The following is a 57,671-nucleotide window of genomic DNA, read 5'->3' as shown; positions in this document are numbered from 1 at the left end:
TCTGCTGCTTCAGATTCTAAAGCAAAACAGAATACAATATCTTCAAAAGCGAATGACTCCGTTTGATTAATTTTTATCATGAGTGATTTTAATTTCAGTCGGCAAAAATACGTTTAAAATAAGTAATCTCTTTTCTATGAAAGGCTCTTTTTGTAGATTTTTAAACTTGCCACATTACAACACCAGTTCATCAAAAATTGGATCCTTCAAAAGTGCTGCAGACAATGATTCCATCGCATGTTTAGAAGCATGAACCTGCCATTCTAAAGTAATATGATCCAGATTGCGACGTTGGATAACCAATTTTGATTTTATTGAATAATCTGAAAATAATTCTTTGCATCTTTCATAGCCGTCATTATTACGATTAAATGTTATACGAAGGATTTTATGTTCATTGCTGAGGTCAATCTTATCTTGAAGAAACGTAAGAAGCGTTAAAATTAAAAGAATCATCAGCGCAGCGCAGGCCGAAGCAAAATAATAACCCGCTCCTACTCCCATACTCACCGCCGCAACCGACCATATTGTTGCTGCAGTTGTAATTCCCGTAACATGATTATCTGATCTGAAAATTACTCCAGCACATAGAAAACCTAAGCCAGTAACAATATTTGAAGCAATTCTGTCTGGGTTTCCAACTCCGCCAATCCATTGCGACATGAAGGTAAAAAAACAGGCTCCTACAGAAATCATTATTGTAGTTCGAAGACCTGCTGCTTTTCCTCTATATTCTCTTTCAGCACCAATTAAAGCTCCCCAAAATGCCGCTAAAAGAAGCCTGACTACTATTTCTATTTCCATACAAGTTTTATATTTTTTCAGTTAAAAATACGCAAAAACAGAAAACCTTCAAAATCTAAATGATTCTGAAGGTTTTCCGCTTTATTTTAAAATACCTTTAATTATTCTTATACTCTTTCTCTTTCTGCGCATACCAATCTTTCATCACATAAAAAGCTTTCTTTTTAATTCCGTTGCTAGAAATTAAACCTTTTCGGTTGAAGAAATCCTGAATGTTTGGCAATTGTCTTCTTGGTGATCTGAAATCAACTAAAATCCAAGGCGAAACTCCGGCTAAACCTTCAATTCGATTAAACATCTGCGTATTTTGAATGTATAATTCTTCCTGATATTCTTCGTTCCAGCGTTCTTTTTTATCGCCGTGCAAACCTTGTAAAGCCTCGCCTCCAAATTCGCTTACAATAACTGGTTTATTATACGGAATTACCCATTTCATGTCTTTGCAAGATTCGTTCGTTCCTCTGTACCAGCCCAAATATTGGTTAAAACTAACAATATCAACATATTCATTCATATTATCTTGCAGCGTATTAACGTTGTTCGGACTTTTAGTTACTTCCATCGCCATACTTATCAATCGGGAATTATCTTGTGTTCTTGCATATTTAGCCAATTTACTTAGGAAAATGTCTCTATCGTCACCATGTGGTGTTTCATTTGCAATAGACCAAATTACAATACCGCAGCGGTTTTTATCTCTGTAAATCATATCATGCAATTGGCGTTCGGCATTGGCGTATGTATCTGGATTAGTCCATGAAATGGTCCAATAAACCGGAACCTCAGACCAAATCATCAATCCCATTTTTTCCGCTTGTTTCACCATATTTTCGTTGTGCGGATAATGGGCCAGACGAACATAATTACAGCCCATTTCTTTTGCCCAAGTCAACAAAGTAATCGCATCTTCCTCAGACCATGCTCTTCCTGATCTAAATGGCGCTTCTTCATGAATACTGATTCCTCTTAAAAAAACCTTTTTTCCGTTTAAAAGAATTTCTTTTCCTTTAGTCTCGATAGTTCTGAAACCAATTTTATCAGCAATGTTTTCATCAGCTTTGCTTATTGCAACCTCATATAATTTTGGCTTTTCAGGCGTCCATAAAACCGGATTGGCTTTTATTTCAAAATAAGCCATTCCTTTAGCATCGGTTGTAATGTCTTTTTTGATTTTTAATTCGGGAATAGAAATCGAAACCGACTGATTTGCTGTTTCACTATTCAATTTCACCCAGCCAGAAATTTTTCCTTTTTCTTTTTTATCTAATTGAACCAGATAATCTTCCACATAAGTATTTGGAACTTGTGCCAAAGTAACATCTCTAGTAATTCCGCCGTAATTCCACCAATCCATATTTACTGTCGGAACATTGTCTTTATGGCGTTTGTTGTCTGCTTTCACCACTACAAAATTATTTCCGTCAACTAATAAATTGGTTACATCAAAATTAAAAGGCGTATAACCGCCAACGTGAGTTCCGGCTAATTTCCCGTTCACGTACACTTTTGCATCATAATTTACTGCTCCAAAATGAAGAATTCCTTTTGTCTCTGAAGTCTTTTTATAAGTGAAGTCTTTTTGAAACCAAACCGTTCCTTCATAAAAAAACAATCTTTGGTCCTTTGAATTCCAATCAGACGGAATATCCATCGTTGCTGAGGTTGCAAAATTATATTCTGAAAGTTCCGTCGTATTGAACTTTTTATTTTCGAAAAAACCATTGTCCTTTAATGGCATCAGTCGATAATCATAATAGCCATTTTCAAGAGGGTCTACGATATAGTGCCATTTTCCGTTTAAGTTAATATTATTTCGCGATGCTATATTGGATAAAAGCGGCACTTCCTGCGCCAACGTTTTTCCAATAAACAAAAAAACAAAACACAACATTATAATTTTTCTCATTTCTAAAACATTTACTTTTTAAATTTTTCTTTATTTTTTTTACTGCTAAAGTTAATTTTTTCTGCGAAGGATTAAAGCTCACAATTCATAAAATACCCCATCAAATACTTATCAATTCCTTCTACAGAGTATCAGATCGTACTTTTTTGGTACACAATTTAATTCTTAAAAGATCGTCTTCGTAAATCTTTCTTTTTTCTTATCACAGTACAACGACGCTTTTTGCCTTTTTATGAAATATATTTTGAACGTATTTGTTACTAATCTCTAGCCGAAGATGCTAAATTTTTAAAAATAAAGTTTTTTTTCGTTCACAAAATCACTAACTTGTTTATGCTTAACAATATGGTACAATAATTTTCTTATTTAAGCAGTTGTATTCTATACTTTCTAAAGCAAATTATGCAATATCCCCGAAATAATTTTACTAAAGTCACTTATTTATTGTAATCAAAAAAAGTAAAACTATGCGAGTATCCGTAATCCGAAAAAACATAAAATTCACCCCAGATTCCAGAAGAGTTGTTGCCCGATATTTCATGAATGGCGACGAACGGACCCAGCAGATGATTACTAGGATAATGATGCTTGACGAAAAACAGGTTTATGATACTTTAGAACAGACACTTCGTGAATTTGCCAGAAGGCACCGAAATATTTCAGCCATTTTTTTTAAACACTGCGAGAAAGTCAGACCCTTGATTGAAGCTTTAAAAATTGACTATGAAGCCATGTCACTTAATCGAAAAATGCTCATAGGTTCTTACTGCACAATGGAATATGCAATTGAATCTGCAGCCATTTTTAATCCGTCAATTATAGAAGATTTTGACCAATCTGGTCTTGAAGCGGGAGAAAAACGTGTCATTATTTCGTTTAGAGCAACTGGTGAAGGCCATATTTCCTCTATTGTTTTTAGAAGAGGGATTTTGGACAAGGATAATAACTTGCAGATAATGAAAATTGGGAGTCAAATTGATAAGGCCGAAATCGAACACAAAACCTTATTAAACAAAGAACGGTTTCAAAAAAAATTGTGCGAAATGCATACCCAGAATAAATACATTGACCAAATTATGCAGGATCTTCCAGATGCATTTGAATTTGTTGTTCTAAAAAATATGGTAAATACCGCTTTGAGTGATCCATCAATCCGTCAGGAAAGAAGAATAGCACTTGAAGAAATAGTCTGGCTTGCCAATTCTTTTTATGATGTGCAATTCAGTCATGATTCAGATATTACGGAGCGCGTTATTTTTCCAATTTCTGAATCTGAAAGCCGTGGTATTGAAGATGCACGTTTTGTTCGTTTTACAGATGATGATAACTCCGTTCGTGTCATGGCGACTTATACCGCTTACAACGGCCACGCTATATTGCCAAAATTAATTTCGACTGAAGATTTTTATTCTTTTAGAGTTTTGCCGTTGCATGGAGAAGGTGCGCAAAATAAAAATCTCGCATTATTTCCAAAAAAAATAAAAGGCAAATATGCGATGCTCGCCAGAATTGATGGCGTCAACAATTATATCATGTACGCTGAAAGAGCGACGCAATGGAACAATCCTATTCTTTTACAAGAACCGCGTTTTACTTGGGAGTTGACGCAAATAGGTAATTGCGGTTCACCACTCTGGACAGAAGAAGGCTGGCTTGTAATTACGCATGGCGTAGGAACTATGCGCCGTTATTGCATTGGTGCATCATTATTTGACCTTGATGATCCTTCAAAAGAAATTGGAAGACTTAAAGAACCGCTGCTTGCACCGCTTGAAGATGAACGGGAAGGCTATGTGCCAAATGTTGTTTATTCCTGCGGTTCAATTATTCACAACAACAGCCTCATTTTGCCTTACGCCGTTTCTGATTATTCCTCAACTTATGCTGTAGTCAGTTTGGTAGAATTGTTAGGTGTTTTAAAAAATTGCAGTTAAAAACATTTTTAAACTTTAATCAAATCTAAAAAACACGTTAAAATCCCAATCAGATAGCGGTTTTTCCGCATAAAAAAATACTTTTGTCTAAAACCACATTTCTCTTTAGTTAAGAAACGCAAAAGACATTAGTATGGATAATGAAAAATTTATTTTTTGCCTGGAAGGCGTTCCAGATATAGATGAGGTCACTATTACTGATGTGGTTAAAAACCTGGAAGAGATTGCTGTTGATCAAGGCATTGCAAGCATTCATAAAACCTGTGACACTATTGAAGGCTTAGAGGAAAGCCTGAACACATTGCTGTATGATGATCATAATTTTAAGGATTATGAAATCATTTATTTAGTAATGCCTGGGCAGGAAAACAATATTTGCTTACACGATTACTATTATAGCCTTGAAGAAATAGCCGAACTTTTTGAAGGAAAAATGAAAGGAAAAATTATTCATTTTGCCAATAAAAAAAGATTGGACCTCAACGAAGACGAAGCACAATATTTTCTAGATATTACTGGAGCGCGAGCTATTTCGGGCTACGGATCTTCTTATAATAAAATTGCCAGTTACAAAACAATCGACAAAGCATTTTTTACTTTATATCAGGAGAATGACGATCTAACAGAAGTAGTCGAAGAATTGTACCAAAAACATTATGCGCTTTGCAAATTACTTGATTTCAGATTATATTATTAAAGATGAAATCAAAGTCGGCTGAAAAAATAAAAACCTACGAAGCAAAAGGATTTCGGGAAAAATTTCTTGGAGAAGATAATCCTATGCATTTGCTTTTCAAATCCAATTCGGATCATTTTTTTTGTTTAAAAACCGAAGAAATGATGCATTTGCAGTATCCCGTTCCGCCGTCTAAACATAGTTGTCATACTTTGATTTTTGTAGAATCTGGATCACATAAAATGAATGTGGGATTTGAAGAATATGAAACTTTTCCAAATGAAATTATAGTGGTTCCGGCAGAACAGGTTTTTTCAATTGAAAACATTTACAATACCTACAACGGTTATATCTGTCAATTTCATCCTGATATTTTAATTGGAAAATATGGCAGCCGTGAACTTTTAAATGATTTTGATTTCTTAAAAATTTCAGGAAACCCAAAAGTGCATTTAGCTGCAGAAGATGCGCCTTTAATTACAACTATTTTAAAACGTCTGCAAAAAGAATATACCGATACAAACCTTGCCAATCTAAATATTGTGCAAACCTATTTGATTGCTTTATTTTATGAAATGAATAAAAACTCGGTTACCACTTCTAAAGGTATTTCGGCAGCAGAAATTATCACCGGCAAGTTCAAAGAATTGATTCATCTTCATATAAAAACACGTCATCAGGTCAATCATTATGCCTCGCTGCTCAATGTTTCTCCCAATCATTTAAACAAATGTGTAAAAACAATCACAGGTAAATCTGCAGTAAAATGGATTGATGAAAACATTTTATTGGAAGCCAAATATTTACTCTTTCAAACTACACTTTCTATAAGCGAAATCGCGGCACAGGTTGGCCATGAAGATCAATCTTATTTTAGCCGCTTTTTTAAAAAACACGAAGGCATCTCTCCTATTCAATACCGAAAAATGATTGATAAGTCCTAATTATTGATTATAGAATCCTAGCAACCAGAAACACTTTTTTCAGAAATTTGCCTGTTCAAAAACTGCAAATTATGATTTATGTATTTAAAACTTCTGTTGACAGTCCGTCAAAATTAGAATCGGCTGCGGCGCTGCTTCACGAAATATTGCCTGAAACTTTATGGAATTTTGATCTTGAAGACTGTGACAATATTTTGCGGATAGACAGTGAACTTGATATTGTTGCATTACTTGCAGACAATGCTGTTTTTGACTGTGTCGAATTAGAATAAAAACGAAAATATCGCTCCCTAAAAATTAAATGGAAACAAAATTATACCAAAATAGAACTTTCGATACAATTGATTATTCGGATCAAAGTTTATCGAATACTGAATTTGTCAACTGTCAATTTATCAACTGCAACTTTTCTAAAAGTGATTTAAGCTACAATGATTTTTTAGATTCAACATTCAAAAACTGCAATCTTTCATTGGCAGTTCTAAAAAATACTGGCTTAAAAAACATCAAATTTACTGGCTGTAAATTAATGGGACTTGATTTTAGTGCCAGCAACAGCTTTTTATTTTCGATGAATTTTGAAGATTGTCTTTTAGATTATTCGACTTTCATTTACAAAAAACTAAAGAAAACGTACTTTACAGACTGTTCGTTAAAAGATGTTGATTTTTCTAATACTGATTTGTCTTTAGCGATTTTTAAAAACTGTGATTTATCTAACGCCACTTTTCTAGAATGTAATTTGGAAAAAACAGATTTTAGAACTTCAAGAAATTATGCTTTTGATCCATCTGAAAACAAAGTCAAAAAGACAAAAGTTTCGCATACTGCACTTGCCGGGCTTTTGGAAAAATTTGATTTAGAAATTGAATAAAATCTAGAAACTGCTATTTTCAAATTTCTGAAATACAAATAAAAAAGGGATACAGAAAAAACTGTATCCCTTTAAAAACTAACTGTAAAAATATTTATTTAATCCATTGTGGATCGCCAATCTTCTTATCTTTAATTGTTTGGTTTCCAACAGTAAAATTCCCACCCGCAGCATTTGCAAATTGAGGATCTAAAGTAGTTGCAGAAGCATCAGGTCTATTATTACTTCCTACCAATGCTAAATTAAGCGAATTGAAATTATTATTATTTAAAAATGTCGGTGCAGCAGTTGCAGTTGAGTTTGTATAAACTGCAGATCCAACCGCAAACAATGTATTACGTACTATTGATCCATTTGAAACAAAACGTAAATATAAAATTCTACTTGCAAGTGGTAATGTAGGAGCGTATATTGTACATTGGTCAATTAACACATTACTTGTCAAACCTGTTCCTGAAAAACCTCCATTAGCAGGAAGAACAGCATCTAGCCTAACAAAATCACGTGATGAACAGGTATCGAATGTGCTTTTTGTTAAAGAAACATTTGCAACATAAGTCGTTCTGAAATCAACAAAGTCAGCCGATCCAGCAGTGTTTACATTTTTAATAATACTTCCATCAACAGTGAATGATTTTAATTTAGCAGCAGCATTTCCGTACATTAGCTGAGAAGGAAAATCATGAACATAGCAGTTGCTTATTAAAATATCTCCTAATTGTGTAGGAGCTGCCGAAGCAATTGTTATTGCTCCACCAGTCAAACCTGTCCCGTTTAAATCCAAATCAATTAAAGAGAAATTCACCACTTCACTTGCATTTGCTGGATTATTAGCAATTGTGAAATTAACTTTCAACTTTGATTTGTCCGCTGTTTTAAGACCTCTTAAAGTTATTGTTTTATTTATAGCTATTAAGCCCGTTTGTGCTGTATAATCACCTGGCATTAATACCAGAACAGATCCAGTAGGTGCATCAGTAATTTTTTGAACTAAATTATCTTCTGGTTTCACTAAAATTCCAGTTCCAATATCAATTCCAGTCGTAAAAGTTACTGTACCTCTTTTCTTGGTAGCGTTCAATAAAGTAGCAGTGTAAACAGTTTCACCCGTTAGACCTGTTATAACAGCAACCCCTGCCGTTTTTTCAGCTGGAGTAATTGCATGAGTAATGCCGCCTGGCTGTACTGTAATTTGAGTTGCATTTGTGTTTGCAGGCCATCTTAAAGTTACTTGTTTTGCTTCAATATCTGCCCCCGGTACTGGAGAAACAAATAGTTGCTCAGACAATGTTGTTGCAGAAGTTACGGACCATTTAGAAGCGTCCAGACCAGTTGAACTGATTGCTTTAACTCTGATCGCGTAAACTGTTTCTCCTTCTAACTGCACTTTTACTGGCAATTCTGTAGGCGCAACATTGATTGTTTTATAAATAACTTTAAATTCAGGATCATCAGCACTAAACTCCACAACATAATGATCTGCATCTGGTTTTACCGTCCAGTTTAATTCAACAGCAGTTTCATTTCTAACTGTCGCCGTAAGGCCAATTGGAGAAAACGCTCTGTTTACATCCAAAGTCTCGACTATAGGATCATTAAAAGTTTCGCAGCTTGAAAAAGCCAGCATCATCATTAATGAAGCAAAAAGTCCCTTTACTATATATTTTGTTTTCATAATTATATTTTTCAGTGAGATATTAATAACCGTAATCATTAGTTATTTTTCCATTGCTTCCATCGATAAATACTTGCCAAATAGGCCAGAATTGTCTGTTATCAGGATTAACGCCCGGCTTGTACAAAGTATTGATCTTAGTATCAGCAGCAGCACCTGTCCATGTCCAAGCAATGCTACTGTAGCCAGCTCCTGGATTTGTAGTTTCTCCTTTGTTCAGACCATAAATATCAAGGCTCACGTTATCTGCTTTAAACTTATAATATAATGTTGTTGGGACATCTGAATAATTACCAGTACGGTCTGCTAAACTTTTCATATTCACTTTAGCTTCATCTAATTTTGCTTTAAGCAAGTTCCAACGGATAAGATTTTGTTTACGCTCCATTTCACCTGTAAACTCATATTTATTTTCATCAACAAGTGCTTTAAACATTGCATCTTTTGTTGTCAAACCATTTACATAAGTATCAACTTTTACTGGCTGATCTGCTGTTGCAAATGCTCTTCTTCTAATTTCTTTTAAATATGGCGCTGCTGCTGCTGGTCCTTCTATTTCATTAGCCGCTTCAGCCGCAATTAAAAGAACTTCGGCATAACGCATATAAATTTTGTTTACACCATCGTCATTTGTTGAAGTAACAAAACGAGTCATCCACTCATAACGGTATTTACCAAAATACCATGTATTCAATGTTCCTAATTCTTGTTTAGCTATATTGTTTACAGCTGTACCATATTTATAAGGAACGCAAGTCACATCTCTTCGAGTATCTTTTACATCATAATCATAAAATATAGTTGGAAGCGGTCCTGCAGTTCCTCCGCGGTTTGCTCCATTTGCATGAAATTGGTCATTTGTAGTATGACGAACAGCAAAAGTGAACAACATACGGCCTCTACCATCTGAGAAAGGAAGTTCCCATAATGATTCTCCTCCTGCAACAATATACTCTTGATTGTATTTTTTCCAGAATGTTTCAAAAGAAGATTCTAAATGTGCTGATCCACTTGCAATAACCGAACGGGATTCAGCTAAAGCCAAAGCATACATATTTCCAACTGATAATGCAGGATCTTTACTTCTTCTGATTCCATCAGGATATTGCTGATAACCACTCGCTGCCATTGCTAAACGAGCACGCAATCCTTTCACGAAAGCTTTATTAATTCTTTCTACATTACTTGTTGCAGCAGTTTCTCCAGGCCAAGGAACTAATTTTGCTGCTTCAGCTAAATCAGCCAAAAGCTGCTTGTAAATTTCGTCACGGCTTGTTTTTCCTATATATAGTGTCGAATTATCAACTGGTTCAAATCGAGCAGGAACATCGCCCCATGCCTTAATCAAATCAGCATAATAAATAGCTCTTAATGTCAAAGCTTCACCTAATAAATAACCCAAATCTGCATCTGTTGTCGGTTTTCCATATGTACGTAAACCGCGAATACAGATATTAGCACGCTCAATTCCCGAATACATCATTGCCCAAGCATTGTTAGTTGTATTCATTTGAGAGTTATTCGGTTTTGCATCATAAGTACATAAATCTGATGCATCACTTACAGTCTGAGACGAATTATACCATTCTGTATCTGTATTTAATCCGTAAAAAGGAAGAAAACGACCTCTGTAAGAGTTAGTTTCTGCAAACGGAATTTTAATTCCATCTACCGCACCTTTAGCCAATCCTGGACTAGAAAAAATAACTGATTCATCTAATGTTGATTGTGCTGGAGCATCTAAATAATCATCTGAGCAAGAAGCAAAAAGGCTTGCTATAAATATTCCTGCTATTAATATTTTATGTTTCATCTTGTGAAAGTTTTACTGAATTAAAAATTAAGGTTAAGACCAAATATCAACTGTCTGCTGCGCGGATAAGCTGAATAATCAACCCCTGGTGTATAAGGTGTGTTTCTTCTAGTAGAAGATTCAGGATCTGGACCAGAATATTTAGTCCACACAAAAACGTTACTCGCAGTAAGATAAAATCTCAACTTAGAAACTCCCAAAGCAGAAGTCAAAGCATTTGGTGTTGTATAACCTAAACTTAAATTATTAAGTCTTAAAAACGATCCATCTTCAACAGCCCAGTCGCTAAAAACATAACGAGGCATATAAGGAGACCACATTGTAGTATTAGCGTTTAAAGCAGCTAATTCTGTAGGATCTGTTACTAATTGTCCAGTTGTAGTATTTAAGTTTGTCCATCTTGTTCCATCAGCCATATCAGAACTTAAATTTCTGTATTGTCCGTTTGGAATTGCAGTATTAAATTCAATTTTATTTGCATTGTAAACGTCGTTTCCAATACTCCAGTTAAAAGCTGCCGAAAGATCAAATCCATAAGCATTTGCATTCAACACCATACCTCCAGTACTTTTTGGATTAGCATTTCCAATAACAGTAAGATCGTTAGTATCTACTTTACCGTCATTATTAATATCTTTTAATTTCATAGCTCCTGGCTGCATCTTCCCTACTATTGTAGTTCCATCTGGCACTCCCGTTTTTAAAGTATAGGCTCCGGCAGCATAATTAAAGTCCGCTACTTCATAACGTCCATCACTTTTATATCCGTACATGATACCTAATGGCTGACCAACATTTACTAAATAATCAGCTCCAATTGCGGTAGAAGCCCATCCTGAAGCTTGCTTAAAATTATCCATTACTCCAATAGAATTAATTCGATTGGTATTAAATGATGAGTTGAACGATACGCTTACGCCATACTTCTCTCTTTCAATAAGATTAAGATTTAAAGTTGCCTCAACTCCGCTGTTTTGAATTTCACCCATATTTCTGTACTGGAAATCATAACCTCCTCCAGCAATTGGGAAATTCATCAATAGATCTTTTGTTTTGTTTTTATAAACCTCAACAGATCCTGTTACTTTATTTTTGAATAAATCAAAATCTAAACCTATATTTTGAGTTACAGTTGTTTCCCACTTCAAATCAGGATTAGCCATTGTTTTAGAAGCTGCCCAGAAATTATCAACACCATTAATCCAAGTAGATGTAGAAGAAATGAAACTCTGAACCATTTGTCCAGTTGGAATATTATTGTTTCCAGCTTCACCATAACTTACTCTTAATTTAAGCAAATTGATCCAAGAAGCATCTTTCAAAAATTCCTCACCAGAAATTTTCCAAGCTGCTGCTGCTGCTGGGAAAAATCCCCATTTATTGTCACCTAAAAATTTACTTGAACCATCTGCACGATATGTTGCTGTAAATAGGTAACGATCTTTATAATCATAATTTACACGTCCGAAGAAAGAAAGCAGTTTATCTTCTGGGAAATAGAAGTTATCTACTGAAATTGGCGTTCCTTGAGTAGTTAATTTTTTAGCCTGGTCTAAATCAAAAGATAATGGATATCCTTGAATGGTACTAGTTAAATCATTTCTTTTATATTGAATAGACTCCTCACCTAAAAGAAATTTCAAGTTATGATTGTCTCCAACTAATTTTTTCAAATCATAATTAAGTGTATTTGCATTTCTAAAACGAGTATCTTTTCTATCACCCATTATCATTGCAGGCATACCTTGTCTTATTGCTGCAGGATTATTTTTTACATAATAAGTTGTACGTCCATAGAAACGATAATCTTGATAGTTATAATTATCTAAACCTAATTCTGTTTTAAACACTAAATCTTGAGTCAATTTCCAAGAAAAGCTTCCAAGTGTATTGAAGTTTTTTCTGAACTGCTGGCGGTCATTATCACTGATAGCCACTAATGGATGCACTAAATTTTCTGCTACTGCTTCATCAGTATCATCTGAAGTTAAACCTGGAACTGGAATTGGAGCATATCCAACAATATTTTTCAAACGAGAATCTGCAGATGAAACCTCATTTTGCTCATTCATACCTCCACCGTTAATCTGAGTATCTGAGTAACGTACTGTAAAGCTCAAATCAACTTTGTCAGAAGCTTTGCTGTTTATAGCAAGTGACAAGTTATTTCTATTATAATCTGACCCTAGCATAATCGCTTTTTCGTCATAATGTGCATAGTTAAAATTGTAATTTATCTTATCCGAACCACCACGAATAGACAAATCACGACTTTGTACTTCACCAGTACGACCAAAAACTTGCTTTTGCCAATTGTTGCCTTTCATACCTTTATACATATCATAATCCTGCCAGTTGCCAAAATATTTTGTATAAGAGTTTGGATTACTTAAGATCGTTTTATCTGTCTGATCAAGCAAAGCATATTCGTACTGCCATTTCACATAGTCCTCAGGAGCAGTAACATCGATAGTATTAGCTATCTTTTTCATTCCGTAAAACATATTGAAGTTCACAGCAATCTTACCATCTTTACCTTTTTTGGTAGTAACGATAATAACTCCATAAGCTCCTCTAGATCCATAGATCGCAGTAGATGACGCGTCTTTTAAAACTGTCATCGTCTCAATATCTGAAGAAGAAATATCATTGATATTGTTAACCGGAAATCCATCTACTATATATAATGGAGATGCATCCTGACTTAGCGAACCATTTCCACGAATTCTAATTTGAACGTTTGAATCTGGTGATCCTTCAGAACTAGTTACCTGAACCCCGGCGATACGTCCTGTTAAAGCCTCTGCTACGTTAGGTACAGGGATTTTACGCACCTCATTTCCTGAGAATGTAGCAACAGCGCCCGTTAAATCAGATTTTTTTGAAGTACCATATCCAATTACAACAACCTCATTCAAGTTATTAGAATCTTCAGTCAGCACTACATCTATTTTAGTCTTTCCCGCGGCAGCAATTTCTTTAGTTCCGAATCCAATAAAAGAAAAAGTTACGATACCCTTAGGATTCGTCAATTTAATCTTATAATGTCCGTCAAAATCAGTAGAAACACCGTTTTTCGTTCCTTTTTCAAGTACATTAACTCCCGGCAAAGTAAGTCCGGCAGCATCCTTAACGGTCCCCTCAATAGTTGTAGTCTGTGCATTTACCTGACTACTCATAAGCAAGCACAATAAGAAAACAAGAGTGAAGCAATAGTTTGCTCCATTGTTTAATAATTCTTTAAAGTTCATGGTTTATTGTTTAAGTTATTAATTGGTTAATGGTAATTTATGTGGTTTTGATATTATAAATTCTATGTCTAAGTGGTTTTGATATTCTTGAAAAACGCAGTAAAAACAAGGTTTTTCAATCGATTTCGTTTAAAAAAAATGACTTGAAATCAACAAAAATCAAATCATGTAATCGATTACACAAACATAGATATTTTTTTTATATAAAAAATTTATTTTCATAAAAATTTGCTAAAAAAAATTACATATCAAAAATAAAAGCACTTTTTTATACCACATATGTAATTTATATTATGAATAAATAGTAATTATATTATTGTCAAATATTAATTTCTTTCGTTTTTATCAAAAAAACAATCGATTACATGAAAAAATAATATCGTTTTTACAAGACAGCAAAATGTTCCTGTAAAAACGACATAACACCAAATACATCACAAAAAACCAATCAATTCTTACAATAACATAGCTGGAACCCGGAAAAACCTTTAAGAAAAAGCACAAAAAAACCCTTAAGTGATTAACTTTAAGGGTTTAAGAAAAAGAGTATTTAAATTTTTAAGCCTTTTGCAATTGCAAATTTGATTTATGTTTCTGCATTAAAGCCAAAGTAATTAGCATTCCGGTTACCGCCATCCCAACACCAATAAGATTAGGAGATGCAAAACCATAACCAGCCGCCAAAGGCATTCCGCCTAAAAATGCGCCTAAAGCATTTCCAATATTAAAACTTCCCTGAAGTGCCGCTGACGCAATCATCTCAGCATCTTTAGCCGTTTTAATCATCAGCATTTGAATAGGTGCAATTACCGAAAAAGAAATCGCGCCAGTTAAAAATGTCAAAAACAACGAAACATATTGATTGAAGGAGAAAGAATAAACTAAAAGCAAATCAATCACCATTATAAATAATAATGCCAATACAGTAGGTGCCGGTGAGTATTTGTCGGCCAATTTACCGCCGGCAAAATTTCCAACAACCATTCCGAGGCCGGCAAGAATTAAAATATACGAAACATCTTCTGGCGAAAACTTAGAAACATTTATTAACAGTGGCGCAATATAACTGATCCAAGCAAACAAACCTCCAAAACCAATTGCAGTGATTCCGATAATTAACCATGCTTCTGTTTTCTTAAAAAACAGCAATTGTGTTTTCATATTTACATCTCCCGTTTTTTCCAATTTTGGCATCCATAAAGAAATAAACAAAAAGGTAAGCAATCCCACAAAAGCAATTAATATAAAAGTATAACGCCAAATAAAATGGTGTCCTATATAAGTACCAATTGGCACACCAATTAAATTAGCCAATGTTAAACCGGCAAACATAATCGAAATTACCTGCGCTTCTTTTCCTTTATCTGCTAAACGGCTTGCCACTACAGCACCAACACCAAAAAATGCTCCATGCGGTAATCCCGAAAGAAACCTCGAAGCAAATAAGAAATTATAGGTAGGCGCAATGATCGAAAGTGCATTAAAAAACGTTAACATCAATGCCAATATCAAAAGCATTTTTTTTGGAGGTAAATTTCTTCCTAAGATTACCAATAATGGCGCACCAATAACAACGCCCAACGCATATGATGAAATTAAATATCCTGCAACGGGAATCGAAACCTTCATATCTGAAGCAATATCAGGCAAAAGGCCCATCATAACAAATTCAGTTATTCCAATAGTTAAGCCTCCTAAAGACAAGGCTATAAGACTTTTTTTCATTTTGATTTCACTAGAAAGGAATGTATTTTCTATGATGCAAATTTAACACCGTTAACCTCAAAATAAATTGTACATTTGTGATATAAACTTGTAAATTTAAGTTATGCCTAAATTAAATCAGTTTGAAACTTTAGTCATTCATGAATTTGAAGATGAGAAATTTCACCTTCCGCCGCACACGCACACTTACTATGAAATTATCTATATAAAAAAAGGAAGCGGTATTCATCATCTCAACAAAAATCTTCTTCCTTATAAAACAGGAGATTTATTTGTGATTTCACCTGAAGATGAGCATTATTTTGACATTAAAAAAAATACTCGGTTTGTTTATATCAAATTCACGGACAATTATTTTAATTCAAAACAGAATCTTACTTGTGATGAATTCCTAGTAAATACGCCCGAAAGTTTTATGCGGGACAAAATTCTAAAAGAAACTGTTTTAAAGTTTGATGATCCCTGCAAAACGATTCTAAAAAATACTGTCGAAAATATCATTACTTATGACCAATATATTGATGTTACCACCTCGCCGATCGTTTTTTATCAGATTCTTTCGATTTTTGGATTGATCAAAGAAACCATCCGAGGCATGAATCTACAGATGAAATCAACGCATCTTGACAATGAACAAATTGCAAATTACATTCATCAAAATGTTTATCAGCCAAAACTAGTTCAGATTAAAGTGATTGCGGAACATTTTAATATTGCTCCAACTTATTTCAGTGCGTATTTTAAAAGAACATTTTCTATCAGTTATCGCGATTATATTAATAATTTACGGACCACTTTAATTGAAAAGCGTATTCAGAACAACCAATTGCCGATTAAGCAAATTGCTTATGAATTTGGTTTCACCGATGAAAGTCATTTGTCGAATTACTTCAAAAAAAGAAAAAACATGAAACCGACAGATTTCAAAAAGCTTTAGTTATTGAAATCTTAAAAGATCTTAGAGCTGAAAATTTTTATCTAAATTTGTACTACAAAACAAATTTCCGTTGGCAAAAAAAGTACACATATTATTTCTTGTTTTAACTTTTGGCTTCTCTTTGATGTCAACTGCAAGTTATGCCTGTGGAAAATCTTCAGAAAAAAGTTCCTGCGAAAAGAAAGCGGCTTCATCTGAAAAAGATTCTCACGCTTGTTTAAAAGATTGCTGCAAAAAAGATTCTCATTCTAAAAAAGGGTGCAGCGGTAAATGTGATCATGCTGGCTGTACAATTTCGGGATTACAGCTTAGTTTGGTAATCCAAAATGAAATGGAATTAAATAACAATACTTTTAATTTAACTTTTAAAAAACCAATTGGATATTACAAAAACAGTACTATTTCTGATGGTTTTACCTCTATTTGGTTAATTCCAAAAATAAACTAATTCTATTTCTGACAGCCCTAATTGCGTCAAATTTAACCGCAAAGAACGCGATGATTTACGCAAAGTTCGCAAAGTTTTTTTCGCAAAATGAAAGAAAAAAATCTAAACTTAAATAAATAAGAGGAGTTTAAATTCCTCTCTAATAAAATTACATAAAAATGAAAAATACAATAGCAACTATAGCAGCAGTAATCATAGTATTATTTTCTGCAAGTACGATTCAGGCAAATGCTGTAAAAGCAGAAAAAACAACAATTGAAACTGTAGAACCAACACAATTACAAGCGGTTTATGATGCTTATTTTACCGTAAAAGATGCACTTATTAAAAGCGACAGTAAGTTGACTTCGGCGAAAGCCCAAGATTTACTTACTGCTATTACAGCCGTAAAAATGGACAAGCTGAAAAGCAATGAACATACCGCTTGGATGAAAGCCGTAAAAAAACTTTCTGCCGATGCTAAAAGTATTTCGGCTACAACAGATCTTAAAAAACAGCGAGAAGCTTTCAAATCGCTTTCTAAAAGTACTTACGATCTAATAAAAGTTTCAAGTCCAGAGCAGCCGGTTTACAAACAATATTGCCCAATGGCCGATGCAGACTGGTTAAGCAAAGAAAAAGCAGTTAAGAATCCGTATTACGGTTCTTCGATGTTGACTTGCGGAAACGTGGTAGAAACTATCAAATAAATATGAAGCTCTACATCAAAAACATGGTGTGTGCTCGATGTAAAATGGTTGTGGAGTTTGAGTTTGAGAAACTCAGACTCCAAACTATTTCTGTTGAATTAGGTGAAGTCGAACTGCTAAATGAAATTTCTGATTCTCAAAAAGAGATCTTGCTAAAAAACTTGCAATCCTTAGGTTTTGATTTATTAGATGATAAAAAAACCAAAACCATCGAGAAAATAAAAAATTTGATTGTCGATTTGGTTCATCATAAAAACAGTGAGCTCAAAATTAATTTATCAGATTATTTAGCTGAAAACCTCAACCAAGATTATAATTCACTGAGTAATTTATTTTCTGAAATTGAAAACACGACAATCGAGAAGTATTTCATCAGCCAGAAAATAGAAAAGGTAAAAGAATTATTGATTTACAATGAGCTTTCGTTAAGTGAAATTGCTGATCTTTTAAACTATAGCAACATAGCACATTTGAGTAATCAGTTCAAGAAAATTACGGGTTTTACGCCTACTTCTTTTAAAAAATTGAAAGATAAAAATCGTATTCAGCTAGAGAATTTGTAAAAAGTCAATTTCTCGCAAAGTCGCAAAAGCCCAAAGTTTTTTTGAGTTTCCCGCAGATTTTGCAGATCCCGCGGATTATTTAATCGCAAATTATTTAAATTTTAATCTGCATGATCTGCAAAATCTGCGGGAAACTATTTTTTAATTATCTTAATAAAAATAAAACTTTGCGACTTTGCGAGATTATTTTAAACTACAAAATCTTAGCGCTCTTTGCGTTAAAAAAAACTTTTAGTAAATATTACAAATCATTCTCAAAATTATACAAACCGTTGTAAACCTTACTTCGGAAATTTGCATTGTAATACTTTAAAAGATAAAACAATGACACATCAATATATAATTTCAGGAATGTCTTGCAACGGCTGCCGCACTAAAGTCGAAAAAACGCTAAATGAGGTTGGCGGCATTCATGCCGAAGTAACGTTAGATCCGCCATTGGCAACCATAACAATGGAAAAACATGTTCCAACAGAGAAATTTCAAGAAGTTTTATCTGCTGCAGGAAACTATACTATTGAAATGGATTCTCCGAAAAAAGACGAATCTGCATTAAAATCATGTTGTTCAAGTCATAAAAAAGAAGATCATTCGGCTCATCATCATAAAAAAGAAAAAACGGTAATTCCTCATAATGCAACCGGAGTTTTTTACTGCCCAATGCATTGCGAAGGCGATAAAACCTATAACAAACCCGGAGATTGTCCGGTTTGCGGAATGGATTTGGTACCTCAAATTGCCATTGGCACACAATTTACCTGTCCAATGCATCCGGAAGTCATTTCTAATGAGCCGGGAGACTGTCCAATCTGCGGGATGGATTTAGTGCCCATGCAGGCATCTGACTCTGAAGAAAATAAAACCTACACTGACTTACTAAAGAAAATGAAGATCGCAACGTTGTTCACGCTTCCAATTTTCATTATTTCGATGTCGGAAATGATTCCTGATAATCCGCTTTTTAAAATCATGTCGATTGAAAAATGGAACTGGGTTCAGTTTTTATTTTCAATTCCGGTTTTGTTTTATGCTGGATGGATGTTTTTTGTCCGTGCTTGGAAATCGATTATTACCTGGAATTTAAACATGTTCACTTTAATTGGAATTGGAACCAGCGTTGCGTTTCTATTCAGCGTTGCCGGAATGTTCTTCCCAGATCTTTTTCCGTCCGAATTCAAATCGCATCATGGAACCATTCATCTTTATTTTGAAGCCGCAACCGTTATTATAACTTTGGTTTTATTGGGTCAATTATTAGAAGCCAAAGCGCACGGACAAACCAATGGCGCGATTAAAGAATTACTAAAATTAGCGCCAACTGAAGCTACTTTGGTAGAAAATGGAACTGACAGAACAATCTCCATTCACGATATTAAAAAAGGGGATTTATTACGAGTAAAACCGGGAGAAAAAATTCCGGTTGACGGAAAAATCACTTCCGGCGAAAGCAGTATTGATGAAGCCATGATTACCGGCGAACCAATTCCCGTTGATAAAAAAGCGGGCGATACTGTAATGTCGGGAACTATAAACGGAACCAAATCATTTGTCATGATTGCCGAAAAAGTAGGTTCAGAAACTTTACTTTCACAGATTATTCAAATGGTAAATGATGCGAGCCGTTCGAGAGCGCCAATTCAAAAACTGGCCGACCGCGTTGCAAAATATTTTGTTCCAACCGTTGTGGCTATTTCAATATTGACCTTTATTATCTGGGCAAAATTTGGTCCTGAACCTTCTTATATATATGGACTAATTAATGCCATTGCTGTTTTAATTATTGCCTGTCCTTGTGCTTTAGGATTGGCAACTCCAATGTCGGTTATGGTTGGAGTTGGAAAAGGAGCTCAGCACGGAATTTTAATCAAAAATGCCGAAGCACTCGAAAACATGAATAAAATTGATGTTTTAATCACCGATAAAACTGGAACAATTACAGAAGGAAAACCAACTGTCGAAAAAATTTATGCCATCGATACTAACGAAGATTTTCTTTTGCAAAATATTGCTTCACTAAATCAGCACAGTGAACATCCTTTGGCGCAGTCCGTTGTCCATTTTGCGAAAGACAAAAACCTATCTTTACTTGAAGTTCCAGATTTTGAAGCGATTGCCGGAAAAGGAGTTTTAGGAACTGTTAATAATTCAAAAATTACATTGGGAAATAAAAAACTAATGGAACAGATTAACGCTTCAATTTCCGACGATTTTGAAAGCAAAATTACAGCCGAGCAAAATCTGGGAAAAACGGTTTCATACATCGCTGTAAACAATATTGTTTCGGGATATGTAACCATTTCAGATGCCATAAAAACAAACAGTGTAAAAGCAATCAAAGATTTAATCGATCAGGGCGTTGAAGTTATCATGCTTACCGGAGACAATAAAAATACAGCCAAAGCAGTGGCAGATCAGCTTCATTTAAGTTCTTTTAAAGCCGATTGTCTTCCTGAAGATAAACTGAGAGAAATTGAACGTTTGCAAGCTGAAGGAAAAATTGTAGCGATGGCTGGCGACGGAATCAATGATGCTCCGGCTTTAGCCAAAGCTGATATTGGAATTGCCATGGGAACCGGAACTGATGTTGCTATTGAAAGTGCCAAAATAACGCTTGTAAAAGGAGATTTAAACGGAATTGTAAAAGCTAAAAAATTGAGTTTTTCAGTGATGAAAAACATTAAGCAAAATCTGTTTTTCGCCTTTATCTACAATGTTTTAGGTGTACCAATTGCAGCGGGAATTTTATATCCTGTATTCGGGATTTTGCTTTCGCCGATGTTAGCGGCGCTGGCTATGAGTTTAAGTTCGGTTTCAGTAATTGTAAATGCTTTGCGATTGCGAAATCTAAATCTTTAAAAAATCAATATGAAACTACATACTATATTACTCGTCTTTTTAATTGCTTTGAGTGCAAAAGCTCAAAAAGTAGTTCGTTATGATTTACACGTTCGTGATACAATTGTGAATTTTTCTGGAAAAGAAAAACGCGCGTTTACGGTTAACGGACAAATTCCGATGCCAACATTGACTTTTACAGAAGGCGATATTGCGGAGATTTATGTGCATAATGATTTAAAAAATGAAGACACAGCCCTACATTGGCACGGATTATTTCTTCCAAACAAAGAAGACGGCGTTCCTTATTTAACGCAAATGCCAATTAAGCCGGGTACAATACACAAATATACTTTTCCAATTATCCAAAACGGAACGTATTGGTATCACAGCCATTCGGGGTTACAGGAACAAATTGGTTTATACGGACTTTTCATTATCAATAAAAAGAAAGACGATCCGACTTTTAGAAAAGACATTGACGATTTACCGACTGTTCCGATTATTTTAAGCGAATGGACAGATCTTAAACCGGAAAATGTACAGCGAATGCTTCATAATGCAAACGATTGGTTCGCCATAAAAAAAGGGACAACACAAAGTTATGCCGAAGCGATTAAAAAAGGTCAGTTTTCGACCAAAATCACAAACGAATTGAAACGTATGAATGCTATGGACGTGAGTGATGTTTACTATGAAAAGTTTTTAATTAATGGAAAAAATGAAGACCAGCTTTCGCAGTTTAAAGCTGGCGATAAAGTCCGATTGCGAATTGCAAACGGAGGCGCATCCAGTTATTTTTGGCTGACATATGGAGGCGGAAAAATAACGGTTGTCGCCAGCGACGGAAACGACGTTGAACCTGTAGAAGTGGATCGTTTGATTATTGCCGTTTCTGAAACTTATGATGTCATCGTTACAATTCCTCAAGATAAAAAATCCTTTGCCTTTTTGGCTACAGCCGAAGACAGAACTGGATCTGCTTCTTTGTTTTTAGGTGAAGGCACCAAACAGCCTGTTTCTCATCTTCCCAAATTAAAATATTTTGAAGGAATGAAAATGATGAACGACATGATGAAAATGAATGGCGAAATGAATGATATGGGTATGAATATGTCATTGAACAAAATGGACATGAATACCGTAATGTATCCTGAAATTTCTGGAGAAGAGGAATCAGCAAAAACAGAAGATCATTCGATGCACAATATGGAAGGCATGGAAATGCCAGATGATTCTACCTCAACTTCTGAAATTGTAACATTAAATTACGGAATGCTGAAATCTCCAACCAAAACAACATTGCCCAAAGATGCTCCGGTAAAAGAACTTCGTTTTACATTATCCGGAAATATGAATCGATATGTTTGGAGTTTGGATAATAAAGTAGTTTCAGAAACGGATAAAATTTTAATTAAAAAAGGAGAAAACGTGCGAATCGTTTTGTACAACGGATCAATGATGCGCCACCCAATGCATTTACACGGACACGATTTTAGGATTTTAAACGAACATGGCGATTATTCTCCGCTAAAAAATGTGATTGATATTATGCCGATGGAAACCGATACAATCGAATTTCAGGCCAATGCTGATGGCGACTGGTTTTTTCATTGTCATATTTTATATCACATGATGGCGGGAATGGGACGTATTTTTAGTTATGAAAATTCGGCACCAAATCCGTTGATTCATCATCCTGAAATGGCGTATAAAATGCTAAAAATGGACGATCGTATGTTTCATTTTATGGGCGAAAATGATTTTGCCACAAACGGAAATGACGGTGAAGCCATGTACAGCAATACACGCTGGAGCATTGGAACCGAATGGAGATTGGGTTATAATGACAGTCACGGTTATGAAACCGAAACGCATATTGGCCGATATATTGGAAAAATGCAATGGTTTATGCCTTTTATAGGTTTTGACTGGCGATACAGAAAAATGGGAATGGACGAACAGGAACAAAATTTATTTGGTCAAAAGAATACCAAAGACAATCGTTCAGTTTTCAGTTTAGGAGCTGAATATACTTTGCCAATGCTCGTAAAAGCACAGGTTGAAGTATACACCGATGGAAATGTGAGAGTCCAATTTGAACGAAAAGATATTCCGCTTTCCAAACGCTTGCGAATGAATTTAATGTGGAATACCGATAAAGAATATATGGCTGGATTAAAATATGTGGCGGGCAGAAACTTCGGAATCACTACACATTATGATAGTGATATGGGAATTGGTTTTGGAGTCAATCTGAATTATTAATATTATATTAGCTTGAAAATAACCGTAATTTTCAAAAATGAAAAAAATAAATTTCTTATTACTATTTCTAACTTCCTTTCTCTTAATAAGCTGTGATCCTTCACAAGGTATTCGTTTTACGAATAAAGGTGAAAGCAATGTCAAAGTAAAACTTATTATAAATTCGGAAGTTAAAAATGATACGTTTGATGAGATGAAAAAAGGAGATTCAATTGTTTTTAATTTAATTCCCCATAATCCAGAAGAGAAAGAAGGCTATATTTTTTTTGGAAGAGGGCGATGGAATGATGAAAATATAGCAGAAATTACAAAATCAATCAAAAGCATTGAAATTGAAAACGATAATTATACGATTATTTACAAATCCCAAGAAGCGATGAATAGTTTATTGAAAGACAACTACAAAGGTATAATTATGAAATCTCTAAATATCAAAATTGATGATAATTTTTTCCAATAAAACATGAGAAAAATCTACTTTGCACTGCTTTTTATTTCTGGAATAATCTTAACAGGCTGTAATAATAAAGAAGCTGATTTACAATTTGAGAAAAATGTAATGTATGAAGTTTATCCAGCTCTTATTGATTCGGTTTGGGTAAATGCATTAGAGGGTTTTGTACCGCCGCCACCGCCACAAATAAAGGATACTCTAGAATATAAAATTCAACGAAAAAAGGATTACAAAAAACAATTTAATCAAGATTTAGCAGAATTTAAAAAAAAGAATTTTCCTGTTGATCTTGTTTTATTAGATAAAGCAGTTGCAAGAGACAATTCTAAAGAACTTCTAGAGCACTTCAAAGATGCTGTACTATCAGAAAAAGATACTTTAGATACTCTTGATTATAAGTTTAACAGAAAAAAACTGGATTCCTATCAAGCGTTTCATCTTCATTATGTTCCTAGAATACCACGCGGAAATGACAGAAAATTTTATAATGAATGTTGTTATTCTATACGCGGGGTAATTAGTTTTAGCAGAATTCAATTTGATGATGAAAAAAAATATGGCGTTCTCACTGCAGGAATTGAATGTGGTGGAATGTGCGGTTATGGTTATAGAATTTATATTAAAAAAGCAAAAGATAAATGGGTTATTGATAAAATAGAAGACGCGTGGATTGCTTAATTTTTACTCACACATTATTATCAAAACATTAACTAAATTGTAAGAATAAACCTTAAGAAATGTTGCTATATTTGATTCACCAATTACAATTCTCTAACAAAAAATAAATTAAATCAAAATGACAAAAGTAGTTACAATCATTACTGTTGCTTTATTTACAATTGGCGTAAACGCTCAAGATACTGCACCTAAAAAAGAAAAAGCAAAAAAAGAATCTTGCTGTAAAAAAACTTCAACAGACAAAAAATCTTGCTGTGTTAAAAAATAACTGAAATGCTAATTTCAAGAAAAAGGCCTCAAATAATTTGAGGCCTTTTTTTGTGGTTTATTTTTCGCCACGAATTACACGAATTTGCACAAATTTTTAATGAAGGAATAAAAAAATAATTCGTGATAATTCGTGTAATTCGTGTAATTCGTGGCAAAAAAAACTATTTCACTGTTGCAACATTTCCAGTTCTTGTAAGAACTCCCCAACTTTGGCTTTCGCCTTTTATGGCTCTTCTTAGTGCTCGGAACAAAATCACATACATTAATTGTCTGTACACAAATCGCTGTGGAATTAACCAAAACAATTTAGTGAGTTTTTCTTTTTCAAAAACAAAAGCAACAACGCTAACCAGCATATCGACCAGCATAAAAGCGATATAGTAAATTAATATTTTATGAAGACTGTCCGGATCATTGTGATTCCAGATTAGACTTATTATAAGAACCAAATCGGCTAAAGGCGCAAAAATTGGTAATACAATTTGAAAAAGAAGAATATTTGGAAGCGCCACCATTCCCAAGCCTTTGTATCTCGGATTAAAACACGCATCTCTGTTTTTCCAAAACGCCTGCATAATTCCATAACTCCAGCGGAAACGCTGTTTCATAAATTCTTTTAAACTTTCAGGAGCTTCTGTTATCGCTAAGGCTTCTATACAATTTATAATATGATAATCGTTTCGTAAAATACGAATCGTCAAATCGCAATCTTCTGCAAGAGTATCGGTTGTAAAACCTCCAGCTTTTTCAATTGCTTCTTTTTTAAATGCGCCAATTGCTCCGGGAACAACTGTAATTCCGTTAATTAAATCAAAAGCTCTTCGGTCAAAATTTTGTGCTGTGGTATATTCAATACTTTGCCATTTGGTCAACATTGTATTTTCATTACCGACTTTTACATTTCCGGCAATCGCACCAATTTCAGCATTATCATTCAATTGAATTCTAAAACCTTTCATTAATTGCAAAATAGCATCGGTTTTAAGTTGCGTGTCGGCATCGATGCAAACTACATAGTCATTTTTTGTCAATGCAATTCCGTAATTTAAGGCTGATGCTTTTCCTCCATTTGGTTTGGTATTTACTTTCACTTTCGGATTATCCGCGAAAGCATCATTAATCATGGCAAAAGTTTTGTCTTTCGATCCGTCATCTACAAAAACAATATCAAAGTCGGGATAATCTTGCCCCAATAAATTTTCGATTGTTTTTACCGCATTTATTTCTTCATTATAAGCAGGAACAATAATGCTCACTTTTGGAAAAACGCCGTCTGAAGACTTATAAATCGGTGGATATTTATGATCTCTCCATTTTTTTATAAAAGCCATTATAGCCATCAACGCAATTCTCAAAAAACCTAGGAAAATTGCAACCCAGAATGTCGCTGTAATAAAATGACCAAACCAATATCCAAAATCAAAAATAAAATTATCAATTGAGATAAGAGGTCCTTTTGCTTCGGGCATAATCTCATCTTTGGTTTTGCCGAGCAAATGAGCGACGGTTGTAAATTGAATATGTCGATCTTTGAAATATTTAATTATTCGAGGCAGCGCTTCAACGGTCGATTCTCTGTTTCCGCCTGCATCATGAAGCAAAATAATTCCTTTATCAGGATTTGCCTCATATTGTTTTATGGTTCTGATGTAAACAGAATCAGCACTGACACCTTTTTCCCAATCATTTGGATCGATACTTTCTCCGACTGTATAATAATTTTGCGCTTTACTTAAGGCGATTGGTTTCAGCTCAGCTTCAGTTGTTGGCTCAGCATCTGCATTATAAGGCGCTCTAAAAAGCACTGTACTTTTTCCGGTAACGGCTTCAATTAATAATCGTGTCGTTTCCATTTCCTTCGCTGCTCTTTCCGGACTTACCAAAGCAATATTAGGATGTGTAAAAGTATGATTGCCTATTTCGTGGCCTTCTTTATAAATTCTTTGCAGCAACGGAATATTATTTTCTCCCTGAATACCAATCACAAAAAAGGCAGCCGGTACTTTTTCTCTCTTTAAAATATCTAATATTTGTGGTGTATAAGTAGGATCTGGTCCGTCATCAAAAGTTAAAAGGACTTGTTTGTGTACATTTCCAAATTTACTGATTACGTATTTTGTGGGTAATTCGACATATTTCTGTTCCGTAATAATGTCTTCATCATTATCGATCTCTAAATCTATTTTTCCAGGCGCAGGATCAGCAATTACATTTAAAATTTCGCCATCGCCAATATAAGCTGGACTTTCAATTCGAGTATTAACGCGCTTCATCACTTTAAAGTCAAAAGGCTTTTTATTGATGCTTTCGTTAGTTAAGCTTCGATGATAATACGTCCACAAACGCTGATCTTCACTTCCTAAACGCCATAAAGCCGTTCCTGCCAGGCCATATTCGTCACTAAACCTAATCGTATTAAAATTAGTTGCAGCATCTTCAAAATCAACTTCATGCTTTTTACCATTGCTATCGGTATATTTAAAAGAGTTATTATAGGTATTATTATCAAATTTTATGGTCGCATTATGCTGTTTTGCAATCGCAATTGCCTGATCGTATGTTATGGTTTCGCCTTCCTGTTTTTCCTGCCAATCGTAACCGTAACCAGCAAAACAGAGAATAATTTTGTCTGATGGAACTTCTTTTGCGGTTTTATCTACAATTCTTTCAATCCATTTCTGACTGCTCACAGCTCCGGGAACACTACTGGCGTAATGTTCATCATAGGCCATCAAAAACATATAATCATTATATTTTGATAATGCTTTTACGTTAAAATCGTCATCTCCGGCCATAATATCTTGGGTAACGAGATATCCCAATGGATGCAATTTTTCATATAATGCTTTCTGAAAAGCAATTATAGGTTCGTCGCTGTTCTCTTTAAATTCCTCAAAATCAATATTTATTCCTTGTAAATCATATTTTTTTAATGCTTTTGCGATATCATTTATAAGTCTTTCCCTTTTGTTTGTATCATGAAGAATTCTATGAATAAGATCGCCGTCAAATTCGCCTTCACCTACTGATTCGTTTATATTATTGATTAAAGGAAGAATTTTCACTTTTCCCTTTTTCATTACTTTTAAAGCTGCGGTATCAATTTCTGTACGAAGCAAATCGGTTTTCGGGTCAATAAAAAACCATTCTGGCACTACCGTATTGAGTTTGTCTATATTTTTTTGAAGCGAAAACAAACTTTGCGGATCCCAGTCAACATAAAAAGCCGCTCTGACCTCTGTAGCTGTTTTTGCAACAATTGGCTGATTTTTTAATTTCTCTATTTTAGTTTTGGCTCTTAAGAAATAATCAAATCCTTTAAATTTTTTGAGTTCTTTGTCGCTTAAATCTTTAGGTGTAATTGGATTTACCAGACTTTTTCCAGTTTGTGAATTAGCTGTCAAAAGCGGTAATGCAGGTTTTAATCCTCTTTTCAAAGTGATAAAGAAAATTGGAACCATTAAAATGAGAACAAACAAAATAAGTCGGCTTGACCATTGAAAAGTTTTCCAGCGTTTTTGAGTGGCTGTTTGAAATACTTGTTTTTTATCATCCATATCTTCTTATTTTTTAGGCAAATGCAAACACAAACTTAATTTTAAGTAAAATTATTACTATTAAATTAAGACGAAATGAACAAACTCTTTCTTCCTAATAATTATTAGTTAATAAATTTACGAAAGAAAAAGCTCAGAAAAAGAACAAAAAAGGACAAAACTCACTGAATAACAATTCATTGCTAAAATAACATTCAAAAAAGCAAAAAAAAAAATGACCTGTACTATACAGGTCATTTAAAATATGGTGTAAATAATAATTTATTTCAATCTAACGCTCCATTCAAAATCCATTTCAGAGACTTGAACACCTTCTTCATTTGTTCCAATTGATTTCATCCAGAAAGTCTGCCCCTCACCTGTTTCGATAGTTCTTTGAATAGCTTCGGCGATCAAATGCCCATCGTTACATACAAATGTGATTCTGCCAGTTGCTTTTTTAGTAAAGTTACCTTTATTGTTCGCAACCAACATTGAGATTTTTCGACCGCTTTCTTGAATCTGAGAAATAACTAAAGCTCCTGTAGTCAATTCTGCAGCCATTGCCTGTACAGCAAAATACATAGAGCTAAACGGATTCTGATTTATCCAGCGATGTTTGACAGAAACAATGCAACTGTCTTTGTCAATAGCTTTAACACGAACACCGCAAATGTACGCTGATGGTAATTTGAATAATACAAATTTATTGAGTTTGGAAACTGAAACTGCCATGTGATATATTTTTTTAGTAAAAATACAAAAAAACTATGCGCGCACAATAAATTTGCGATACTTTCATAAAGCTCCAATAAAACAAGGTGTTACGAATGATTTTTGCACACTTAAACCCCATATTAAAATTTCAACTTTGTTAAAATTTTGTTAATATTTGGTACTATGCAAAACAAGATACTGTCTTTTAGCCATATATTTGCATAAGAAATTACTATATACTTTTAATCATGGAAACAACAACACCACTCATCATGGAAACAACATCAGAAAGAAACACGGCAGCGTTCACGCATTTAAGTACATTAAGCCAGTACATTATTCCTTTTGGGAATTACATTTTCCCGATCATCATCTGGTCGAGTTACAAAGACAAATCAGAATTTGTAAATCACCACGGAAAACAGACATTGAATTTTCAATTGAGTTTATTGCTTTACACTTTGGTTTTAGCCTTAATTGCAATTCCAATTTTTGTGTCAGTAGTTTTACAGAACATACCGTTGGAAGCTGTTTTTGATCATCACGATTTCTACATCAGAAATTTTAATTTTCAAGGAAACATTGCCTTATTGAGTATTGGTGCAACAGCTGTTCTACTTTTTGGAGTTTTAAAATTTGTTGAATTCTTTTTAGTGATTTATGCTTCTATAAAAGCTTCAAACGGAGAATTATATAAATATCCGCTAACGATTCCTTTTATAAAGTAATCCTTAAAAAGGTTAAAAGATTATAGCACAAATCAATCATCAATCACCCGAGAGCTTTGCTCGAATTGGCGAAGCAATCATCATCAATCAAAAAACGAATTGTTCAATCTAAAAAAAACAAAATGAAATTATGAACATTGAAAACACAAAAGCACAGATGCGCAAAGGTGTTCTTGAGTTTTGCATCTTATCCGTATTAAAAGAAAAAGACGCATATACATCTGAAATATTAGACACTTTAAAAAACGCAAAATTATTAGTTGTTGAGGGCACTGTTTATCCGCTCTTAACCAGATTGAAAAACGACGGTTTGCTAAATTATCGCTGGGAAGAATCGACCTCAGGGCCACCACGAAAATATTATGGATTAACCGAGATAGGACAAACTTTTTTAAACGAACTTAGCGGCACTTGGACAGAATTATCTGACGCCGTAAAACTAATCACCAATCAAAATCAATAAGTCATGAACAAAACAGTAAATATTAACTTAGGCGGTATGTTTTTTCACATCGATGAAGATGCATATTTAAAATTGACACGCTATTTTGACGCTATAAAACGATCACTAAACAATTCGTCTGGACAAGATGAAATCATTAAAGATATCGAAATGCGTGTTTCTGAATTATTAACAGAAAAACAAAAAAGCGAAAAACATGTTGTTGGCTTAAAAGACGTTGACGAAGTGATTGCGGTTATGGGACAGCCAGAAGATTACCGAATTGAAGACGAAGAAAACCAAAATCAATCTTTCAACAACTACGGTGCAAGACAGCATAAAAAATTATACCGTGACAAAGAAAAAGGTATGATTGGCGGTGTAGCAACTGGTTTAGGACATTATTTTGGAATTGATGCCGTTTGGATCAAAATCATATTCTTAATATTTGTTTTCGCTGGTTTTGGAACTGGAATCTTAGCATATTTTGTTCTTTGGATTGTAACTCCTGAAGCGGTAACAACTTCAGAGAAACTAGAAATGACAGGCGAACCTGTAACGATTTCAAACATCGAAAAAAAAGTGCGTGAAGAAATTGATTCATTATCTGACAAATTCAAAAACGCAGATTATGACAAAATGGGAAACCAGGTAAAGTCGGGAGCTGAGAGAATAAGTAGTTCATTTGGAGACTTTGTCATGACGGTTTTTAAAATCTTTGCTAAATTTTTAGGTGTAATTCTAATCATGGCGGGAATCTCTACTCTTATATTATTATTAATTGGAGTATTTACTTTAGGAACAAATGTTTTTATTGATTTCCCTTGGCAAAACTTTGTTGAAGCAGGAAACTTTACAGAATATCCTATTTGGTCTTTCGGTTTATTGATGCTTTTTGCAGTTGGAATTCCATTTTTCTTCTTGACTTTGTTAGGATTTAAATTGTTGTCTCCGAATTTAAAATCAATCGGAAACATTACAAAATACACTTTGCTTGCCATCTGGATTATTGCTATTGCAATTGCAATCAGCATTGGAATCAAACAAGCAACTGAAATATCTTATGACAATAAAACAGTTGAAAAAAAGTCATTGAACATTACAGCAAAAGATACTCTTTATGTAAAATTCAGATACAATGATTATTACGCAAAAGATTTGAATCATCATCACGAATTTACATTCGTACAAGATTCTGCAAACAACAACTTGATTTATTCTAATGATGTTCGTTTACACGTTTTGTACACTGATAACGCTTCTCCTTACTTACAAATTGAAAAAAGTGCAAGAGGGAATTCGTTTTCAAGCGCAAAGAAAAGAGCCGAAAAAATCAATTATGGCATTCAGATTAATAAGAATCATTTAATTTTAGATAATTATTTTCTGACAGATGTAAAAAATAAATTCAGAGGACAGGAAGTTGATGTATATTTGTACTTGCCAGAAGGGCAATTATTTAAGCCAGATGCATCAGTACAAGATTACGATGATTCTGAAAATGATTTTTTCAACTTACACTTTAGCGGTGATTACAACTATAAAGTAGAAGGTTCAAAAATAAAATGTTTAAACTGCCCTGCAGATGAAAACGAATATAATGATGGAGATAATAGTAGTGAAGATTCTACTATTGAAAATGACACTGTAAAGGAAGTTTCGATTAAAATTAACGGAAAAGAAGTTTTAAACGGAAAAAAAACCAACGGAAAGCTAACCACTGATAAAAACGGAGTTATAATTAAAATCAACTAAGCCATGATCAAAATAATCATTCATATTACAAAATTTATTATTGCAACTGTTACCGCATTATTATTTGCTTCTTGCAACTTTAATTTGAATACAGTTGAAGGAAGCGGACATGTAACCACTGAAAAAAGAATTGTTCAGGGAGATTTCAAAAAAGTATCTGTAAGCAATGCGATTGATTTAGTAATCGTACAATCTGATTCAACTGAAATTGTAGTTGAAGCTGATGATAATTTACAAAAAGATATCATCACAAAAGTTGAAAACGGAACACTTGTAATTAGCTGTAAATTCAGTTCTTTCAGAAATGTTACAACTAAAAAAGTTACCGTAAAAATGCCTGTTATCGATAAAATTGAAGCTTCGAGCGCAGCATCTGTTCAAAGCAAAAATGTAATTCAGGCACAAGATATTGACTTGGAAACATCGAGCGCTGCAACAATGAGTGTAAATGTAGAATCTGACAATATTACGGCAGATTCTGGAAGCGGAAGCACTATATCTGTAGAAGGTAAAGCTTTAAAAATCAGAACATCGGCTTCAAGCGGTTCTAATATTAATGCTCAAAAATTATTAGCAAACGAAGTTCATGCAGAAGCATCAAGCGGAGGAAGCGTAAATGTGCACCCGATTGTAAGCCTGAAAGCAGAAGCATCTAGCGGAGGAAGCATTAACTATGATTCAACTCCAAAGACTATTGAAAAAACTTCAAATTCTGGAGGAAGTATCAGTCAGGGATAAATAATACTTTATCTGTTAAATATAAAGGAAATCATTCACCAAAAGTGGATGATTTTTTTATATTTGTCCAAATCAAATCAAGAATTAATGAAAAAAAATACTGCCCTGATCTTATTACTGTTAGTTACAACATTAACTTTTGCACAAAGAAGAGAAAAAATTAAAGGAACTAAAATCGTTACAACATCAATTAAAGAAGTTGGAAGTTTTGACGGTCTTGAAGTAGATGACAATTTAGAAGTTTACTTGGAACGAGGTGAAAAAAACGAAATTAAAATTGAAGCCGATGATAATCTGCATGACATTGTTGCAATGGATTTAAGAGATAGAACGCTTCGTTTATACACTTCAAAAGAAAGTACAATTTTCAAAAAACTTTCTGTTCGTGTTACTTACACCGGAACTTTAAATAAAGTAATTGTAAAAAATGAAGCTATTATTTATGCCATTCAGGAACTAAAATTAGACGATATTACTTTTAACAGTCTTGATTATTCAAAATTATTTTTGAACGTAAATGCAAAAAAATTCAGTTTAATTGCTGACGACAAATCCAGATCTGAAATAAATCTGAAAGCAGATGAAGCTTCGATTCAATTAAGTAAAAATGCTGGACTGAAATCATTAGTTTCTGCAATCAAATTCAAATGTGATTTGTACCAAAAATCAAATGCTGCAATTGAAGGAATTGCTGAAAAAACGACTATTCGTTTAGATAATAATTCGGTTTTCACCGGAACAAAATTTACGATGAAAGATGCGAATGTTACTGCTGAAAGCTATTCTGTTGGAAGTATTTTAGCCGAAACAACAATTTCAATTGCTGCGAGCGACAAATCGGAACTTTCTTTATTAGGAAACCCAACAATACAATTGACACGCTTTTCTGAAGAAGCAAAATTGATTAAGAAGATAAAATAATTTTTGTTTCAAGTTTTCTTTGTTTCAGGTTTCAAGTTGAAATTAGGAACATTCATTATAAAAAAATCCCGATCTAAATTTAGACCGGGATTTTTTATTGTCGCTTTACAGATTACAGGAAACTTGAAACAAAGAAAACCTGAAACCTGAAACAAAATTTTTACTCTTTAGAAGCTAAATATCTTTCAGCATCAAGCGCCGCCATACATCCTGTACCTGCAGCAGTAATTGCCTGACGGTATACGTGGTCCGCAGCATCTCCGGCTACGAAAACACCTGCAACATTTGTATTAGATGTTCCCGGAGTGTTTATAATATATCCTGTTTCATCAAGAGTGATGTAATCTTTAAAAATATCTGTATTTGGTTTGTGACCAATTGCTACGAAAAATCCAGTTGCAGGAATTTCGATAACTTCCCCAGTAGTTTTGTTTAATGCTTTAATTGCATGAACTACTTGATTGTCACCAACAACTTCAACAGTATCGTGATTCATTAAAATTTCGATATTCTCTGTTTTGCGAACACGTTCTTCCATGATTTTAGAAGCTCTGAATTTTTCGCTTCTTACTAACATCGTCACTTTTTTACAAAGTTTAGATAAGTAATGTGCTTCTTCACAAGCAGAATCTCCTGCTCCAACAATCACAACTTCTTGGTTACGGTAAAAGAATCCGTCGCAAACTGCACAAGCAGAAACTCCTCCGCCCATATTTAAATAATGCTGTTCTGATGGTAATCCTAAATATTTCGCCGTTGCTCCTGTCGAAATAATAACAGTTTCGCAATGCAATTCGATTGAATCGTTAATCCAAACTTTATGAATATCTCCTGAAAAATCAACTTTTGTAGCCCAGCCATCACGAATATCAGCACCAAAACGTTTTGCTTGATCTTGTAACTGAATCATCATTTCTGGTCCAGTAACACCATCAACATAACCTGGAAAATTTTCTACTTCATTTGTAGTAGTCAATTGACCGCCAGGCTGCATTCCTTGATATAAAACCGGATTCATGTTTGCTCTGGCTGCATAAATTGCTGCAGTATAACCCGCAGGACCAGAACCTATAATAAGGCATTTAATTTTTTCGATTGTATCTGACATAATGTGTATCGTTTTTTTGTGATGCAAATGTAAACTTTATTATAAAAAATACAGACGAAAATAAATCCGAAATAACTATGTTCAAATAAGTTTTATTTATTTTCATTTTTTCCTTTTGCAAATCAAATTTATTTATATCTTTGCATCCGCTTTCGGGCAGTACCACAAATACATCTTCGGGGTGTAGCGTAGCCCGGTTATCGTGTCCCGCTCTAGGCGGGAAGACCACAGTAATGAACAATAAGCAAATGCTACGGGGTGTAGCGTAGCCCGGTTATCGCGCCTGCTTTGGGAGCAGGAGGCCGCAGGTTCGAATCCTGCCACCCCGACAAAAGCCGAACAGAAATGTTCGGCTTTTTTCATTTCTTAAAATTTGCAGTTTATGTTTTTCGTTTACATTCTTTACAGCACTACAAAAGAAAAGTTCTATATCGGTCAAACAAATGACATTGATAACAGACTTAGACGACACAATAGCGGACAATCATTATCTACAAAAAATGGCGCGCCATGGAAAATCATTTATACAATTCAACTAAATTCAAGATCTGAAGCGGTGACTTTAGAAACTAAAATAAAAAAACGAGGTGCAAAAAGACATCTTCAAGACATAGATTTTGAGTATCAATTGTAGCGTAGTCCGGTTATTGCGTCCCGCTTTAAAGCGGGAAGACCGCAGGTTCGAATCCTGCCACCCCGACAAAAGTCTTTTCATTTACTTGAAAAGACTTTTTTTTTGCAATAAACTGAAATACAAAATCTTAAAACAGAACGATTACAGCGTCCCAATTGACAAACATAGCCCGTGGTTGAAACCGCGGGCTATATTAAAAAAACCTCTGAAGTTCAATCGATCTCCAGAGGTTCTAATTTCAAAATTATTTACTTTTTATTTATTTCTCCATTTTAATATAAACAGGATACGATTCATTACTTGGCAAATTAAATTCTTCATCGAAAGGCTGTGTACCTGATCCATTATTATATAATGCCACACGTTTTACACCTGTTGCTGTGCTTTCGCCAGTACTATTAATAACATTTTGAATATTTCCTGAACCTGCAAAACGAGTTGTACACATTTTTTCTAATGTCACGTTTGGGCTGTTAGGGATTTCAAAACCATTTTTCTTATTTACGTTACCGTCAGTTCCTGTCAAAACTGCATAAGAACCCATTCCTATACTATGATGTTCTTTTACAGTATTCGCAACTTTGAACGCAGCATAACCATCAACTTTGCCACCTTGACTACTCCAGCTTGCTTGATTTGGAGCATCGTATGGTGGTTCATTTTGAAAGAAATACGTTCTGCCGCGTTCTCCAAGCCATAACACCTCATATTCTTGAAAGTGCTCAACAAATAAACCATAAAGTGTCACATCATTACCTGTAACAATAAGTCCGTTTTTACATCTGTCTCTTACCCAGCGTGCAGCTCCGCCTTTCTGTGAACCATGATCAGCACGCCACAGCCAGAAATGATCACCAACCACATTGTTGCTGTTTATTTGCATCGAAACCTGTATCTGAATATTTTTTGACTGAACCCCGCCTACTCGACAAGTGATATCTGTTAACAAAATAGGATCTGCCGAATGATCGACTTTTGCTCCTTCATTTCCAATTCTAACCTGATATGTTGTACTATTAAATGAATCCATAAGAAGTCCGGCAATGATAATTCCGTCCTTATCATCAGCATAAATACAGCCCCAAGTATTTTTTTCGGTAGGCTCTAATGTTACCGAAGCGATTCCGGCACCCAAAAGTATTGCATCTTTTCTATTCACCTGAATAGGAGCATTCAATGAATAATGTCCTGGAGTGAAAAATATATTTTTACCCGCTTTTAGCGCAGTATTGATTTCAGCATCAGTATCACCTTCTTTAGTAACATACCAATCCGTAAGCAAATCTTGAGTTTTACCCTTACCCATATCTGTCGATGACCAAGAAACTCCTACTCTATCCTTTTGCCATGCTGGAACAAATACTTTGTATTCACCATCTTTATCAATAAACAAAAAAGGTTTTTCTCTTATAATAGGCGTCGTCGGAACTGGCGCATTTTTATCATCTGCTTGCGGAGGATTGACACAGCCTTGCCAAACCATATTATAAGAACCGCCCATCGTTCCTGAACCCGAAGGAAAAACAGTATTTCTCGTGTACCATTGCTGTTGTCCGGCCCAATTTGGCCTTGAAGATGTATAATGAGTATCAGCAATAAAGCCGCCACTGCCCCAAAAGTTTGTATTTCCAATATCTGAAATATATTTTGAAGTGCTTTCTATCAGCAATCTTCTTGCGCTGGTTGACTGAGAAACGGTCCAAGAAAAATCACGCATTACTTCGACATTTTCTACAGAACGCCAAAATGTACAAGTAGCATTTGCACCTCCAGACAAATGAGGCCTGGTAAATATAGCACCCAATTTAACATCTGACGGCACTTTGCCCAAACCTCCAATATGAGAATAAAATCCTAATTCTATTGAATTGGCTTCCGCCGAAGATGCAGAACCAGATCCGCCAACATCATAAGTTTGACCATTAACATTGGCTTTAAAATAATAAGCTTGACGCTTTGTTGTCCACTCGCCATTTGCGCCGCCTAAACCAATAGCAGCAAATTGCGAATTAATTTCATTTCGCGCCGTTTCAGCTTTTTCATGTTTTCTATCGTAGAAATACATATTATCACCAAAAATCTGATTTTCAAGCGAAATTATTATCGAAATATCGTTACGGGTAACTTTATAATAATTCTCATATTTATCAACATTTGGCTTATTATCCGTAAATGTTAATTTGGAAGTTGATCCCACCTGTACAAAATCTGATGCCAGACGGCTTCCTCCTCTTGTAATTATATAATTTCCGGAAGAACCAAAAGCGGACCATGATAAGGTCATGTCATGTTTCTTTTTGTCATACACAATTTTAGTTTCTGTCTTTTTCTCCTGTACTTTTTCATTAGATGAATCAGGTGAAACAAAACTGCATAGAATCAGCATAAACACAAATGCTGTAAATACCGAAATCACTTTTTTACTCTTAAGAATGTTCATTTTTGTGGTTTAATAGTTTGTAATAATCGTAGTTTTTAGAGAACCCAAAATAGCGATAATCTTTAACCTAAAAGTCCATTCTTACTCCCAATTTTCTTATCAAAAACTATACAAAGTCAAGGTTTCTCAGCATAAATAAGCCGTCTGCAATATTTTCATTCGTTTCTAAGAGATTCCGATAGTCAATAAAATTAGAAAATAAAGATTTTAAATGATGGGAATTCCTTGTAATAGAAAAACTGCTTTTCGTTTGTGGTCCCATCGAAATTTTAAAAGAAGGCCTTTTCTTGAAGGAAAATTAGATTCCTGACTTTTTACAGCCGCAACATCAACTAAATTGGTCAAATTTCAACAGGTAATTCTACTTATAACTGAAAATATTTTGTCCAGAAGACCCATGAAACCACGAATAAACGACGTTTCTTAAATGTTAACAAAATAGATTTTCAAAAACCATAAATAATTGTATTTTTACGGTTCAAAATTCAGAAAATAAATGGGCAAAATCATTGCTATTGCTAATCAAAAAGGAGGCGTTGGAAAGACTACTACATCAGTAAATCTTGCGGCCTCATTAGGTGTTTTAGAGAAAAAAGTATTATTGATCGACGCTGATCCTCAAGCCAATGCCACATCTGGTCTTGGAATTGATGTAGAATCAGTTGAAGTTGGAACTTATCAAATTCTTGAGCATACTGTAACACCAAAAGAAGCCATTTTAAAATGTACAGCTCCAAATGTTGACGTGATACCTGCTCACATTGACCTTGTTGCTATCGAAATTGAATTGGTTGACAAAGAAAACCGCGAGTATATGCTTAAAAAAGCATTAGAGGAAGCAAAAGAAGAATATGATTTTATCATTATCGACTGCGCACCATCTCTAGGCTTGTTAACCTTGAATGCTTTAACAGCAGCAGATTCTGTAGTTATTCCTATTCAGTGTGAGTATTTTGCTCTTGAAGGATTAGGAAAACTTTTAAATACTATTAAGAGTATTCAAAAAATACACAACCCAGATCTTGATATCGAAGGATTATTACTGACCATGTACGATTCTAGATTACGTTTATCAAATCAGGTTGTTGAAGAGGTTCAAAAACACTTTAACGATATGGTTTTTGAAACTGTTATTCAGCGAAATGTGAAATTAAGTGAGGCGCCAAGTTTTGGAGAAAGTATCATTAATTATGATGCAACAAGTAAAGGAGCCGTAAACTATATTAATTTAGCGCAAGAAATTATAAAGAAAAACAGCAAATAGTTTTTATGACAAAAGCAATTAAAAAACAAGCCTTAGGAAGAGGATTATCAGCATTATTAAAAGATCCCGAAAACGACATTAAATCAGTAGACGATAAAAATGCTGATAAAGTTGTTGGAAATATTATTGAGCTTGAAATAAGTGCTATCGAAATAAATCCGTTTCAGCCTAGAAGCAATTTTAATGAAGAATCATTACGTGAATTAGCCACTTCTATCAAAGAACTTGGCGTAATTCAGCCTATTACTGTTCGAAAATTAGACTTTAATAAATACCAATTAATTTCTGGAGAACGTCGTTTGCGTGCTTCAACTTTAGTTGGCTTAACTCATGTTCCTGCATACATTCGTATTGCTAATGACAATGAATCATTAGTAATGGCGTTAGTAGAGAATATTCAGCGTCATGATTTAGATCCAATTGAGATTGCACTTTCGTATCAGCGTTTAATTGATGAAATTCAATTAACACAGGAACAAATGAGTGATCGCGTTGGGAAAAAACGTTCTACAATTGCCAACTATTTACGTCTTTTAAAATTAGATCCGATTATCCAGACTGGAATTCGAGATGGTTTTATCAGCATGGGACATGGAAGAGCAATTATCAATATTGAAGATTTAGACGTTCAAACTGATATTTATCAAAAAATTGTAAGTCAAAATCTTTCTGTTCGTGAAACCGAAACTTTAGTTAAAAATTATCACGAAAGTTTGAAACCTAAAGAAGAAGGAAAGCCAAAAGCTGAATCTTCATTTGTGGTTAGAGAAACACAAAAAAATACTTTCAACGATTATTTTGGTTCGAAAGTTGATATTAAAGTCGCTGGCAATGGAAAAGGAAAAATCACAATTCCGTTTAATTCTGAGGCCGATTTTAATAGAATTATAAAATTAATTAATGGATAGTGAATAAGATTGTCCCCATAAGTTTATTGTTCTTTCTCATAGGAACCGCTTCTATTTTTGCCCAAGCAAAATCAGATGCGGTTTTAGTCGCTAAAGACACTACCAAATTGGAAGAAATAGACCCGCTTACACCAGCAAAAGCTGCTTTTTATTCTGCAATTTTACCTGGTTTAGGCCAAGCATACAACAAAAAATACTGGAAAATTCCCCTCGTTTATGGAGCAATCGGAACCAGTCTTTATTTCTACATCGACAACAACAAAAAATACCACGATTATCGCGACGCTTATAAACGCAGACTAGAAGGTTATAATGATGACAAGTATCAATTTCTAGATGACAGCCGACTTATTGCTGGTCAAAAATTTTATCAGCGAAACCGAGATTTATCTGCATTTTTTGTAGTTGGCTTTTATGTCTTAAATATTATAGACGCAAATGTTGATGCTGCCTTGATTCAATTTAACGTAAACGAAAGATTATCAATGCGTCCAGAAATTTATCCGAGCGATGTAACATTTAAACCAAACGTTGGACTAACTCTTAATTACACTTTTAAATAGCCTCAAAAGTTATTTGAAATTTTAAAAAATATACAAAATGAAAATTGCTCTTTTAGGATATGGCAAAATGGGTAAAGTAATTGAACGAATTGCTTTAGAAAGAGGCCATGAAATTGTTTTAAAAAAAGACGAATTTAACACATACGAAGGACTTTCGACAGCCGATGTTGCTATTGACTTTAGTGTTCCAACTGCTGCTGTTGACAATATCTCAAACTGTTTTCATGCTAATGTTCCTGTAGTTTCTGGAACAACTGGATGGCTGGAACATTATGACGAAATGATTGCGCTTTGCAATGAGAAAAAAGGAGGTTTTATTTCAAGCTCTAATTTCAGTCTGGGCGTAAATATTTTCTTTGAATTAAATGAATATTTAGCCAAAATCATGGCACAATTTGATTCTTATAAAGTTTCAATGGAAGAAATTCACCACATTCACAAACTAGATGCTCCAAGCGGAACTGCAATTTCTCTTGCAAAAGGTGTTATTGAAAACAGCAATTATTCTGAGTGGACTTTAGAAGAAGCAAAAAACAGTCAAATTCATATCGAAGCTAAAAGAATTGGCGAAGTTCCTGGTACTCACACCGTAAATTACGACTCAGCAATTGACAGCATCGAAATTAAACATACTGCTCACAATCGCGAAGGATTTGCTCTTGGAGCTGTTATTGCTGCTGAATGGTTAGCTGGAAAAGCAGGCATTTATACCATGAAAGACGTATTAAATCTAAAATAAAACTGATTTAAGGCTTAAGATTTCAAATAAGGCAATCTTAAACTTCAACCTTTAAACAAAAATATTATGACGCTATATCTTTGGTTTGTATTTTTCCTTGCTGTTCAGGTAATTCATTTTATTGGAACATGGAAATTGTATCAGGCAGCAGGAAGAAAAAGCTGGGAAGCTGCAGTTCCTGTTTACAATTCAATTGTTTTAATGAAAATAATCAGCCGTCCAACTTGGTGGACAATATTGCTTTTTATTCCAATTATCAACCTAATTATGTTTCCTGTTGTTTGGGTTGAGACCTTGAGAACTTTTGGAAAAAGATCAACTCTAGATACCATTCTGGGAATTTTTACTTTAGGATTTTATATCTACTATGTAAACTATACGCAGAAATTAGAATATAATGCAAATCGCGATTTAACTCCAAAAAGCAAAACTGCAGATACTGTGAGTTCATTGCTTTTTGCCATAATCGTTGCAACATTAGTACACACTTATGTAGTTCAGCCGTATACGATTCCAACATCATCTCTTGAAAAATCATTGTTGATTGGTGACTTTTTGTTTGTCAGCAAATTAAATTATGGTCCGAGAGTTCCAATGACAACAGTTGCTTTGCCAATGGTTCACGATTCGATACCAATGACAAAAAACAAATCGTATTTGAAATGGCCACAATTGCCTTACTTCAGACTACCTGCATTCGAGAAAATAAAACGAACAGATATTGTTGTTTTTAACTGGCCTGCTGATACCGTGCATTACTTTTATGAGAAAAAAGGACAGCCAGGTGTTATAAAACCAATCGATAAAAGATCAAATTACGTAAAAAGATGTGTTGGCATTCCTGGAGACAGTTTATCAATTAGAGATGGTTATGTGTTTATCAATGGCAAGAAATTAATTCTTCCTGAACGCGCAAAACCACAATATTCTTATACAATCGCATTTGACGGAAAAACTCCAGTTGATTTACAATCTTTGGTAAAAGAACTAGACATCACTGACGGCGGTTATTTTAAAAATGAAGAAAAAAGAGATACGTTAGTTTTAGGAGCTTTAACAGAAGCTGGAGCAGAAAGATTTAGAAACACTCCGGGCGTAACTGCAGTGATCAGAAAAATTGACAAAGGAAACGATAATGCAATTTATCCGCACATCAATAAGGGGAACCAGGATAACATGGGACCTATTTATATTCCTGAAGCCGGAAAAACCGTAGCATTGACAAATGAATCTTTGCCATATTACAAAGACATCATCACAAACTATGAAGGCAACACTTTGCAAATTGATGGTGCTCATTTTATAATTAATGGAAAACAAACTAACAGCTATACCTTCAAACAAAACTATTACTGGATGATGGGAGACAACCGTCATAACTCTGAAGATAGCCGTTATTGGGGTTATGTTCCAGAAAATCATATTGTTGGAAAACCTGTATTTATCTGGTTAAGCTGGGATACAAACGGAAAAGGAATCAACAAAATTCGTTGGAGCAGAGTTTTCACAACTGTTGACGGCGAAGGACAGCCACAATCCTATTTCAAATATTTCTTAATTTTACTTGCTCTTTATTTCGTTGGAGATTTCTTCTGGAGAAAAAGAAAAGAAAATAAAGCATAAAAAACGTTAATTCGTTAAACTGGCAAATCGTTTAATCGTTTCTCAAAAAGGACGATTAAACGATTTACCGATTAAACAAAAGTCAAAAATGAACTCTTTAATACTTCCTACCTATTTTCCATCGATAAGCCACTTTGCAGTTATGGCTCAATCTGAAAATATTACTTTTGAAATGGAAGATAATTTTCAGAAACAAACCAACAGAAACCGTACTTATATTTATAGCCCCAACGGTATTCAGTTATTAAATATTCCTGTTAAGCATTCTAAAACTGCACATCAAAAAACGAAAGACGTTTTGATTGAAAATGAATTTGACTGGCAAAAACAACATTTTAAATCTTTAGAAGCAGGTTACAGAAGCTCGCCTTTCTTTGAGTTTTTCGAAGATGATATTCGACCAATTTTCGAAAAGAAACATACTTTTTTAATGGATTTAAATATGGAAGTTCTGGATATTATGAGTAAATGTTTGAGAATGAAATTAGAATTCAATATAACAACTGAATACTTCATGGATGCAGTAAACATTTCTGATTTTAGAAATTTGGCGAATGGAAAAAAAGACATTAATTCTTTCGAAAAATACACTCAGGTTTTTGATGACAAACATGGATTCATCAATAATTTAAGTGTTTTGGATTTACTTTTTAACGAAGGAAAATTTGCAATGGATTATTTAAAAACTCAGAAAATAATCTAAAATTGGTCGATCGAAAGTCGGGTCATTATAGGGTAATGATCTGAATTTTCGAAATCAGAAAAACTTTCGAACTGTTTTACTTTCATTTTAGTATCGGTAAAAATATAGTCGATTCGTGCAGGATAATATTTAAATTTATAAGTCGCTCCAAAGCCTTCTCCGGCTTCTTCAAACGCATCTTTCAATTTCCCTTTAATATTTCGGTAAACGTATGAAAACGGACTGTTATTCATATCCCCGCAAATAATAATAGGGTATTTACACTTTTTTATGTGCTCTTTAAAGATTTCAGCTTGTTCTTGCTGCTGCGTAAATCCTTTACTGATTCTGGCATAAATACGTTGTGATTTCTTCTGGTTTACGTTATCAATATTATCCGAAATCTTACTTACATCTGGAGATATTTTAATAGACTGCAAGTGCATATTATAAACACGAATAATATCTTTTCCGCGCTTAATATCAGCATAAACCACATTATTATCCGATTTAGGAAAAACGATATTTCCTTGATCAATAATTGGGAATTTTGAAAAAATAGCCTGCCCTGTTTTTATCTGATTTCCATCGATAAAAATATAGCGGTGTGGATATACTTTCAAATCCAAATGAGCAGAGTTTGAATATTCCTGAATACACAAAATATCAGGATCTTTATCATCAATAAAAGTTTTAATATTCTCAGGAATATCGTCACGATCCAGCCACTTAAAAACATTAAACAGGCGGACATTATAACTCATCACCGAAAAATCTCTTTCATCTTTTACATATTCTTTTGCCGAGAATTTGTAGAATTTACTAATAAATGTAATTCCCATCAACAAAACCAAACCAGACAAAATAAGACGTTTTTTAAACTGAATTGCCCAATAGACGAAGAAAAATCCATTGGCAACAAAAAAAGCGGGCATAAACAGCGTAAGCACCGATAAAAGCGGAAAGCTCTTAGGTGCGAGAAATGGCAAAACATAGACGCTAAATGTGAGCACAGTCAGCACTATATTCAAAAAGAACATTATTTTATTAAACCACGAAAGGTTTTTCATATTATTTGCTAAAAGGATTATTTTCCAGCTCTAAATAGAAACTCTTTTTCTTCTTTTGTCAGACAATCATAACCCGACTGGCTGATTTTATCCAAAATTTCATCAATCTGCTGTTGCGTTTTGTCTTTCGTAACAATTCTTGATGTCACTTTTTCCGTAGGTTTTTTGTAATTTTTATGAACTTTTGTAAATGGGGTCGTTGAGGATTTTCTAAAGAGATTAGCAAAAAAGTCTAACACTTTAGAAACAATGATACTTAAATCAGTACCATTTTGAAGCAGTTTTATAAATATAAATCCGAAAAATGCTCCAGCTAAATGCGAAATATGTCCGCCCATATTTTCAAGGCGCAGCTGCATTAAATCTAAAAGCAAAATTACGCCTGTAATATGCCAGAGTTTAACGTTTCCAAAAAACAGCAATCTAACATTCATTAAAGGCTGATAGGTTGTCGCGGCTACTAAAATCGCCATAATTGCTGCAGAAGCACCAACTATTAAAGCCGAATTTCCTAAAATATAATAACTTAAGGCAAATATAATTCCTGAAAATATAGCTCCTAAAATATACAGACCTAAATATTGCTTTTGAGAAAAGAACGTCAGGAATAAATTACTAGCAAAGTTTAAAACCAGCATATTAAACAACAAATGCATAAACCCAAAATGGAAAAAAGCATAAGTTAAAAACGTCCAAGGTTTAAACATAAAAACCTGAGGATCTGACGATAATGCCAGCCAATTTGGAAAATCAAACTGACCAATTGAAAACTTATAAAAAACCAAAGAAATTAAAAAACAAGCAACATTCCAATAAATAACACGCATGGCGATGCCGCCAAGTTTGTATTGCAGTTTTAAATCATCAAGAATATTCATAAAGTCTTCTTTTCGTTTTTTAAAGTTAATAAATTAAAGTTAAAAATTAATTCCAACGATTGTTATTAAACTGATTTTTTTTCCAATATAACATCATCAAGAAACCAGCCACTGCGCCGCCAAGATGTGCAAAATGTGCAATTCCAGTTCCTCCGCTTCCAAAAAGCGAGCTTCCTTTTAAACCTAAAAATAAATCAATCAATAAAAGTCCTGGCACAAAATATTTAGCCTTAATTGGAATTGGAATAAACATAAGAGCCAATTCTGCGTTCGGAAACATAAATGCAAAAGCCGTCAGCAAACCATAAATAGCACCAGAAGCACCTAAAACTGCGCTTCCGTAAGCAGTTGTAAAATTATCAAATTGAGAAACTGTTAATATCTCTTTCCATTTAACTGCTATCTGGTTCTCACTCAAAAGCTGCAATACATACGTTTTGGAGTATCCGTTCGCAATTAAAACATTTAGGCCTTCTTGAAAAGAATAATAGTTCACTGCAAAATTCAGCAAAGCAGCACCTAAACCACATGAAATGTAAAAAAATAAGAATTTTTTACCTCCCCAAAAATGCTCAAGCATAGATCCAAAAGAATATAGCGCAAACATATTGAATGCAATATGCAAGAGATTTGCATGCATAAACATATGCGTTATTACCTGCCAAATTCTAAAATCTGGATTTTCAGGAAAGTACATGATCAAATAGTCATATGAAACTGGCACTAACTGAGAACCAATAAAAAAGATAATATTAATTATAAGCAGCTGTTTTACAACTGGAGTAATATTCATCATAACGCAAATTTTTTATCTATATCTTCAACACGCATGGTGATGAAAGTAGGTTTTTGAAAAGGTGAAATATTTGGATCTTTACAAGCAAACAAACCGCTTACTAAGTTATCCTGTTCTTTTTCGGTTAAATAAGATCCTGTTTTAACCGCTAAACTTTTAGCCATCGACTTTGCAATGGTATCATTCTGACTGTAACTGCTCGCCGGAATTCCGTCCTGCAAGTCACTCAACAGTTGATCTATTACGATCGAAACTTCACTTTCGGTAATATTTACCGGAATTCCTGAAATTACAACATGATCTGTTTTAGCTTCTTCAAAAACAAATCCGGTAGTTTCCAGTGAAGGTTTTAATTCTTCTATCAATTTCATTTCGACAGCCGAATAAAACAAATCCAACGGAAATAGCAATTGCTGGCTTGAAGCCTGATTAACAGTCATATTCAACAAAAACTGCTCATATAAAATACGCTGATGGGCTCTTTGCTGATCGACAATAATCATTCCCGATTTGATAGGAGAAACAATATATTTTTTGTGAATCTGATACGTTTTTTGACTTGCCTGTTCGACATCATCGTCGTTAAATAGAGACGAAGTTACTTCTTCATTTTCAAAAGTAAAAGGCGAACTTTCAATCGTTTCCGGATTTTCTAAATCTAAGCCAACATACAAACTTTCCCAGCTTGTTGTTGGTTCTACTCTTTTTGAATAACCTGAATACGAAGATCCAGAAAAAGATGAAGATGAAGATCCTGAACTATAACTGCCTGAACTTGATCCAGAACCTGATTTCGTATAATGCTGATTCGTTTTATCATCCGTAAATGGATTAAAAGTCCCATCAACCTGAATCGTCGGTGTTTCAGCTTCTAAATCTTTATAATGATAAGGTGTATCTAAATTTGAATCACGATCAAAATCTAAAACCGGAGCCACATTAAACTGCCCCAAACTATGTTTGATTGATGCTCTTAAAATTGCATAAAGCGCTTGTTCATCATCAAACTTAATTTCTGTTTTAGTTGGATGAATATTTATATCAATAGTATTGGGCGGCACTTGCAAATACAAGAAATAACTTGGCTGCGAACCATCTTTCAAAAGTCCATCATAAGCTGCCATAACAGCATGATGCAAATAACCACTTTTTATGAAACGGTCATTTACAAAAAAGAACTGCTCTCCCCTGCTTTTTTTGGCAAACTCTGGTTTGCAGACAAATCCTTGAATATTTATAATCTCGGTGTCTTCGTTTACTGGAACTAATTTTTCATTAGTCTTGCCAGACATAATCCCCACAATTCTCTGGCGATATCCAGCAGCCGGAAGATTATACAATTCGCTTCCGTTATGATAAAAACTAAAATGAATATTTGGATGTGCTAAAGCAACACGCTGAAATTCATCCATAACATGACGAAACTCAACCGTATCTGACTTTAAGAAATTACGTCGCGCCGGAATATTAAAGAAAAGGTTTTTAACAGCAAAAGAAGTTCCTTTTGGCAAAACGGCTACTTCCTGCGAAACAAATTTACTTCCTTCAATTACAATATGCGTTCCAAGTTCGTCCTGATCTTGTTTCGTTTTCATTTCCATATGTGCAATCGCAGCAATAGATGCCAGCGCTTCACCACGAAAACCTTTTGTGTCAAGCGAAAACAAATCTTCAGCCTGACGAATTTTTGAAGTAGCATGACGCGCAAAACACAAACGCGCATCAGTAACTGTCATTCCAACTCCGTTATCAATAACCTGAACTAACGATTTTCCAGCATCTTTAATAATCAATTTGATATCCGTTGCTTTTGCATCAACAGCATTTTCTAACAACTCTTTTACCACAGAAGCTGGTCTTTGAACCACTTCTCCAGCAGCAATCTGGTTAGCAACGTGATCGGGAAGCAATTGAATTATACTCGACATTAAGAAAATTTGGGTTTAAGGTTTGTCTTTGATTTTATTTAAAAATCTTAAATTGATATTGTTAGTTCGCTCTGATTTTAAAAAAACGAGGTCTACAAATTTAATGAATTTTGATTGTGATTCTTAACATCTGCTGTCATAAAAAAAACAAAAAACCTATACTATTTTACACAGTATAGGTTTTAGTATTTTTAAAACAATTGTGTTTTATTCGTTTTCGATTTTTCTAGGCTTATCCTCGATTTGAAGCGCACCTGAAGATAATAATGGTTGATTAAAAGGATGCGACATTGAAGCCTGCTGACGAATGTATGCCATTTTTATTGCTGCAATCGCCGCTTCAGTTCCTTTGTTTCCGTGAGCACCGCCGCTTCTGTCAATTGACTGCTGCATGTTGTTATCTGTTAAAACACAAAAAATAACTGGAATATCAGTTTGAACATTCAAATCTTTAATTCCCTGCGTTACACCTTCACATACAAAATCAAAATGCTTTGTTTCTCCTTGAATTACACATCCAATTACAATTACAGCATCAACATTTTGTGTCTGAAGCATTTTTTTTGCGCCATAAATAAGCTCAAAACTTCCTGGAACATTCCAACGGATAATTTGCTGTGCTGGAACATCACAGTCAATTAATGCATCAAAAGCGCCATTATAAAGTCCTTCAGTTATAATGTCGTTCCACTCAGAAACAACAATCCCAAATCGAAAGTCTTTCGCATTTGGGATCGTGTTTTTATCGTATTCTGATAAATTTTTATTTTCGGTAGCCATCTTTAAATTTTAGATTTTTGAATATAGATTTCAGATTGCTAAAATACGAATCTAAAATCTAAAATCTGAACTCTAGAAATTAAATTATTGTGCCAATCCAATCAATACATCAACAGAAGCTGCTTCTGGAGTTGCATCGAAGTTATCTTTAATATCGTTTAAATACTTTAAAGCATCTTCTTTTTGACCTAAAGCTAAAGCAGTTTTAGCCGCTTTTAATAAGAAACGAGGCGTTGTGAAATCATTTTTGTTTGATTCAGCCGCTTTTACATAATAGCTTAAAGCTTCTTTTTGATTGTTTTTTTGAGAATAAGCATCTCCAATTGCACCTTTTGCTAAAGCACTTAAAATTGCATCCTCAGATTTAAATTCACCAAGATATTTGATAGCGTCATCAAATTTACCTGTATTCAAATAGGCCATACCAGCATAGTAGTTTGCTAAGTTACCAGCATCTGTTCCAGAATATTCGTCAGCAATTTTAATAAATCCGAATTTACCTTCAGAACCATTTAAAGCTAATTTGTATAATGAATCACTTGCAACACCATCAACTGCTTTTTGGAAATTTTGTTGTGCAACAAACATTTCGTTTGCAGCTTCGTCCTGTTTAGGAGTTTCAATAAATTTTTGGTAAGCCAAATAACCAATAGTAGCCACTGCAATACCTGCAACTAAACCAATAATGATTTTTTGATTTTTAGCCACCCAATCCTCAGTTTTTGAAGCAGTTTCATCTAATTTTGAAAAAACACCAGCTGTTGTGCTGTCTTTTTCATCAATAATTACCTGTTGTTCCTCATTAACTTCTTTTACTTCCTTCTCTTTTGGTGTCTTATATCCTCTTTTATTGTAAGTTGCCATTTAATAATAATTTAGTGAACGGCAAAAATAAAATTTTTCTTGAAACTGAGGCAAAAAAAATCAATTTTATCACTATTTTAAAAAAAATAATTTTCTCCTAAGCTTGTCTTTTCGCGGAAGCGGTAAAATAAATCAACTTGAAACATAGCAAAAGCCCCATATATCGATAAAATTAGATAATTTTACAGCCTTAATTTTACTGGTTTCAAAACAGTAATTTTTCTTGCTAGAACCTCTTAAAATGCATTTAAACAAAATTTCTTTATTCAATTATAAAAATTTCTCTGAAGCCAGTTTTGATTTCGACATCAAAATCAACTGTTTTGTTGGGAAAAATGGAATTGGTAAAACCAATGTATTAGATGCTATTTATCATTTGGCTTATGGAAAAAGCTATTTCAACCCGCTTGCAGTTCAAAACATAAAACACGGTGAAGAGTTTTTTGTCATTGATGCCGAAATAGAAAAAGACGAAAGAACAGAACAAATTGTCTGCAGTTTAAAAAAAGGGCAAAAGAAAGTTTTAAAAAGAAACGGGAAAGCCTATGATAAATTTTCAGATCATATTGGGTTTATTCCGCTTGTCATCATTTCGCCAGCCGACCGTGATTTAATTGTTGAAGGAAGCGAAACACGACGTAAATTTATGGACAGCGTTATTTCGCAGTTAGATTCGACTTATCTGCATCAGTTAATCCAGTATCAAAAAGTAATTGTACAGCGAAATGCACTTTTAAAATATTTTGCGCTCAATCATACTTTTGACAACGACACCTTATCTATATATAATGAGCAGCTGAATGAATTTGGAAAATCGATTTTTGAAAAACGAAAAGATTTTCTGGAACAGTTTATACCTATATTTAATATACATCATCATGCGATAACGGGATCTGAGGAAAAAGTGCAATTGGTTTACGAAAGCCAGTTATTCGAAAAAGATTTATTATCACTTCTTCAGGAAAATATAAATAAAGACAGGGCACTGCATTATACAACTTCTGGAACTCACAAAGACGATTTGTCTTTTGAAATTGATTCGCATCCAATAAAGAAATTCGGATCACAAGGACAGCAAAAATCATTTTTGATTGCTTTAAAATTGGCTCAATTTGAGTTTTTGAAGAAAAAAAGCGGTGTAAAACCTATTTTGCTATTTGATGATATTTTTGACAAACTCGACGAAACCCGAGTTGCCAAAATTGTTGAAATGGTAAATACCGAAACTTTCGGCCAGCTTTTTATTACGGATACGCATCCTGAACGAACGGAAGCGATTATAAAATCAACACATCAGAGTTATAAGATATTTAATTTGTGATTTTTTTTCGCCACGAATTTCACGAATTTTCACAAATTAAAGTTTTGACAAAGTTCAAAACTTTGTCAAAACTTAACAATTAAGCAATTCAAAAATTAGTGTTAATTCGTGAAATTCGTGGCGAACTAAATCATTAAATTAGCCCAAACATTAACTGCAATAAAAAACCGATTATGCTGACCAAAGAATCATTGCAATTTTTAGACGATTTAAAGAAAAACAATAACCGAGACTGGTTTCAGGACAATAAAAAACGATACGAAATCTTCAAAAAAGATTACCATCAATTGGTAAGCGATTTTCTAGATGTTATGAAACCGCTCGATCCTTCGTTAGAATTATTAGAAGTTAAAAACTGCACGTTCAGAATCAACCGTGACATTCGTTTTTCTAAAGACAAATCGCCTTACAAAGCACATTTGGGCGTTTGGATGTCTGGCGGAACAAAAGGCTTGAACCGCGCCGGTTATTATATTCATATTGAAAAAGGAGCCAGTTTTATTGCCGGCGGATTTTATTCTCCCGAATCAGAAGATTTAAAGAAAGTTCGAAAAGAAATTGCATTTTTCCATGATGATTTAGAAGAAATTTTAAACAATAAAGATTTCAAAAAAGAATTTGGGAGCCTTGATATCAACGAAAACAATTCGCTTAAAAGCATGCCGCGCGGTTACGAAAAAGACCATCCGGCAATTGAATTTTTAAAACTGAAAAGCTTTACTGCAACTCAAAAATATGATATTTCTGAAGTAACGCAGAAAGATTTCGTTTCGAAAATGAGCAAAAAATTAATTGCTCTAAAACCTTTAAACGAATTCATAAATCGCGCTTTAGAGACTGAAGAATTTTAGAAAAAGATAAACTGCCACGAATTTCACGAATTAGCACGATTTAATTAGTGGAAATTTGTGAAATTCGTGGCGACAAAAAACTCATTTACTAAATGAAAAGAAAAATACTTTTTCTTGGAGAATCTTACCGCGCAGACGCCATAACTTGGATGAAAGGCCTTAAAGAATTTGGCGATTTTGAAATTATCACTTGGGAACTTCAAACCTCGAATAATCAAAGATTCAAACGTATTTTAGAATATTTCTTCGCTCCTATTTCTATTCGGAAAATAATCCGAAGAGAAAAACCAGATATGGTTATCGCCGAAAGAACCACAAGTTACGGATTTCTAGCGGCTTTATCAGGCTCAAAAACCATCGCGATTGCCCAGCAAGGTCGAACTGATTTATGGCCAGAAACTTCGGTTTTATATCCATTTAAAAAATTCATTCAAAAATATGCTTTCAAAAAAGCGCATTTAATTCACGCTTGGGGTCCAGTAATGGGAATTCATATGAAAGCAACTGGAGTTGATATGAATAAAGTTTTAGTGCTTCCTAAAGGAATTGATTTATCGCTTTTTACACCTTCAATCAATACTTCAACTAAAATTGAAGCGATTGTAACGCGTTCTTTACAACCAGAATATCGCCATGATTCTATATTGAAAGCTTTCGGAATCTTAAATCAAAAAGGAATTGATTTCTCACTGACGATTGTTGGCGACGGAACTCGATTGCAATTTTTAAAAGATTTAGCCAAAGAACTTCAAATCGATAACAAAGTAATTTTTACCGGAAGAATCCCTAATACAGAACTTCCTAAATTATTACAGCAATCAAATATTTATATCAGCATGCCTATTACCGAAGGTGTTTCGGCCTCTTTATTTGAAGCTATGGCTTGCAATTGTTATCCTGTAGTTTCAGATATTCCAGGAAATCAAAGTTGGATCAACCATCGCGACAACGGACAATTAATTGAAATTGACAATATAGAAATGCTGGCCGAAGAATTGATTTGGTCTTTTGAAAATTCTGAATCTCGAAACGAAGCTGTTATCCGAAATAGAAAATTTGTTGAAGAAAATGCAAATTATGATATTAATATGAAGGTTATTGCGGAAAAGTATCATGAGTTGTTAAATTAATTTTTCAATTAAATTCGCAGAAAAACCAATCAAAAAACAACCAACCTTTTTTATCCCCAATGAAAGATCTTGCTGAAAAATTCAAATTAATTTATATTCCTTTTTTAGTCATTACAATTAGTTTTATTATTGGTTATACCTTTTTGCATTGGCTTTTATTTATTGAGTTAGATTTGTTTTCTATTAAGGAAATGTTCTTAAAATTTTGGCTTCCATTTGGATTACCATATATACCCATTTACTTTTTTTTGCGCCCAAGATTAAAACATTTAAAATTCAAAGACGACAATAAATCCTTTGGAGTTCAATTTTTTGCTGTTGTAATAATTGCTATTCCCACCATGATTGCACAAGAATATTTAGTTACTTCAACAGGAAAATTAACTACAATTAAAACGATCGCGGAAATTCAAAAGCATGAAAAAACAAAATATTATACACTACAAAAGTTTTATATTGACAAGGAGAACATAGGAGTTCTAAATACCAGTGAAGTATCTGGAAAAAACAACGAGCATTTCGATATGCTTATCTATGTTGCAATGCCAATTTTAGAAAAGAGCAGAGACACTTCTAAATATGAATGCAAATATTGGTTGGGCAAAAAGTACACATCACAAATAAGCAATCATTTTTCTAACACTGAAAAACAGATCAAGTTTAAAGAATTTGCCCAAACAACTGAACAAGAATTCAAACACACTGATTTCAATCAATTTACTTATTTAGAACTCGTCGGAAACACAGATGATCACGATAATTTTAATGATGCAATTGAAGAAAACACGCAATATGATTTCAACAAACCAATTTTATTAGAAGCTCATAACGATCCTTTTGAGAATAGAAACGGAAAAAAAATGGCTTGGTTTTTTGGAACTTTAGGAGGAGGACTTTTAGTTTGGCTTCTAATTTTGATGTTTACCAAACTTCAGCCAGCAAAATATCGAAAATCGAAAATCGAAGGAATTTCTAAAATTTCAAATTTAAAAGAGTCTTTCGGATTTTTAATTCCCAAAGAAGGATTTTACATTACGCCAATTTTGATAAACATAAATCTTATTATTTTTATTATCATGGTATTTTCCGGCTTTGGATTTTTTTCTTTTAAAGGGAAATATTTGCTAGAATGGGGTGCAAATTACAGACCTTTAGTCACGAATGGACAAGGATGGAGATTACTTACATCGCTATTTTTACATGGCGGTTTAATTCATTTGTTCAACAACATGATTGGGCTTTGGTTTATTGGAATCTTGTTGGAAAAATATATCGGAAAAACAAAATACCTTTTAACTTACTTAGGAACAGGAATAATTGCCAGCATAGCAAGCATTTGGTGGAATGAAGCAACTGTCAGTATCGGAGCATCTGGTGCAATTTTTGGGCTTTTTGGGCTTTTTCTAGCATTATTAGTTTTCAAAGTTTTTCCAAATGATACCAACAAAGTATATCTAAATATGATTTTGGGATATGTTGGAATCAATTTAATAATGGGACTTTTGATCCCTGGCATTGACAATGCAGCTCATATTGGAGGTCTTATTAGCGGTTTTACAATAGGATTTCTATTATCAGATTCTGTCAAAGAAAACTACCTAAATAATAATTTTAATTAACTTTTCTTTTTCAAATAAGCCAAAGAAACCTTTTTATTAAAAGCATTATAAACTACGTAATGAAAATCTTCATTTCGTCTAAGAAGAAAGACATTTCCATAATCTTCCGTTTTAGAAAAAACTATTTTATATTGAGATAAATCAACCGATATTCTTTTGTCTTCACAATCTTTCACAATTTCTTCCGGCTGATTGCTATCTGTATTTCTCCAAACATAATTATAAGACTTCCACTGCTTATCAAAGGAATCAAGCAATTGAGTATAAAGCATTTTATCTTTATCATCTTGCAAAATGCCGTTACTCGAAATCAATCGAATTGAACCTTCTTCCTTATAAATATAAAAAATGCCTAAATCTTTAATAACCTCTGATTCATCCACTTTCATCATACCACAAGTTACGCCACTGTAATGAACTTTTTGAACATTGATGTTTATATGATAACTGTCAATTATTTTATAATTTCCAGAAGTAAAAACAGAACAACCACTTAAGCATTCTCCATATTCATCACTTAAAAAAGTACCATCATCTCTGAATGTCAAATATCGACCGAAATCTCGAGTCTTTTGCTCTTTTAAAGAATATTCAAGAACATTATTAAGGCCAATTATTTCCTTAGTACTCCAAATTCCAACTATATTTATTTGAGCATAAGAACCAATAGAAACAAACATAGTAACTATCAAAAAACTTATAACCTTATAGCTCAGAATTGATTTCGACATAATTATACCTAATATATTCACTCAAACATACAAAAAACAAAAATTCAACTGAGCGTATCGTAAGTAAAACTTTAAATTTAATTAAAAGCCTTGTGAACTTTGCGCAAAACTTTGCGTCTTTGCGGTTAAATCAAAAATTATAATTCATACTTTTGAACTCAGATTAAAAAGCCTTTTATATATGGAAATCCAATCCAATTTTTCTTTAAAAAACTACAATACTTTTGGCATTGAAGCCAAAGCAAAACAATTTGTTGCCGTGCATTCTGTAGCCGAATTGAAAACCATTTTAGAAGAAAACAAAAATGAGAAAAAATTCATTCTTGGCGGCGGAAGCAATATGCTTTTAACCAAAGATATTGACGCTTTGGTGATTCATATTGATTTGAAAGGTAAAGAAATAATCAAAGAAGATGATGATTTTGTCTGGGTTGAAAGTCAAGCCGGCGAAACTTGGCACGATTTCGTTCTTTGGACCATCGAAAACAATTTTGGCGGATTAGAAAATATGTCACTGATTCCTGGAAATGTCGGCACAACTCCTGTTCAAAATATTGGCGCTTACGGAACCGAAATTAAAGACACTTTTGTTTCTTGCGAAGCAATAAATATTGAAACTCAAGAATTAAAAACGTTTACAAATGCCGAATGTAATTTTGGATACAGAGAAAGCATCTTTAAACATGAAGTTAAAGATCAATTTATTATTACTTCGGTGATTTATAAATTGACAAAACACAATCATAAAATCAATACATCTTACGGCGATATTTTGGCTGAATTGGCTAAAAACAATATTTCTGAACCAAAATTAAAAGATGTCAGCAATGCTGTAATTGCAATCAGACAAAGCAAATTGCCAGATCCCAAAGAATTAGGAAACAGCGGCAGTTTCTTTAAAAATCCGATTTTATTAAAATCTGATTTTGAAAAAATTCATCAGAAATTCCCTGAAATGAAGTTTTACGAAGTTTCTGCAACCGAAGTAAAAGTTCCGGCAGGATGGCTGATTGAGCAGGCTGGTTTTAAAGGAAAACGTTTTGGCGACGCCGGAGTTCACAAAAATCAAGCTTTAGTTTTAGTCAATTACGGAAACGCAACCGGACAGGAAATTTTAGCCGTTTCAAAAGAAGTTCAAAAAACTGTTTTTGAAAAATTCGGAATTCATATTGAAGCAGAAGTAAATGTAATCTAAAATATTCTGCCACGAATTACACGAATTTTCACTAATTTAAATTTGTGCTAATTCGTGTAATTCGTGGCAAAAAAACAATCAAGATGTACACTCCAAACTTATACAAAAACGAAGATCCAGAATCAATCAGAACTTTTCTAAAAGAAAACAGTTTTGGAATTCTGATCAATCAGACTAACGGAAAATTATGTGCAACACATATTCCGATAGAACTTGAAATTAATACCGATGGAAAAGAAATTTTGCAGGGACATATTTCAAAACTGAATCCGCAGGCAGAAGGTTTTACAGAAAATGATGAAGTTTTAGCTGTTTTCACAGGTCCGCACAGTTATATTTCTTCTTCTTGGTACGACCACGAAAATGTACCAACATGGAATTATATAGCCGTACATGTTTATGGAAAAATTAAGATTGTAGATTACGAAACTTCTGTTGAGCAATTAAAAAAATTAGTTGACAAATACGAAGCAAACTCAAAAAATCCTGTTCGTGTTGAAGATTTGTCAGAAAAAACAATGCGTGAAGCGAGAGGAATCTTTGGTTTTGAGATTGAAATCAGTGAAATTCAAGCAACTAAAAAAATGTCTCAAAATCGTGATGATTTTAATTATAAAAACATAATTTCGGAATTAGAAAAGACCGAAAACCCTCAGGCTATTGCTGTTGCAAAAGAAATGTCAAAATGCCGAAAGTAAATTGGTTTTAGACATTGAAAATTAGGAATTCATAAGTACATTTGCACTCGCAAGATTCAGAAATTAAAAGATATTAAAATCAGATGCTTACAATTTTATTTTACTTTTTTATTGCTATCGTTGTTGTACAACTTTTTTATTACTTAGGTGTATTTGGAAAGTTTGCCTTTGCTAAACAACAAGAAATTACGCCAAAAAAACTCCCAGTTTCGGTAATTGTCTGCGCTAAAAATGAAGAAGAAAATGTAAAGAAATTTATACCGCTTTT

At 33.9% G+C, this 57,671-nt stretch carries 51 protein-coding genes and 1 tRNA gene (2 of these 52 cut by a window edge); 34 read left to right on the top strand and 18 right to left on the bottom strand.

Features of this window, described 5'->3' with window-relative positions:
* From GKZ88_RS16755 to GKZ88_RS16745, 3 genes are all read right to left on the bottom strand, one after another.
* Positions 1-80, bottom strand: the start of a protein-coding gene (locus tag GKZ88_RS16755) for a nucleosidase (RefSeq protein ID WP_155103498.1). It extends 505 nt beyond the left edge of the window; 80 of the gene's 585 nt are visible here — the first part of the coding sequence; it begins with the start codon at positions 78-80; its stop codon lies beyond the left edge, outside the window.
* Positions 81-174: 94 nt separating this feature from the next.
* A complete protein-coding gene (locus GKZ88_RS16750; RefSeq protein ID WP_155103497.1) occupies positions 175-804 on the bottom strand; it encodes an MgtC/SapB family protein in 630 nt (209 codons plus the stop codon).
* Positions 805-901: 97 nt separating this feature from the next.
* On the bottom strand, positions 902-2,710 hold the full coding sequence (locus GKZ88_RS16745; protein ID WP_155103496.1) for a glycoside hydrolase family 2 TIM barrel-domain containing protein: 1,809 nt from the start codon (positions 2,708-2,710) through the stop codon (positions 902-904).
* A 467-nt stretch (positions 2,711-3,177) separates the two neighbouring features.
* On the opposite strand from GKZ88_RS16745, the gene GKZ88_RS16740 reads away from it, so the two are divergent.
* The 5 genes from GKZ88_RS16740 to GKZ88_RS16720 all read left to right on the top strand — a co-directional run bounded on the left by GKZ88_RS16740 (position 3,178) and on the right by GKZ88_RS16720 (position 7,138).
* Positions 3,178-4,644, top strand: coding sequence for a glycoside hydrolase family 130 protein (locus GKZ88_RS16740; protein ID WP_155103495.1), 1,467 nt, complete (start codon positions 3,178-3,180; stop codon positions 4,642-4,644).
* Positions 4,645-4,777: 133 nt separating this feature from the next.
* Positions 4,778-5,341 (top strand): DUF6642 family protein, encoded by a 564-nt coding sequence (locus GKZ88_RS16735; protein WP_155103494.1) that lies wholly within the window; start codon positions 4,778-4,780, stop codon positions 5,339-5,341.
* A gap of 2 nt (positions 5,342-5,343) precedes the next feature.
* On the top strand, positions 5,344-6,264 hold the full coding sequence (locus GKZ88_RS16730) for a helix-turn-helix domain-containing protein (RefSeq protein WP_155103493.1): 921 nt from the start codon (positions 5,344-5,346) through the stop codon (positions 6,262-6,264).
* A 71-nt stretch (positions 6,265-6,335) separates the two neighbouring features.
* On the top strand, positions 6,336-6,536 hold the full coding sequence (locus GKZ88_RS16725) for a hypothetical protein (protein WP_155103492.1): 201 nt from the start codon (positions 6,336-6,338) through the stop codon (positions 6,534-6,536).
* 29 nt (positions 6,537-6,565) lie between these two features.
* On the top strand, positions 6,566-7,138 hold the full coding sequence (locus tag GKZ88_RS16720; RefSeq protein ID WP_155103491.1) for a pentapeptide repeat-containing protein: 573 nt from the start codon (positions 6,566-6,568) through the stop codon (positions 7,136-7,138).
* A 94-nt stretch (positions 7,139-7,232) separates the two neighbouring features.
* Here GKZ88_RS16720 and GKZ88_RS16715 read toward each other — a convergent pair whose 3' ends face one another.
* The 4 genes from GKZ88_RS16715 to GKZ88_RS16700 all read right to left on the bottom strand — a co-directional run bounded on the left by GKZ88_RS16715 (position 7,233) and on the right by GKZ88_RS16700 (position 15,602).
* Entirely contained in the window at positions 7,233-8,813 is a 1,581-nt protein-coding gene (locus tag GKZ88_RS16715; RefSeq protein ID WP_155103490.1) for a DUF5123 domain-containing protein, read from the bottom strand.
* A 22-nt stretch (positions 8,814-8,835) separates the two neighbouring features.
* Positions 8,836-10,626, bottom strand: a complete 1,791-nt coding sequence (locus tag GKZ88_RS16710) for a RagB/SusD family nutrient uptake outer membrane protein (RefSeq protein ID WP_155103489.1) — start codon at positions 10,624-10,626, stop codon at positions 8,836-8,838.
* Between the two features lie 20 nt (positions 10,627-10,646).
* Complete coding sequence (locus GKZ88_RS16705) at positions 10,647-13,877, bottom strand: TonB-dependent receptor (protein ID WP_155103488.1); 3,231 nt, start codon at positions 13,875-13,877, stop codon at positions 10,647-10,649.
* A 558-nt stretch (positions 13,878-14,435) separates the two neighbouring features.
* The gene (locus tag GKZ88_RS16700) at positions 14,436-15,602 is read right to left on the bottom strand and encodes an MFS transporter (protein ID WP_155103487.1); all 1,167 of its coding nucleotides are present in this window, start codon (positions 15,600-15,602) and stop codon (positions 14,436-14,438) included.
* 103 nt (positions 15,603-15,705) lie between these two features.
* Between GKZ88_RS16700 and GKZ88_RS16695 the strand changes: the two genes are divergently transcribed.
* The 9 genes from GKZ88_RS16695 to GKZ88_RS16655 all read left to right on the top strand — a co-directional run bounded on the left by GKZ88_RS16695 (position 15,706) and on the right by GKZ88_RS16655 (position 24,742).
* The gene (locus GKZ88_RS16695; RefSeq protein WP_155103486.1) at positions 15,706-16,539 is read left to right on the top strand and encodes an AraC family transcriptional regulator; all 834 of its coding nucleotides are present in this window, start codon (positions 15,706-15,708) and stop codon (positions 16,537-16,539) included.
* 70 nt (positions 16,540-16,609) lie between these two features.
* Entirely contained in the window at positions 16,610-16,987 is a 378-nt protein-coding gene (locus GKZ88_RS16690; protein WP_230392541.1) for a hypothetical protein, read from the top strand.
* A 158-nt stretch (positions 16,988-17,145) separates the two neighbouring features.
* A complete protein-coding gene (locus GKZ88_RS16685) occupies positions 17,146-17,676 on the top strand; it encodes a DUF3347 domain-containing protein (RefSeq protein ID WP_155103485.1) in 531 nt (176 codons plus the stop codon).
* A gap of 2 nt (positions 17,677-17,678) precedes the next feature.
* Positions 17,679-18,239 carry an AraC family transcriptional regulator gene (locus tag GKZ88_RS16680; RefSeq protein ID WP_155103484.1) on the top strand — a complete coding sequence of 187 codons (561 nt, stop codon included), beginning with the start codon at positions 17,679-17,681 and terminating at the stop codon, positions 18,237-18,239.
* 324 nt (positions 18,240-18,563) lie between these two features.
* Positions 18,564-21,095, top strand: coding sequence for a heavy metal translocating P-type ATPase (locus GKZ88_RS16675; protein WP_155103483.1), 2,532 nt, complete (start codon positions 18,564-18,566; stop codon positions 21,093-21,095).
* A gap of 9 nt (positions 21,096-21,104) precedes the next feature.
* A complete protein-coding gene (locus GKZ88_RS16670) occupies positions 21,105-23,342 on the top strand; it encodes a multicopper oxidase domain-containing protein (RefSeq protein WP_155103482.1) in 2,238 nt (745 codons plus the stop codon).
* 37 nt (positions 23,343-23,379) lie between these two features.
* Positions 23,380-23,802, top strand: a complete 423-nt coding sequence (locus GKZ88_RS16665; RefSeq protein ID WP_155103481.1) for a hypothetical protein — start codon at positions 23,380-23,382, stop codon at positions 23,800-23,802.
* Between the two features lie 3 nt (positions 23,803-23,805).
* Complete coding sequence (locus GKZ88_RS16660; RefSeq protein WP_155103480.1) at positions 23,806-24,474, top strand: hypothetical protein; 669 nt, start codon at positions 23,806-23,808, stop codon at positions 24,472-24,474.
* A 118-nt stretch (positions 24,475-24,592) separates the two neighbouring features.
* Entirely contained in the window at positions 24,593-24,742 is a 150-nt protein-coding gene (locus tag GKZ88_RS16655; RefSeq protein WP_155103479.1) for a hypothetical protein, read from the top strand.
* Between the two features lie 163 nt (positions 24,743-24,905).
* On the opposite strand, the gene GKZ88_RS16650 is transcribed toward GKZ88_RS16655, so the two are convergent.
* On the bottom strand, positions 24,906-28,301 hold the full coding sequence (locus tag GKZ88_RS16650) for a polysaccharide deacetylase family protein (RefSeq protein WP_155103478.1): 3,396 nt from the start codon (positions 28,299-28,301) through the stop codon (positions 24,906-24,908).
* A gap of 261 nt (positions 28,302-28,562) precedes the next feature.
* Complete coding sequence (locus GKZ88_RS16645) at positions 28,563-29,015, bottom strand: DUF4442 domain-containing protein (RefSeq protein WP_155103477.1); 453 nt, start codon at positions 29,013-29,015, stop codon at positions 28,563-28,565.
* Positions 29,016-29,245: 230 nt separating this feature from the next.
* Between GKZ88_RS16645 and GKZ88_RS16640 the strand changes: the two genes are divergently transcribed.
* From GKZ88_RS16640 to GKZ88_RS16620, 5 genes are all read left to right on the top strand, one after another.
* Positions 29,246-29,725, top strand: coding sequence for a DUF4870 domain-containing protein (locus tag GKZ88_RS16640; protein ID WP_155103476.1), 480 nt, complete (start codon positions 29,246-29,248; stop codon positions 29,723-29,725).
* Positions 29,726-29,855: 130 nt separating this feature from the next.
* Positions 29,856-30,188 carry a PadR family transcriptional regulator gene (locus GKZ88_RS16635; RefSeq protein WP_017498072.1) on the top strand — a complete coding sequence of 111 codons (333 nt, stop codon included), beginning with the start codon at positions 29,856-29,858 and terminating at the stop codon, positions 30,186-30,188.
* Positions 30,189-30,191: 3 nt separating this feature from the next.
* On the top strand, positions 30,192-31,922 hold the full coding sequence (locus GKZ88_RS16630) for a PspC domain-containing protein (protein ID WP_155103475.1): 1,731 nt from the start codon (positions 30,192-30,194) through the stop codon (positions 31,920-31,922).
* A gap of 3 nt (positions 31,923-31,925) precedes the next feature.
* Positions 31,926-32,660 (top strand): head GIN domain-containing protein, encoded by a 735-nt coding sequence (locus tag GKZ88_RS16625; protein ID WP_155103474.1) that lies wholly within the window; start codon positions 31,926-31,928, stop codon positions 32,658-32,660.
* Positions 32,661-32,747: 87 nt separating this feature from the next.
* Positions 32,748-33,581: a DUF2807 domain-containing protein gene (locus tag GKZ88_RS16620; protein ID WP_230392540.1), complete on the top strand. Its 834-nt coding sequence runs from the start codon at positions 32,748-32,750 to the stop codon at positions 33,579-33,581.
* 160 nt (positions 33,582-33,741) lie between these two features.
* On the opposite strand, the gene trxB is transcribed toward GKZ88_RS16620, so the two are convergent.
* Entirely contained in the window at positions 33,742-34,689 is a 948-nt protein-coding gene (gene trxB, locus GKZ88_RS16615) for a thioredoxin-disulfide reductase (protein WP_155103472.1), read from the bottom strand.
* Between the two features lie 254 nt (positions 34,690-34,943).
* Between trxB and GKZ88_RS16610 the strand changes: the two genes are divergently transcribed.
* Both GKZ88_RS16610 and GKZ88_RS16605 read left to right on the top strand, forming a co-directional pair.
* Positions 34,944-35,018: transfer RNA gene (locus GKZ88_RS16610), tRNA-Pro, on the top strand.
* Between the two features lie 53 nt (positions 35,019-35,071).
* Complete coding sequence (locus tag GKZ88_RS16605; protein WP_155103471.1) at positions 35,072-35,323, top strand: GIY-YIG nuclease family protein; 252 nt, start codon at positions 35,072-35,074, stop codon at positions 35,321-35,323.
* A 259-nt stretch (positions 35,324-35,582) separates the two neighbouring features.
* Here the strand turns inward: GKZ88_RS16605 and GKZ88_RS16600 are convergent, their stop codons facing one another.
* Positions 35,583-37,763, bottom strand: a complete 2,181-nt coding sequence (locus GKZ88_RS16600) for a hypothetical protein (protein ID WP_155103470.1) — start codon at positions 37,761-37,763, stop codon at positions 35,583-35,585.
* A gap of 496 nt (positions 37,764-38,259) precedes the next feature.
* Between GKZ88_RS16600 and GKZ88_RS16595 the strand changes: the two genes are divergently transcribed.
* The 6 genes from GKZ88_RS16595 (at position 38,260) to GKZ88_RS16570 (ending at position 43,563) form a co-directional block, all read left to right on the top strand.
* Entirely contained in the window at positions 38,260-39,027 is a 768-nt protein-coding gene (locus GKZ88_RS16595) for an AAA family ATPase (RefSeq protein WP_133525366.1), read from the top strand.
* A gap of 5 nt (positions 39,028-39,032) precedes the next feature.
* Positions 39,033-39,935 carry a ParB/RepB/Spo0J family partition protein gene (locus GKZ88_RS16590; RefSeq protein ID WP_155103469.1) on the top strand — a complete coding sequence of 301 codons (903 nt, stop codon included), beginning with the start codon at positions 39,033-39,035 and terminating at the stop codon, positions 39,933-39,935.
* A complete protein-coding gene (locus tag GKZ88_RS16585) occupies positions 39,935-40,498 on the top strand; it encodes a DUF5683 domain-containing protein (protein WP_347343891.1) in 564 nt (187 codons plus the stop codon). Before GKZ88_RS16590 ends, GKZ88_RS16585 begins: the two co-directional genes overlap by 1 nt.
* 37 nt (positions 40,499-40,535) lie before the next feature.
* Entirely contained in the window at positions 40,536-41,237 is a 702-nt protein-coding gene (dapB, locus tag GKZ88_RS16580; protein ID WP_155103468.1) for a 4-hydroxy-tetrahydrodipicolinate reductase, read from the top strand.
* A gap of 66 nt (positions 41,238-41,303) precedes the next feature.
* Positions 41,304-42,860, top strand: coding sequence for a signal peptidase I (gene lepB / locus GKZ88_RS16575; protein WP_155103467.1), 1,557 nt, complete (start codon positions 41,304-41,306; stop codon positions 42,858-42,860).
* 88 nt (positions 42,861-42,948) lie between these two features.
* The gene (locus GKZ88_RS16570) at positions 42,949-43,563 is read left to right on the top strand and encodes a WbqC family protein (RefSeq protein WP_155103466.1); all 615 of its coding nucleotides are present in this window, start codon (positions 42,949-42,951) and stop codon (positions 43,561-43,563) included.
* Here the strand turns inward: GKZ88_RS16570 and GKZ88_RS16565 are convergent.
* The 6 genes from GKZ88_RS16565 to GKZ88_RS16540 form a co-directional block, all read right to left on the bottom strand.
* A complete protein-coding gene (locus tag GKZ88_RS16565) occupies positions 43,560-44,612 on the bottom strand; it encodes an endonuclease/exonuclease/phosphatase family protein (RefSeq protein WP_196216490.1) in 1,053 nt (350 codons plus the stop codon). The two genes, GKZ88_RS16570 and GKZ88_RS16565, sit on opposite strands and share 4 nt — an antisense overlap.
* A gap of 17 nt (positions 44,613-44,629) precedes the next feature.
* Complete coding sequence (locus tag GKZ88_RS16560) at positions 44,630-45,490, bottom strand: rhomboid family intramembrane serine protease (protein ID WP_155103465.1); 861 nt, start codon at positions 45,488-45,490, stop codon at positions 44,630-44,632.
* A gap of 46 nt (positions 45,491-45,536) precedes the next feature.
* The gene (locus GKZ88_RS16555; RefSeq protein ID WP_155103464.1) at positions 45,537-46,286 is read right to left on the bottom strand and encodes a rhomboid family intramembrane serine protease; all 750 of its coding nucleotides are present in this window, start codon (positions 46,284-46,286) and stop codon (positions 45,537-45,539) included.
* Positions 46,283-48,214, bottom strand: a complete 1,932-nt coding sequence (gene mutL / locus GKZ88_RS16550) for a DNA mismatch repair endonuclease MutL (protein WP_155103463.1) — start codon at positions 48,212-48,214, stop codon at positions 46,283-46,285. Before mutL ends, GKZ88_RS16555 begins: the two co-directional genes overlap by 4 nt.
* A gap of 207 nt (positions 48,215-48,421) precedes the next feature.
* Positions 48,422-48,994: a 6,7-dimethyl-8-ribityllumazine synthase gene (ribH, locus tag GKZ88_RS16545; RefSeq protein WP_155103462.1), complete on the bottom strand. Its 573-nt coding sequence runs from the start codon at positions 48,992-48,994 to the stop codon at positions 48,422-48,424.
* An 84-nt stretch (positions 48,995-49,078) separates the two neighbouring features.
* A complete protein-coding gene (locus GKZ88_RS16540) occupies positions 49,079-49,858 on the bottom strand; it encodes a hypothetical protein (protein WP_155103461.1) in 780 nt (259 codons plus the stop codon).
* Between the two features lie 241 nt (positions 49,859-50,099).
* Between GKZ88_RS16540 and GKZ88_RS16535 the strand changes: the two genes are divergently transcribed.
* From GKZ88_RS16535 to GKZ88_RS16520, 4 genes are all read left to right on the top strand, one after another.
* Entirely contained in the window at positions 50,100-51,179 is a 1,080-nt protein-coding gene (locus GKZ88_RS16535) for a DNA replication/repair protein RecF (protein ID WP_155103460.1), read from the top strand.
* Between the two features lie 173 nt (positions 51,180-51,352).
* A complete protein-coding gene (locus GKZ88_RS16530; RefSeq protein WP_155103459.1) occupies positions 51,353-52,030 on the top strand; it encodes a DUF2461 domain-containing protein in 678 nt (225 codons plus the stop codon).
* 92 nt (positions 52,031-52,122) lie between these two features.
* On the top strand, positions 52,123-53,160 hold the full coding sequence (locus GKZ88_RS16525) for a glycosyltransferase (protein ID WP_155103458.1): 1,038 nt from the start codon (positions 52,123-52,125) through the stop codon (positions 53,158-53,160).
* Between the two features lie 59 nt (positions 53,161-53,219).
* Positions 53,220-54,779, top strand: a complete 1,560-nt coding sequence (locus GKZ88_RS16520; RefSeq protein WP_155103457.1) for a rhomboid family intramembrane serine protease — start codon at positions 53,220-53,222, stop codon at positions 54,777-54,779.
* On the opposite strand, the gene GKZ88_RS16515 is transcribed toward GKZ88_RS16520, so the two are convergent.
* Positions 54,776-55,471 (bottom strand): hypothetical protein, encoded by a 696-nt coding sequence (locus tag GKZ88_RS16515; RefSeq protein WP_196216489.1) that lies wholly within the window; start codon positions 55,469-55,471, stop codon positions 54,776-54,778. The two genes, GKZ88_RS16520 and GKZ88_RS16515, sit on opposite strands and share 4 nt — an antisense overlap.
* A 220-nt stretch (positions 55,472-55,691) precedes the next feature.
* Here GKZ88_RS16515 and murB point away from each other — a divergent pair, with 220 nt between their 5' ends.
* The 3 genes from murB to GKZ88_RS16500 form a co-directional block, all read left to right on the top strand.
* Positions 55,692-56,705, top strand: a complete 1,014-nt coding sequence (gene murB / locus GKZ88_RS16510; RefSeq protein ID WP_155103455.1) for a UDP-N-acetylmuramate dehydrogenase — start codon at positions 55,692-55,694, stop codon at positions 56,703-56,705.
* Positions 56,706-56,788: 83 nt separating this feature from the next.
* Positions 56,789-57,403, top strand: coding sequence for an FMN-binding negative transcriptional regulator (locus GKZ88_RS16505; protein ID WP_155103454.1), 615 nt, complete (start codon positions 56,789-56,791; stop codon positions 57,401-57,403).
* Between the two features lie 83 nt (positions 57,404-57,486).
* A protein-coding gene (locus tag GKZ88_RS16500; protein WP_155103453.1) for a glycosyltransferase crosses the window boundary here: on the top strand, positions 57,487-57,671 show its start. Its footprint extends 922 nt past the window's final position; the window shows 185 of its 1,107 coding nt (coding positions 1-185); the start codon lies at positions 57,487-57,489; the stop codon falls past the right edge of the window.

This window comes from Flavobacterium sp. LC2016-01, assembly GCF_009711135.1.
Taxonomy (GTDB): domain Bacteria; phylum Bacteroidota; class Bacteroidia; order Flavobacteriales; family Flavobacteriaceae; genus Flavobacterium.
The sequence above is the reverse complement of the archived record's forward strand: the minus strand, read 5'-3'. Positions and strand labels throughout refer to the sequence as shown.

Excerpts from the sequence above, each read along its gene's own strand:
- GKZ88_RS16750 (WP_155103497.1), bottom strand. The coding sequence starts at position 804 with ATGGAAATAGAAATAGTAGTCAGGCTTCTTTTAGCGGCATTTTGGGGA.
- GKZ88_RS16745 (WP_155103496.1), bottom strand. The coding sequence starts at position 2,710 with ATGAGAAAAATTATAATGTTGTGTTTTGTTTTTTTGTTTATTGGAAAA.
- GKZ88_RS16740 (WP_155103495.1), top strand. The coding sequence starts at position 3,178 with ATGCGAGTATCCGTAATCCGAAAAAACATAAAATTCACCCCAGATTCC.
- GKZ88_RS16735 (WP_155103494.1), top strand. The coding sequence starts at position 4,778 with ATGGATAATGAAAAATTTATTTTTTGCCTGGAAGGCGTTCCAGATATA.
- GKZ88_RS16730 (WP_155103493.1), top strand. The coding sequence starts at position 5,344 with ATGAAATCAAAGTCGGCTGAAAAAATAAAAACCTACGAAGCAAAAGGA.
- GKZ88_RS16725 (WP_155103492.1), top strand. The coding sequence starts at position 6,336 with ATGATTTATGTATTTAAAACTTCTGTTGACAGTCCGTCAAAATTAGAA.
- GKZ88_RS16720 (WP_155103491.1), top strand. The coding sequence starts at position 6,566 with ATGGAAACAAAATTATACCAAAATAGAACTTTCGATACAATTGATTAT.
- GKZ88_RS16715 (WP_155103490.1), bottom strand. The coding sequence starts at position 8,813 with ATGAAAACAAAATATATAGTAAAGGGACTTTTTGCTTCATTAATGATG.
- GKZ88_RS16710 (WP_155103489.1), bottom strand. The coding sequence starts at position 10,626 with ATGAAACATAAAATATTAATAGCAGGAATATTTATAGCAAGCCTTTTT.
- GKZ88_RS16705 (WP_155103488.1), bottom strand. The coding sequence starts at position 13,877 with ATGAACTTTAAAGAATTATTAAACAATGGAGCAAACTATTGCTTCACT.
- GKZ88_RS16700 (WP_155103487.1), bottom strand. The coding sequence starts at position 15,602 with ATGAAAAAAAGTCTTATAGCCTTGTCTTTAGGAGGCTTAACTATTGGA.
- GKZ88_RS16695 (WP_155103486.1), top strand. The coding sequence starts at position 15,706 with ATGCCTAAATTAAATCAGTTTGAAACTTTAGTCATTCATGAATTTGAA.
- GKZ88_RS16685 (WP_155103485.1), top strand. The coding sequence starts at position 17,146 with ATGAAAAATACAATAGCAACTATAGCAGCAGTAATCATAGTATTATTT.
- GKZ88_RS16680 (WP_155103484.1), top strand. The coding sequence starts at position 17,679 with ATGAAGCTCTACATCAAAAACATGGTGTGTGCTCGATGTAAAATGGTT.
- GKZ88_RS16675 (WP_155103483.1), top strand. The coding sequence starts at position 18,564 with ATGACACATCAATATATAATTTCAGGAATGTCTTGCAACGGCTGCCGC.
- GKZ88_RS16670 (WP_155103482.1), top strand. The coding sequence starts at position 21,105 with ATGAAACTACATACTATATTACTCGTCTTTTTAATTGCTTTGAGTGCA.
- GKZ88_RS16665 (WP_155103481.1), top strand. The coding sequence starts at position 23,380 with ATGAAAAAAATAAATTTCTTATTACTATTTCTAACTTCCTTTCTCTTA.
- GKZ88_RS16660 (WP_155103480.1), top strand. The coding sequence starts at position 23,806 with ATGAGAAAAATCTACTTTGCACTGCTTTTTATTTCTGGAATAATCTTA.
- GKZ88_RS16655 (WP_155103479.1), top strand. The coding sequence starts at position 24,593 with ATGACAAAAGTAGTTACAATCATTACTGTTGCTTTATTTACAATTGGC.
- GKZ88_RS16650 (WP_155103478.1), bottom strand. The coding sequence starts at position 28,301 with ATGGATGATAAAAAACAAGTATTTCAAACAGCCACTCAAAAACGCTGG.
- GKZ88_RS16645 (WP_155103477.1), bottom strand. The coding sequence starts at position 29,015 with ATGGCAGTTTCAGTTTCCAAACTCAATAAATTTGTATTATTCAAATTA.
- GKZ88_RS16640 (WP_155103476.1), top strand. The coding sequence starts at position 29,246 with ATGGAAACAACAACACCACTCATCATGGAAACAACATCAGAAAGAAAC.
- GKZ88_RS16635 (WP_017498072.1), top strand. The coding sequence starts at position 29,856 with ATGAACATTGAAAACACAAAAGCACAGATGCGCAAAGGTGTTCTTGAG.
- GKZ88_RS16630 (WP_155103475.1), top strand. The coding sequence starts at position 30,192 with ATGAACAAAACAGTAAATATTAACTTAGGCGGTATGTTTTTTCACATC.
- GKZ88_RS16625 (WP_155103474.1), top strand. The coding sequence starts at position 31,926 with ATGATCAAAATAATCATTCATATTACAAAATTTATTATTGCAACTGTT.
- GKZ88_RS16620 (WP_230392540.1), top strand. The coding sequence starts at position 32,748 with ATGAAAAAAAATACTGCCCTGATCTTATTACTGTTAGTTACAACATTA.
- trxB (WP_155103472.1), bottom strand. The coding sequence starts at position 34,689 with ATGTCAGATACAATCGAAAAAATTAAATGCCTTATTATAGGTTCTGGT.
- GKZ88_RS16605 (WP_155103471.1), top strand. The coding sequence starts at position 35,072 with ATGTTTTTCGTTTACATTCTTTACAGCACTACAAAAGAAAAGTTCTAT.
- GKZ88_RS16600 (WP_155103470.1), bottom strand. The coding sequence starts at position 37,763 with ATGAACATTCTTAAGAGTAAAAAAGTGATTTCGGTATTTACAGCATTT.
- GKZ88_RS16595 (WP_133525366.1), top strand. The coding sequence starts at position 38,260 with ATGGGCAAAATCATTGCTATTGCTAATCAAAAAGGAGGCGTTGGAAAG.
- GKZ88_RS16590 (WP_155103469.1), top strand. The coding sequence starts at position 39,033 with ATGACAAAAGCAATTAAAAAACAAGCCTTAGGAAGAGGATTATCAGCA.
- dapB (WP_155103468.1), top strand. The coding sequence starts at position 40,536 with ATGAAAATTGCTCTTTTAGGATATGGCAAAATGGGTAAAGTAATTGAA.
- lepB (WP_155103467.1), top strand. The coding sequence starts at position 41,304 with ATGACGCTATATCTTTGGTTTGTATTTTTCCTTGCTGTTCAGGTAATT.
- GKZ88_RS16570 (WP_155103466.1), top strand. The coding sequence starts at position 42,949 with ATGAACTCTTTAATACTTCCTACCTATTTTCCATCGATAAGCCACTTT.
- GKZ88_RS16565 (WP_196216490.1), bottom strand. The coding sequence starts at position 44,612 with ATGAAAAACCTTTCGTGGTTTAATAAAATAATGTTCTTTTTGAATATA.
- GKZ88_RS16560 (WP_155103465.1), bottom strand. The coding sequence starts at position 45,490 with ATGAATATTCTTGATGATTTAAAACTGCAATACAAACTTGGCGGCATC.
- GKZ88_RS16555 (WP_155103464.1), bottom strand. The coding sequence starts at position 46,286 with ATGATGAATATTACTCCAGTTGTAAAACAGCTGCTTATAATTAATATT.
- mutL (WP_155103463.1), bottom strand. The coding sequence starts at position 48,214 with ATGTCGAGTATAATTCAATTGCTTCCCGATCACGTTGCTAACCAGATT.
- ribH (WP_155103462.1), bottom strand. The coding sequence starts at position 48,994 with ATGGCTACCGAAAATAAAAATTTATCAGAATACGATAAAAACACGATC.
- GKZ88_RS16540 (WP_155103461.1), bottom strand. The coding sequence starts at position 49,858 with ATGGCAACTTACAATAAAAGAGGATATAAGACACCAAAAGAGAAGGAA.
- GKZ88_RS16535 (WP_155103460.1), top strand. The coding sequence starts at position 50,100 with ATGCATTTAAACAAAATTTCTTTATTCAATTATAAAAATTTCTCTGAA.
- GKZ88_RS16530 (WP_155103459.1), top strand. The coding sequence starts at position 51,353 with ATGCTGACCAAAGAATCATTGCAATTTTTAGACGATTTAAAGAAAAAC.
- GKZ88_RS16525 (WP_155103458.1), top strand. The coding sequence starts at position 52,123 with ATGAAAAGAAAAATACTTTTTCTTGGAGAATCTTACCGCGCAGACGCC.
- GKZ88_RS16520 (WP_155103457.1), top strand. The coding sequence starts at position 53,220 with ATGAAAGATCTTGCTGAAAAATTCAAATTAATTTATATTCCTTTTTTA.
- murB (WP_155103455.1), top strand. The coding sequence starts at position 55,692 with ATGGAAATCCAATCCAATTTTTCTTTAAAAAACTACAATACTTTTGGC.
- GKZ88_RS16505 (WP_155103454.1), top strand. The coding sequence starts at position 56,789 with ATGTACACTCCAAACTTATACAAAAACGAAGATCCAGAATCAATCAGA.